Below are 56588 nucleotides of genomic sequence, written 5' to 3'. Positions count from 1 at the left end.
TATCGGCAGTACGCGACGACCCCGACCCATGGCGCCGGATCGAGTTCGAGGTTTTCCTCGTCCTGTGATAACGATTCTCTGGTGATAGACTAACGGCCTGTTTTTCACGCGACAACCCCCATGGATTTGATCTCACGCATCAGTCAGCAGTTTTCCGACAGCGCGCACACCAAGCTCGAAGCGATCGAGCTGCTCGCCGCGCCGATCGCCGGCGCCGTCGAAGTGATGGTCGGCAGCCTCGTCGGCAACGGCAGGATTCTGGCCTGCGGGAACGGCGGCTCGGCCGCCGACGCGCAGCATTTCGCTGCCGAACTCGTCGGGCGCTTCGAGATGGAGCGCCAGGGACTGGCCGCGATCGCGCTGACCACCGACACCTCGATCATGACCGCCGTCGCCAACGACTACGGTTTCAAGGCGATCTTCGAGCGCCAGGTGCGCGCACTCGGGCAGCCCGGCGACGTCCTGCTCGCCATCTCGACGTCCGGCAACTCGCCGAACGTCATCGAGGCCATCCAGGCGGCGCAGGACAACGATTTGCGCGTCGTCGCGTTGACCGGCAAGGGCGGCGGCCAGATTGGCGAGATGTTGCGCGACTCGGACATCCACCTCTGCGTCCCGTCCGACCGCACCGCCCGCATCCAGGAAGTGCATCTGCTCACCCTCCACTGCCTGTGCGACGGCATCGATTGCCTGCTATTAGGAGTTGAAGAATGAAAAAGAGCCTTATCGCAACACTGTTGATCGGCGCCACCGTCCTGCCTGCCCTGCAAGGCTGCTTCCCGGTCGTCGCCGCCGGCGTCACCTCCGGCGTGATGGCGACCGTCGACCGCCGCACGCTCGGCGTCCAGACCGACGACGAAACGATCGAATGGAAAGCCAACGCGCAGGTCAGCGAAAAAGTCGGTGACAAGGCGCACCTCAATTTCACCAGTTACAACCGCAAGGTGTTGATCACCGGCGAAGTGCCGAGCGAGGACGCCAAGAGCGAAGCCGAGCGCATCGTCGGCGGGCTGCCCAACGTCCAGGGCGTGCACAACGAGCTCGTTGTCGGCCCGGCGAGTTCCTACACCAACCGCAGCAACGACGCCTTCGTCACCTCCAAGATCAAGAGCCGTTCGGTCGATGCCGGCAAATTCAACCCGATTCACGTGAAGGTCGTCACCGAAGCCGGGACGGCCTACCTGCTCGGCATCGTCACGCAGGCCGAAGCGGACTCGGCAATCAACGTGGCGCGCACAACCACGGGCGTCAAGAAGGTGGTGAATCTGATGGAAATCATTTCGCCCGCCCAAGCGCGCGAAATCGACGGAGTACAGAAGGTAAGCGGCAACGGCAAAGCGGCCGAAGTCCGGAATCCGTAGTCGCCCTCGCCTTCAAGGTACGCCAATGAATTTTCCCGTTCCTGTCTTTGAGCGCAAGATCGTCGCGCCCGAGGCCTTGTCCGGCCGCTTGGCCCAATTGCCCCGGCCGCTCGTCTTCACCAACGGCTGCTTCGACATCCTGCACCGCGGCCACGTGACCCTGCTCGGGCAGGCGCGCGCGCTCGGTGCCGCCATGGTCGTCGCGCTCAACTCGGACGCTTCGGTCAACCGCCTGGGCAAGGGCGACGACCGGCCGGTGAATACGCTAGCCGACCGCCTCGCCGTCATCGCCGCGCTCGAATGCGTTTCGCTCGTCACCTGGTTCGACGAGGACACGCCGATCGAGCGCATCCTCGAATGTCGCCCGGACGTACTCGTCAAGGGCGGCGACTGGCCGGTCGGGAAGATCGTGGGCAACGTCGAAGTCGCCGGCTGGGGCGGCCGCACCGTGTCGATTCCCTTCATTCACCAGAAATCGACGACCGCCCTGCTCGAGAAGATCAGGACCCTGTAAGGACCGCCGCGTCGATCAGGCGGCGCGCAATGCTCACCGGATCGGGCAGCGGCGGCAGCGCGTCGAGAGCGAACCAGCCGGCTTCCTCGATCTCGGCCGGATCGGGCGCAATCTCGCCCCCGGCATAGTCAGCGAAGAAGGCCAGCATCAGCGAATCCGGGAAAGGCCACGGCTGGCTCTGGAAGTAGCGCAGGTTGGCGATCTCGATCCCGACCTCCTCGCGCACTTCGCGCACCGCCGCGTGTTCGACCGTTTCACCCGCCTCGACAAACCCTGCCAGTGCGCTGAACATGCCGGGCCGGAAATGCGGACTGCGCGCCAATAGGAGTTCGTCGCCGCGCCGGACGAGCACCATGACCGCCGGCGAGATTCTCGGGTAGGTTATCAGGCCGCAGGACGGGCACTGCATCGCGAACTCATCCGGCTTCCTGGTCGTCGGCGTACCGCAACGACCGCAGTAGCGATGATTCTTCTTCCAGTCGAGCAGTTGCGCCGCGCGGCAGACGAGGGCGAACGCCTCGGCACCGCCCAGTCCGAACACGGCCCGGATCGGTACCGGTTCGCCGGCAAGCGCGCGTGGCAGCGCTTCGACGTCGATGGCGTAGCACGGCGCGCCCTGCCATTCGCCGATATGCAAGGCCTGATCGAGTCCGGCAAGCGCGTTTCCGCAGCCCTGCGGAAATAGCTCGCCCGGCGCCGCCCCCGGCGTTACGACGAACTCGCCGCCGACACGAACCAGCCAATACGCTTCCGCTTCCACGCCACTCATTCGCCGCTCTCCCGTACTTCCTCCGCCGCCACACGGTGGAGAAAAAACGGCCACCTCGACGATACGAGGCGGCCGCCTGATTCAACCTGAAAACCTCACCGCAAAGGCACGAAGGCGCAAAGATCGCAAAGGAAACAACAGGTGGATCGTACTTGGCCATTCACCCTGTGGTGGCGATGGAAGACAGGTGCTGTTCGCGTAGCGCTTTGATTTTCTTTGCGAACCTTTGCGATCTTTGCGCCTTTGCGGTGAAGAAGCGAGTTTTTCAGGTTCAACGCATATCGACCGCTACAGTTTTTGCTCAACCCAGGCGCGGACCGACGCCAGCGCCGCCGGCAGCTTGTCCGGGTCGGTGCCGCCGGCCTGCGCCATGTCCGGGCGGCCACCGCCCTTGCCGCCGACTTGCTGGGCGACGAAATTCACGAGTTCGCCGGCTTTGACCTTGCCGGTCAGATCCGGAGTCACGCCGGAAATCAGCGTCACCTTGCCGCCAGCGGTGGAAGCCAGGACAACGACCGCGCTCTTCAGCTTGTCGCGCATCTTGTCCATCGTCATGCGCAGGGCGTTCACGTCAGCACCGTCGAGCGTCGCGGTAAGCAGTTTCGCACCCTTCACATCGACCGCCTCGTTGACCAGCGCATCGCCTTGCGCGGCCACCTGTTTGCTCTTCAGCAAGGCCAGCTCGCGCTCGAGATGGCGGACCTGGTCGAGGATGGAATACACGCGCGCCTGCACGTCGTTCGTCTGCACCTTGAGCGTGCCCGCGATGCCGCCGAGCGCCGTTTCCATGCCCTGCATGTAGGCCAGCGCGACGTCACCCGTGATCGCCTCGATCCGGCGCACGCCGGCCGCGACGCCACCTTCGGCGACGACGGTAAACACGCCGATGTCGCCGGTGCGCCGCACGTGCGTCCCGCCGCACAACTCGCGCGACGAGCCGATGTCGATGACGCGCACTTCATCGCCGTACTTCTCGCCGAAGAGCATCATCGCGCCAAGTTTCTGTGCCTCGTCGATCGGCATCACGCGATGCTGGCAATCGACGTTCTCGAGAATCTCGGCGTTGACGATTTTCTCGACGCGCCGGATTTCCTCATCGGTCAGCGGCTGGTTATGCACGAAGTCGAAGCGCGTTTTGTCCGGGTCGACCTGCGAACCCTTCTGCTGCACGTGCTCGCCGAGCACTTCGCGCAAGGCCTTGTGCATCAGGTGCGTCGCCGAGTGGTTGCGCATCGTGCGCTTGCGCGCGACGAGATCGACTTTGGCAGCAACCTCGTCGCCGACCTTGAGGCTGCCCGTCTTGAGCACACCCTGGTGACCAAACACGGCAGCCTGGATTTTCTGCGTGTCCTCGACCGAGAAGATACCCTGAGCCGACTGCAACAGGCCACGGTCGCCGACCTGGCCGCCGGACTCGGCGTAGAACGGCGTATCGTCGAGCACCACCGTTCCGGCGTCGCCTTCGCGCAGTTCGCTGATCGGCGAGCCGTCCTTGTAAAGCGCCAGGACCGTACCCTTGAACTCAAGCGTCTCATAGCCGTGGAAGGTCGTCTCGGGCCCGCTGTATTCGAGCGCGGCGGACATCTTGAACTTGCCGGCGGCGCGCGCCTGTTCCTTCTGGTGCTTCATCGCCGCCTCGAAGCCGGCCGAGTCCACGGTGACCCCGCGCTCGCGGCAGATGTCGGCGGTCAGGTCGAGCGGGAAGCCGAAGGTGTCGTGCAGCTTGAACGCGGTGTCACCGTTGAAGACGCCCTTGCCGGCCATCGCCGCCAGTTCGCCTTCCAGAATCGCCATGCCGTGCTCGATCGTCGAGAAGAAACGCTCCTCCTCCTGCTTCAAGACGTCGGTGACGCGCTTCTCGCCGGACACCAGCTCCGGATAGGCAGCGCCCATTTCGGCGACCAGATCAGGAACCATGCGGTGGAAGAAGGCGACGCGTGCACCGAGCTTGTAGCCGTGGCGGATGGCACGGCGGATGATGCGACGCAGCACGTAGCCACGACCTTCGTTGCCTGGGATGACACCGTCGGCGATGAGGAACGAGCAGGCGCGGATATGGTCCGCCAGAACACGCAGCGACGGGCTGTCCATGTCCGCATCGCTTGTTTCACGCGCCGCAGCCTTGACCAACGTCTGCAGCAGGTCGATTTCGTAGTTGCTGTTCACGTGCTGCAGCACCGCGGTGATCCGTTCCAGGCCCATGCCGGTATCGACCGACGGCTTGGGCAGCAGGTGCATCACGCCGTGCTCGTCGCGGTTGAACTGCATGAACACGTTGTTCCAGATCTCGATGTAGCGGTCACCGTCTTCGTCCGGCGTACCCGGCAAACCGCCCGGGATGTGCTCACCGTGGTCGTAGAAGATTTCCGAGCACGGGCCGCACGGGCCGGTGTCGCCCATCATCCAGAAGTTGTCGGAGGCGTAGCGCGCGCCCTTGTTGTCGCCGATGCAAATGACGCGCTCGGCCGGCAGGCCGATCACCTTGTGCCAGATGTCGTAGGCTTCGTTGTCCTCGGCATAGACCGTCACCCACAGGCGGTCCCTGGGCAGCTTGAAGACTTCGGTCAGCAGTTCCCACGCGTACTTGATCGCGTCGAGCTTGAAATAGTCGCCGAACGAGAAGTTGCCGAGCATCTCGAAGAAGGTGTGGTGGCGCGCCGTATAGCCGACGTTCTCAAGGTCGTTGTGCTTGCCGCCGGCGCGCACGCATTTCTGCGACGTCGTCGCCCGGTTGTAGGGGCGCTTGTCGAAACCGAGGAAAACGTCCTTGAACTGGTTCATCCCGGCGTTGGTAAACAGCAGGGTCGGGTCGTCGTGCGGCACGAGCGAGCTCGAGGCTACGATCTGGTGACCCTTGGACTCAAAGAACTTGAGGAATTTCTCGCGAATTTCGGCACTTTTCATCGGTATTTGTCCCTGAAGGGGCGGATTTCAAAGGGTTTTGATTTTAGCACCGAAAAGTACACAGACCGACCGCCCGACGATTCGCAAGGCATTGCCGGCAAGGCCTCAGGGCCTGATCGGAAGAGCGAAGAGAAGCGCCGCCCTACAGGCCGCGCAAGGAATCGATACGGTCGCTGAAGACAGCGGTGACACCGCGAGCGAGTAGCGCCTCGGCATCCTGACGGTCGTTGACGGTAAAGCAAAGAACCGGAATGCCGGCCGCCCGCGCCGTGGCGAGCACCGAATCGTCCAGCTTGCGCGCGGCGCAGTGCAGGCTGTACGCGGCGACCGCGTCCATTCGGCGCATCCAGTCTTCCGGCGGACGAACGCAGAGATAACCGAGCGGCAGCTGCGGCGCGACGTGCCGGGCGGCGACAAGCGCTTCTTCGGAGAAGGAGGACACCAAGGGCAACGGCGCGTCGCCCCACAACTCGAGAATCCGCCGTGCCACGGTTTCGCCGGTGATTTTCTCGAAACCTTGCGCCGGCTTGATCTCGACGTTGGCGAGGAGCCCGAGCGTCCGGCACGCGCGCGCGACGGCCTCGAATGTCGGCAGCGGTTCGCCGGCAAACGCACGGTGCTGATGAGCACCGGCGTCGAGCGTGCGCAAGATCGTGTCCGGGGTTCCGCAAACGTTGCCGCGCCCGTTCGTCGTGCGCTCCAGGGTTTCATCGTGGATCACCCACGGCGTGCCGTCGGCCGAGAGCATGACGTCGAACTCGACCGCGCGATAGCCGAGCGCCGCGGCGATCGGCAGTCCGGCCAAGGTATTCTCCGGCGCCAGCGCACCGCAGCAGCGATGCGCAATCACGCGCGGGACTTCCCAGGCCGGCGCAGGACGGATCACTTCTTGCCCTTACCCCTGGACTTGGGTGCAGCCGTTGCCGTGTCCAGCGCGGCAATCTTCAGCATCGCGGCGTTGCCCCGCTCCACCGCACTGTCGAGCGCTTCCTTGGCCGGCTTCTTGTCGGCCCAGACGGTCTCCAGTTCTTCTTCGACGATCTGGCGAACCTGTTCGATCTGCGCGACGCGCACCTTTGGCGGCACGCCCTTGCCCTGCAGTTGCGCATAGGCGATCTTCAATCCACCGAGGTCGGCGCCGAGCAGCTTGGTGCTGGCGGCAGCGCGCGCCACCGGTGTCATCGGCAGATAACCCCCCGCCAACGTCAGGCCAATCTGAACCTCCGGCCCGAGAACGTAGTTCACGAACTTCGCGACCCCCTTGATCTCGGCAGGCTTCATCCCGGAGGCAAGCCACAGCGAAGCGCCGTCGGCCAGCGTGTTTTTCGGCGCGCCGTAAACATCATCGTGATATGGCAACGGCGAAACGCCCACGTCCAGCGACTTGTTCTCGTTGAAAGAGGCGAACAGCGACGAAGAACTGGTCAACATACCGCACTCGCCCTTGGCGAACCGGTCGTCGGCCTCGTCCTTGGGGCCGAAATAGGAGAAGTACTTGCTCTTGTACCAGGTGGCCATCATCGCGATGTGCTTGACCTGGGCGAGGCCATTGAAAGCCAGTTTGCCCTTGGCGTCGTTGACTTCGGCGCCATCCCAGGCGCTGACGTTGTCGATGAACACCTGCACCGGCCATGACGTGGTGAACGGGCAACTGTTTCCCGCGTCCGCGAGTTTACCGGCGGCTTCCTGAGCCTCGAACCAGGTTTTCGGCGGATTCTCGGGGTCAAGGCCAGCCTTGCGGAACAACGCCTTGTTCACATAGAGCACGGGCGTCGAAAACGCGACCGGCAGGGCGAAAAGCTGCCCCTTGGCGTCAGTCAGACCGTCGCGCAGTTCGGGCGAAAGCTTGCTGGCGTCAAACTTCTCCTTGGCCTCGCGCATCACCTCGTGCAGCGGCTTGAACTTGGTCTTGTTGGCCACGAAGCGCGAATACTCCTCGCGCGTCACGAAGTTCAACTGCTTCGGCGCGTCACCCTCGCCACGGCGGACGAGCGTGACCTGAACATCCTTGTTTTCCTTGTTGAAACTGGCAATCAACGGCAGCAGGCGCTCGGCGCGGACTTCATCGAGACGATGCGACAACTCGAGTTGAACCGGCGTCGCCGCGGGAACGGCAAGAACGGGCGCAGCGAGAACGAGACCGCCAGCGGCCATGAGAATTCGGGAGCAAAGCATTTGGTTTCCTCGGCAAAAACGACAGAGCCGACAATTATAGTGGCGCAGACACGGTTTGGACGAAGGATGATCCCGCGATCGAATCGCCGATTTAACAAAGTACGAGCCAGCGATGGACGCACCAGCAATTGTGGTTAAAATGCCCGCTATTCCAACCTTCTTCCGGAAAAAGACGTGCCAGAGACCGGCAGCACCATGCGAACAGCCCTGATCGCAACGCTATTGTTGATCGGTTTATCGGGCTGCGACGTCGTCAAGCAACGCATGGGAATCGTCGACCCCGCGGAGAAAGCCGCTCAGTCCGATGCTGAGGGCAGGGCGGTCGGCGGTGCCTGCCGCCAGTCCGGCCGCGCCATCGAAGACTGCTACTCGATCTACTCCTGGCTGCCCAAGGCTTCCATCTACGAGGGCTGGCGCGACATGGATGCGTACATGCGCGACAACAAGCTGGAAACGGTCGAACCGCAGCTGCCACCGGTCGCGCCGCCAACGACAGCAAAGAAGAAAGCCGCGGCGACAAAAGAAGATGTTGCGGCGAACGAGAGCAAAGCCACGCCGGATACCAAGGCAACGACCGCACAACACTGAGCGCGTGCCCAGCGGAAGAAGCGCCAGCCCGTGCGACGGGCGCCGGCAAACAAGAAGGATGCGTCATGAATCAAGAAGAATGCCGATTGGTCACGCGCAACGACTGCCTCAGATAGCAAGGCCCGGATCGCAGCCATGCCAGACCCGACCGGAGTAGCCGGCGCGCCAGCCGCCCCCTGCGAAGACGCGTTCTTCATTCTGCGCGACTGCAGGGAACGCTTCCAGCGCGGCCTCGCCGAAATTGTCCGCCAAGCCGGTGTTAGCGCGCCCGCGGTTATCGATGCCTTTGTGCGCGAGATCGCGACGGCACACGACGAGCTTGCCGCATCGTCCAGAGCGGACGGCTTCGGGCAGACAGATGGCCTGACGGCATCGCGCATCAGTCTCGTCGGCAACGACGATCTCGAAGTGGAAATCCGCATTGGCGACATCATCACCCGACTGAAGGGGAACGAACGCATCGATCGCTGGCGTGTGCAACTCCGCTACATGACCTTGCTCGACCGACCGAAGATGACGGCCGAGGACAACCCGGCCGGACTCGAGCCGGTCAGCCGCGGCCTGTGGGCGATCTGCCAGACGACCAAGGCCGGCCTCGAGCAAAACCTCGACATCCTCGATCGACTCGAGGCGCAACTACAGGCTGGCTTACCCGACCTATATCGAGAGCTCAACGCCCTTCTCGAACAGCGCGGCGTCGCGTTACCGCCGACGCGCCCCATTCAGCGCAGTAGCGGCAGTACAGTCACGCCAGAGGCCGCTGCGCGGTCCGGCACATTGCCGGCCAACGCGCTCTCCGCCTTGCAAAGCAAGTTGTTCGAGCAATCCGGCGAGGTCGGCGTTTCAGCGGGGGCGTCAGATGACGGCCCGGTTGTGGGCAACGCAGCCCTGAGTGCCTCGACGCTGACCATGCTGAATCACCTGAGGGAACGGCTCAATACGCTTGAGCAGCGACAGATCACCACCCCCCAGGGCACGCTCCCACTCGACGCGCCCGACACGCAGCAACCGCTGCGCGCCATCCGCGCAAGAGATCTCGACCTGCCGCTCGGCAAATCCGCTGCCGTCGCGTTCGACACACTCTCGCTGATCTTTGACGCCCTCTTTGCCACACCGGATCTCCCCGACGTCGTCAAGTCGATCCTCGGCCGACTGCAGATTCCCTCGCTCAGGACGGCCATCCTGGACGACACCTTCTTTGCCAACACACAGCATCCGGCGCGGCAGCTGATCAACCGCATGGCACGCGCTGCGTGCGGTTTGCCCCCGGACGCTGGGCGCGACCACCCGCTGAGCGAACGGTTGAGCCAACTCGCCGACTCGGCGCGCGCCGCGATGGAAAGCAACGAATCCGGGCTGAAGCCGCAGCTCGAAGAGCTGGAAAGACTGATCGCCGAGCGCGACCAATCGCACCAGCTCAACTCACAACCGTACATGCATCTCGTCAACCATCACGAACGGCGGCTGAACGCAGGCGTTCTGGCAAAAAAGTGGCTGAACGAGCAACTTGCGCGATGTTCGGCGCCTGCGATTCGTGACTTCCTTGCGGAACATGGAGTGCGCATCATGCAAAGCGCTGCCGAAAACGGTGGTGTTGGCGGTGAGCGCTGGAAGGCGTCGAACACAACATTTGCGGAACTACTCTGGAGCATCCAGCCCAAGCAGGCGCCCGAAGAACGCAAGCGCCTCGTCGCCCTGGTACCCGCGCTGCTCAAGCGCCTGAATTCAGAACTCGACCAACTTGACGTATCGACGGAAGCGCGAACGCCCTTCCTGAACGCCTGCTTCGATCTGCAAACCGCAGCGCTGCGCAACCGGCCCGGCACGGCGATGTCATCGCCTTCCCGCCAGATCAACCCCACCACGGTCGAGATCAACTCGAACGAACCCGGCACACCCGGCAGCTCGCGCAAGACCGAGATTCTCGAAAGTAACGGAAAGCTCGTACAGTATTTCGGCTCATCCACGCCTGCCGTGCCGGCATGGCGCGCAGACAATTCGACCGCCCGGCAAGGCGACTGGATCGCCTTCCGACTGCCGGACGATGAAGAACACTGCGGCTTGCACTGCGGCGCAGCGCCCGATTCGGGCAGTGTTCTGTTGTTCAACTCCGACTGGGGCTACGCCGTGGCCCTCGAACGAGCATTCCTCGAGCAGCAACTGACTGGCGGCAACGCGCGCATCCTTTCTGCCGTGTCACTTTTTGACCAGGCCGCCGAACGCGCGCTCGGACAGATGCCCGGCGCGCACCCTGACCCGTCCGCGCATTGGCAAAGTGTGTATAATCGCGGCCCTATGCTATTGATTCCTAATTTATTTATGGGCGTTGCCGATGCGTTTTGATGAACTCGGCCTGGCGCCGGAAATCCTGAGAGCCATTACTGAAGAGGGTTACACCAACCCGACGCCGATTCAAGCGCAGGCCATCCCGATCGTTCTCTCGGGCAAGGATCTGATGGGCGGTGCGCAGACCGGAACGGGTAAAACGGCGGCCTTCACGTTGCCGCTTCTCCAGCGCATCCTTCCGTTTGCCAGCCCAAGTCCGTCGCCAGCGCGCCATCCGGTGCGGATCCTGATGCTCGCGCCGACGCGCGAACTCGCCATCCAGGTACACGAGTCGGTCAAGACCTACAGCAAGTACGTCCCGATACGAAGCCTGTGCGCTTACGGCGGCGTCGACATCAAGCCACAGATCGAAGAAATCCGCGCCGGTATCGAAGTGCTCGTGGCAACACCGGGACGCCTGCTCGACCTGGTCGAACAGAAGTGCCTCAACTTCGGCAGCGTGCAAGCGCTCGTTCTCGACGAAGCCGATCGCATGCTGGACATGGGCTTCATCCCGGATGTCACCCGCATCATCAGCCTGTTGCCCAAGCAACGCCAGAGCCTGCTCTTTTCTGCGACCTTCTCGGACGAAATCAAGAAACTCGCCGACCGGATGCTCCAGTCGCCGGTGCTGATCGAAGTCGCGCGACGCAATACCGTCTCCGAGACCATCACGCACCGCGTACACCCGGTGGCCGCCGACGCCAAGCGCGCGCTTCTGGTAAAGCTGCTCAGATCTTCGGAATTCAATCAGGTACTCGTCTTCACGCGCACCAAGATCGAGACCAACAAACTCGCGCGCGAGCTCCAGCGCGCCGGCATCGCCGCCGACTCGATTCACGGCGACAAGAGCCAGCTTGATCGTTTGAAGGCGCTGGAAGCATTCAAGGACGGCAGCACGCTGGTGCTTGTCGCCACCGATGTCGCTGCACGCGGCCTCGACATCGATGAACTGCCGCACGTCATCAACTTCGAGCTGCCGCATACGCCGGAAGACTACATCCACCGCATCGGCCGGACGGGTCGCGCCGGCAAGCAGGGCACCGCGATTTCGCTCGTCTCGGCGCATGAGGTCCAGTATCTCGTCGACATCGAGAAGCTGATCAAGAAACCGATCGAACAGGTAATCGTTCCCGGCTTCGACCCCGAATACGACTACGAATACCCACCGACGGGAAAGAAGGGCCACCATCGCCGGCCGCCCGCACCGGCCGCTTCCGTGGCTCCGGCAGCGAAGTCGCGCCGCGATCAGCCCGACGCCTATGCGAACGACCGCCGCAGCCCGCGACGGCCAAGCCACATCGCGGCCGACGGTTTCGACTTCAGCAAGCCCTACGAAAGCGCCGATCCCCATCCCGCAGCCGCACCGACCGATATCGAAAAGGCCCAGGCCGCGGCGCGCATGGAGCATCCGCACAAGCCACGGCGCGTCGTCGCCGCCCTGCTCGGCGGTCTGGGACGGAAATAAGGCAAGCCTGGCCCAGACCGGCACTGGCGTCGCTCAAGCTTTCTTCGATGGCGCCTCGACCAGCTTCAGGACGGCCAGCGACACGTTGTCACCTTCGCCCTGCGCGCGCGTCCGCGCCCGTTCAATCAGCAGCTCCGAGGCGGCGCGCGCCGTATGCGCGGCCAGCACTCCGCCCAGCTCTGCCTCGCCCAGATACGCCCACAGGCCATCGGAACACAGCAGGAATGAATCACCCGCCCGCAGATCGTCCGCCTCGCCAAAGTCGATCCGCGGCGCCTCGTCGCCGCCCAGCGAAGTCACCAGGATATTCCGGTTCGGATGCACCAACGCCTGCTCCGGCGTGATCTTTCTCTTGGCGACCAACTGCTCGACGTAGGAATGGTCGGTGGTCCGGAACATCAGCCGGTCACCGCGGTATCGATAAAGGCGGCTATCACCGCAATGCGCCCAGCTGACTTTTCCAGGCTGGAGAAGGAGCATGACGGCCGTGCTGTGAGGATCCTTCTCATTGATGAAGCGCGACGCCTTGATCAAGAGATGCGCCTCGTTGAGGCTCGCCTCGAGCATTGAACGCGCAGACTCGGAACGCGCCGAAAATTGGCCCAGGTTGCTGGACGCGGTATGGATGACCTGCTGCGCAGCAAGAACCCCCCCCGTGTGCCCCCCCATGCCATCGGCGACGACGGCAAGCGCCACCCCACCGCCCTTGGGATGGGGGACAAGCGACACCCTGTCCTGTTGTTCCTTGCGATCACCCTGATGCTGGGCGACGCAGGCATCTATCGTTATTGGCATCATCTCCCCGGTGCGACATTCCCTGTGGCGGGAAGCGTATCACGCACGTACCGCTCACCGCGCTCGATCATGCTGCACCGTGATAACGCTCGAGAACCACGTCTGCCAACTCAGGCAAGGTATCCGCACCCAATCCGAGCTCGTCGAGCACCTCATCCTGCACTGAAGACCACTCCGGCGACGGCAAATGTTGTTCGTGGTGATACAGGTGGAACGCGAGCTGTAATATCGCCACCATCGTGCGCGCCGTGTGGTGGTGAATGAGCGTCATGTCGTGATGAAAACGGATGGCGTCGCAGATGAAGTCCGGCAGCTTCCAATGACGCGCAACGAGGTAGCCAATGACACAGTGATCGGCATTGAAGCGCGCATCCTCCTCTTGCAAGTCGATCCAGCCCCCAGCGAGTTCAAGGCGCATATCGCGGCAATACGACGAAAACCGCTGCATGAGCACCGGGACGCCACAATCGTGGAAAACACCTGCGAGGCACGCTTGATCGGGGAAGATGTTGCACACGGTCACGCGCTCGTCGGCAATCAACATGGCCAACTCGGAAACGGCCCGCGAACGCGCCCAGTACGCTTCGAAGGCCTTTTGGTTGTGCTTGGCCGGCACGGCAGCGGACAACGCGATGGCCCGTACGAGGTTGCCGGTCTGCTGGAGACCGATTGCCTGCAGGACGTGCTCTAGCGACGCCAACGGCTGCAGCCTTCTGAAGGCAGCCCCCTGGACCACCTTGAACAACATCGCACCGATTCCCGGATCCTGCTCGATAGTTCGTGCAAGAAGGCGCACATCGGAGACACCACGTGCCAGTTGATCCTGCAATTCAAGCAAGACGCGCGGCTGCGCCGGTATGGTCACACCGCGCTCAAGCAATCGTTTGACGCGATTTTCCTCTTCGCCCGTGAGATCGACGAGAAGCGACTTGTCAAATACCATGAATTTTCATTCTCCCCATCCCCTGCCCGTATCGACATGAAAGGACGCGAATTCTTGAACAACGAGCCCTTCCGATATAATCGTCCGCCACCCGTATCCATCAGGAAGCCAGCCATGGGCAATCGTCTTTCAAAAATCGTCACCCGCACCGGAGATGCCGGAACCACTGGCCTGGGAGACGGATCGCGAGTGGCTAAAGACGGCCTGCGCATCGACGCGATTGGCGAAATCGACGAGCTGAATTCTAGCTTGGGAGTCCTGCTTGCAGAACATCTTCCCGACGAAATCCGCGACGCGTTGATGGCGGCACAGCACGACCTCTTCGACCTCGGCGGCGAGATCTGCATTCCAGGATCAAGCGTCATCGGCGAAACACATGTCGGCCGCCTGGAGGTATTGATTGCAAACTTCAACAGCGAACTTGCCCCGCTCAAGGAGTTCATTCTTCCCGGTGGTACGCGCGCGGCTGCACTGTCGCACCTCTGTCGCACCATCTGCCGGCGGGCCGAACGCCGCATCGTCCGTCTCGGCAACAGCGAAAGCGTTAGCGATTGGACGCGCAAGTACTTGAACCGGCTTTCCGACCTACTGTTCGTGCTTGGGCGAGCGCTGAACAAGCGCGAAGGGCACGGCGATGTTCCCTGGGCCCACAAGAAGGCACGCGCCATCGGATAACCGCAGCTTTCGACAGCCCTTCGCTCGATGCCATTCAGCGACACCGAACTCGCACTCGTAAAGATATCGCACATTTTGCGCGACGTACCCTCGGGCGCTGTCTGCGAAATGCTCGAACACAATGCCGGTGCACAGTTAGCTTTGCCGGCGAACGAAATCTTCGTCACGGAGGGGCAACTTGATCCGGGGCTATTCCTTGTCGTTCATGGCGTCGTCGAACTGTTCACGGTCGACCGCCGGGGGCAAGACAAAGTCATTGATTTCGTGCAAGCCGGAAACACATTGGCCGAGGAAACACTACTGATAGCGCGACCATTGCCATATTCAGCAAGGACACTGACGGAAGCCGCCATCCTCCATTTGCCGAACGAGCAAATCGAAGCATGGCAGGAACAGCACCCCCAGTTCGCGCGCATGCTCTTGTCGCACATTGCGCAGCGCGTGAATTACCTGAGTAACGACATGTTGACGCTCCGCACAAAAAAAGCGGCGGCACGACTGGTCTGCTACCTTCTCTGTCACTTCAACAAGGCGCCAAGAACACCCGACGGCTCTTACCGCCTTGACCTACCTTTCCCGCGCAACAAGCTGGCATCCCGCCTCGGCATCACCAACTCGCATTTGTCCCGCGCGTTCCGCGAACTGCAAGAAGCGGGACTGATCGTCCCGCAAGGACGCGGCTACTTCATCCCCAACGTCCCCGCGCTCTCAAGACACGTGTGCCCGGCAGGCTGCGACTTCGAACCCAGCAGCACCGAGGAAGAGTGAACTGATTCAATGAATGACTGCGGTGCAGTACCCAGAGGGCACTGCACCGCAGAACGACAAACGCTAGAAGCAGATGCACAAAGGCCGCCAATTGGCGGCCTTTGACTGGAGAGTGTAAACGCGCTTAACGCTTGGAGAACTGCTTGCGCCGACGCGCTTTGTGCAGACCGACTTTTTTCCGCTCAACTTCACGCGCATCGCGCGTAACAAAGCCAGCTTTCGACAGCGCAGGCTTCAGCGCGGCATCGTATTCGATCAAAGCGCGCGTAATCCCGTGACGCACAGCGCCTGCCTGACCCGACTCGCCACCGCCCGACACGTTAACCTGAATGTCAAAACCAGAAACCTGATCAACAAGCTCCAGCGGCTGACGAACGATCATGCGCCCGGTCACCCGAGAAAAGAACTCGTCGACCGGCTTGCCGTTGACAACAATAGCGCCAGATCCACGCTTCATGAAAACGCGAGCAACTGCGCTTTTGCGACGGCCCGTACCGTAGTAAAAATTACCAGCCATTTCGACCCCTTAGATTTCCAGAACTTTGGGCTGCTGGGCAGCATGTGGATGAGCGGCCCCTGCGTAGCACTTCATTTTCTTGAGCATTGCGTAGCCAAGCGGACCTTTCGGCAACATCCCCTTAACGGCCTTTTCGAGCACACGCCCCGGGAAACGCTGTTGCATCTTCTTGAAATTGGTCTCGTAGATCCCGCCCGGGAAGCCGGTGTGGCGGTAGTACATCTTGTCTTCCGATTTATTGCCCGTCACGCGAATCTTTTCAACGTTGGTCACAACGATGTAGTCGCCGGTATCAACGTGCGGAGTAAACTCTGGCTTGTGCTTACCACGCAGGCGGCGAGCGATTTCTGCGGCGAGGCGCCCGAGCACCTTGTCAGTGGCATCAACCACGAGCCACTCGCGCTTCACTTCATGCGATTTGGCGGAAAAAGTCTTCATTTGAAACGCCGTCCTTATATGCCGATAACGGAAAGCCGAGCATCCTACAGCAACAATTCAAGGAATGTCAATCACCATATAGCACCCGCTGAGAGAAGCGGGTACGCGCGGCGCAATCCTAGCCATTACGGAAGATACGTCACGAGAGCTTTCGCGGAAAACAATGGCGGCCACGCTTTTCAAACCGCCCCAAAAGCCGCCGGATTATGACCTCAGTCAAAAACACGGTCAACCGGCAGACGCGCGAATCATCAGATGTGGTAAGCAGCATGCGTCATGACTTTTGCAGCCACGCGCATCAAGGCACAAGCAGGCGGCGGAAGCGCCCGCCCCCCGAGAGCCACGGCCATTTCGGCATGAGCGATTTCATCGTCTCGCATTTGGCGCACAATCGCTCGCGACTTTGCATCCATGACAGGCAATGAGCGCAGATGCCCATCAAGATGCGCACCGACTTGCCGCTCGGTTTCAGCCAGGAACCCGAGACTCCAGTGGTCACCACATTTTCCGGCAAGAACCCCAATGACGAACGCCCCCGAGTACCAGAACGGATTCAGGCAACTTACCCGAGAATCCAGCTCCCGGATTCGCCGCGCGGTCCACTCGAGATGCTCCACTTCCTCACCTGCCGCACGGTCAAGCGAAGCTCGAATCAATGGGTCGCGGCAAACAACGGCCTGGCCTTGATAAAGCGCCTGCGCACAAACTTCGCCGACATGATTGATGCGCATCAGCGCGCCAGCGTGCCGCCTGTCCCCAGGCGACAAACTCGGCTCCGGCAATTCTGCTCCGGGTGCGCGCCCCGAACTTGCCCGAGAACCGAACAATGATCGCAAGGCTTTATCAATCGCAACAATTACCGAGTCAAGCGACACGATCAGGACTCATCGGGTAGTAGATCATGGCAGATCTCAAGGACAAGCCGCCCATGCGAACGCGCGTACGACAGCGCCAGATAAGCAAACGCGATTCGTCATGCTAGCGGTTTGGCACCGACATCTGCCCGCCATGCCGCAAAACACCTTGAGCCTCGTCCACAGAACTCACCGCGGGAGAACCCGGAGGGCAGAAGTAGTTCGAGAACAACTCAACATGATGGTTGTTGCTCGTTCCGGAAATCTTTATCCACTGATTGCCGCGCGCTTTCGACCAAGTCCCGTCCGCGCGCCCAAACGCATAGAACCGCCGCTCGCCCGTCGCGCACCGCATCCCTTCGTAGCTGACATTCTTGGCACCCGACGGACTCACAACCTCTAGCGTGAAACGCAACACACCATCGGTTCCGTAGGATAAAGACTGCGCATCAACAAAGAACTTCGTATCTGAGATCGCCCCGACTCGGAACGGGATCAGGTTTCCCGCTTCGGGAAAGGACGGGAGATGAACTTCTACTTCGGCCCACGGCTTCTCGTCGTACTCATTGTCAAACTCAGCAGCCGCCGAAGAAGACTGGGAGAACAAAAGACCGAACACGGAAAAAACTCCGACACACATCCGAGCCAAACGACATCCACGCACGCAAACACCGTCCAATTCACGACTCCCCGACGAGCGGCTGCTCCTTGTGAGCGGCACTCGACACACGCCGCGCACGTCGATGATCGGCATCCAGATAACGGGCGAGCTCATTAAGCGCCTTTTCGTAAACCAGCCGCTTGAACTCGATGACGGAGTCAAGCGAAACCCAATACTGATTCCAGCGCCACGCATCAAATTCCGGATGATCGCACGCACGCAGACAGACGTCGGTATCACGACCAAGCATTCGCAACAGAAACCAGATCTGCTTTTGCCCCTTGTAGCTGCCGCGCCACTCGCGTTTTACCCAATGAATCGGCACATCGTAACGCAACCAATCCTTGGTTCTACCAAGGATGCTGACTTGCTCCGGGATCAGCCCGACCTCTTCGTACAACTCACGGTACATCGCCTGCTCGGGCGACTCCCCCCGCTTGATGCCACCCTGCGGGAACTGCCATGAATGCTCGCGAATTCGCTTACCCCAAAAGACCTCGTTCTTTGCGTTACACAAGATGATGCCGACGTTAGGGCGATAGCCTTCACGATCAAGCATGTTGAACCTAACAAATTAAGAGTTGGGCACATTCTTCCATATTTCCAAACGCTTGGAAAGCCGAGCCTCGGCACCGGCACTGGAATGAAGAACGCGCAAAAGCCCGGTTGCCGTCGCCACCGCAAGTTCAGTCTTGTAGAATTTGGTTTTCTCACCACGAAAACAGAAACGCTATGCGCACTTCGCAATTTTTCTTGTCCACGCTCAAAGAAGCACCTTCCGATGCGGAAATCGTCAGTCACAAGCTCATGCTTCGCGCCGGCCTTGTCAAGCGACTGGCTGGCGGCATCTACACCTGGATGCCGATGGGGTTGCGGGTACTGCGCAAGGTGGAAAACGTCATCCGCCAGGAAATGGATCGAGCCGGCGCAATCGAACTTTCGATGCCCGCCGTGCAGCCCGCCGAGCTTTGGCAGGAATCCGGGCGCTGGGAGAAGTACGGCCCGGAGCTGCTCCGCCTGAAGGACCGGCATCAGCGCGACTTCGTTATCGGACCAACTCACGAAGAAGTAATCACCGACGTGGTCCGCAAGGAAGTGAAAAGTTACCGCCAGTTGCCGCTGCATTTCTATCAGGTACAAATGAAATTCCGTGACGAAATCCGTCCCCGCTTCGGCGTAATGCGCGGCCGGGAGTTCCTCATGAAAGACGGCTACTCGTTCCACACCAGCTTTGAAGACCTGCAGCGCGAGTACCGCAACATGTATGAGACATACGGCCGGATATTCGACCGCCTCGGGCTGAGATTTCGTGCCGTCTCTGCCGACACAGGTTCGATCGGCGGAACCGGCTCGCACGAGTTTCATGTACTGGCCGACTCTGGTGAGGACGCCCTCGCCTATTGCCCCGACTCGGACTATGCCGCCAACGTCGAACTGGCCGAAGCGGTTGCCCCGGCTACCAAGCGAGGTGCCGCGATCGCCACCATGCAAAAGGTGTCCACGCCGGGCAAGACGAAGTGCGAGGACGTCGCAAGCTTTCTCAACATCCCGATCACTCAGATGGTCAAGGCCATCGCGATCATTCGCGACCTCCCGGAAGACAACCCCGCACGCTTTGCGCTTATATTGCTGCGCGGCGATCACGACCTGAACGAAATCAAGACGCAGAAGATTGTTGGCGATTTTCGCTTCGCTCGTGATGACGAGATCGTCGAAAAGCTCGGCTGCAAGCCCGGATACATTGGCCCGGTAAATGTATCGGCCACCGTTTTTGCCGATCGGTCAGTCAACGCGATGAGCGATTTCGTGTGCGGTGCAAACGAAGCCGGCTTCCATTTGACCGGCGTGAACTTCGGGTGCGATCTGCCGGAGGTCGAAACCATCGGTGACTTCCGCAATGTCGTCGCCGGCGACCCTTCGCCCGACGGGAAAGGCTCGCTTGAACTCTGCCGCGGCATCGAAGTCGGCCACATCTTCCAGTTGCGAACAAAGTACGCTGAAGCGCTGAAATGCTGCTTCCTCGACGAGAACAGTCAGAGCCAGGTCATGGAGATGGGTTGCTACGGCATCGGCGTCTCACGCATCGTCGGCGCTGCGATCGAGCAGAATCACGATGATCGAGGAATCATTTTTCCGAAAGCGATTGCCCCGTTCGAGGCTTGTATCGTCCCCATGGGTTACCACAAGAGCGACTCGGTCAAGCAGGAGGCCGACAGCCTTTACGCGCAGTTGAGAGCAGGCGGCATTGACGTGTTGCTCGACGATCGCAATGAACGCCCGGGGGTCATGTTCGCCGACATGGAACTCGTTGGCATCCCGCATCGGATCGTGGTTGGCGAACGGGGACTCGCAGAAGGCAAGCTGGAGTACAAGGGACGTCGCGACGCCGAGACGCAGATGGTCGCAACCGTTGACGTCTGCGAGTTCGTGAAGGCGAGGCTGTGTTCCGACTAGTCTTGATTGCGGCTCTGCTCTTGCCGCTCACCGCATCCGCGGGAGCGCAGAAGTATGAGCCGCTGTCGGACAGCGTCCGGGCGGCGCTTTCCCGCACCATTTCCGACCAAGCGCCGCCGAGGAGTTCGTTTCTCGACTCGATGGAAGCCATTGACTGGCTGTCCGAAATGTCCCTTCGACTTGAGAAGCGAATCCCGGATAGAGAAGGTCGCCTGGAGTTTCTGCGCGCCGTGCACTATGAGGCGACGCGCGCCGGCCTCGACCCTCAGCTTGTTCTCGGCTTGATTCAGGTGGAAAGCGGCTTCAAGAAGTACGCTGTTTCAAGCGCCGGAGCACGCGGGTTCATGCAGGTGATGCCGTTCTGGATCAAGGTGATTGGGCGCGGCGACGACAATCTCTTTCACCTGCGCACCAATCTGCGCTACGGCTGCACAATCTTGCGCCACTACCTGGACATTGAGAAAGGCGATCTTTACCGAGCACTGGGCCGCTACAACGGCAGCCTGGGGCAACCGCAGTATCCAAACCTCGTTCGCGGAGCCTGGGACCGGCACTGGACCTATACAGCGAACCGTGTAGCGTCGCGCTGACACCACACGACAGGCTACCGCATGCCCGGCAACATCCCCTTCATGCCGCGCATCAGTTTCGCCATCCCGCCTTTCGAGAACTGTTTCATCATCTTCTGCGATTGCTCAAACTGTTTCAGCAGCCGGTTCACCTCCTGAACGTGCACGCCAGCACCCACCGCGATCCGGCGCTTACGTGACGCCTTCAGCAACTCCGGCCTGGACCGCTCAAGCGGCGTCATGGAGTTAATGATGCCCTCGATACGCCGCACTGCCTTGTCCTCGCCGCCGGCTGGCAAATGGCTGGCTGCTTGAGCGAACTGTGCGGGCAACTTGTCCATCATCGCCGACAGGCCGCCCATCTTGCGCATTTGCCCGATCTGCTCCTTGAAATCGTTCAGATCGAAGCCTTTTCCGCTCTTCAGCTTCTTCGCAAACTCGACCGCCTGTTGCTCGTCGATCCCTTTCTTCGCTTCCTCGATCAGCGATAGAACATCACCCATCCCGAGAATACGGGAAGCCATTCGTTCCGGATGAAAGGCTTCGAGGCCCGCCAGCTTCTCTCCAATGCCGGCGAACTTGATCGGCTTCCCTGTCACATGGCGCACCGAAAGTGCGGCACCGCCTCGCGCGTCACCATCCAGTTTGGTCAGAACGATGCCGGTCAGCGGCAGCGCCTCGCTGAACGCCTTCGCCGTATTGATCGCGTCCTGCCCGAGCATGGCGTCAACGACAAACAATGTTTCGATGGGGGAAATGGCCGAATGAAGCTCGGCAATCTCCTTCATCATCGCCTCGTCGATGGACAAGCGTCCTGCCGTATCGACGAGCAATACATCGTGGAAGTGCTTCTTCGCCCAATCGACCGCCGCTTTCGCGATATCGACCGGCCGGTCAGTCGGTGCCGACGGGAAGAAATCCACACCGGCCTGGCCCGCAACCGTCTTCAACTGCTCAATTGCCGCCGGACGATACACGTCACACGAGACCACCAGAACCTTCTTCTTTTGCGTGTCGCGCAGAAGCTTCGCCAGTTTCCCGACCGTCGTCGTCTTGCCCGCTCCCTGCAAACCAGCCATCAAGACAATCGCCGGCGGCTGCGTCGCAAGGTTGAGCCCCGTATGCGCTTCGCCCATCAACCGCGTCAGTTCCTGATGGACGACTCCGATCAGCGCCTGACCAGGACTCAATGAGCCAATAACCTCTTCGCCGATCGCTTTTTCCTTGACCGCCGAGATCAATGCCTTGACCGCAGGAAGCGCGACGTCGGCCTCGAGCAATGCCAGGCGAACTTCGCGCAAGGCTTCTGCAATGTTGTCTTCGGTGAGGCGAGCTTCGCCTCGTAGCGTCTTCATGACGCGAGCTAGTCGCTGGGTCAGGTTATCGAGCATTTGATTTCCGGCTTGGTGTAAACTCAAAAAATGTCGGACATTTTACTGCACCTTCTCCCCCACATCGCCTCATCGCTGCTCTACGCGGGACTTGGTCTGCATTTCTGGCATACGCGCTGGCACCACAAGGGGCAGCCGGCGCATATTCTCACGATGCAAAGCTGGGAGCGTACCGGCATCCTTGTCGCTGTAATTCTGCAAGGAATCGGGCTGTACGACGGCCTTTTCAGCGCGGAGGGAATGCGCTTTTCCTTCAGTTTTGCCCTCTCATTGATGCTCTGGCTTGCCGTAATCATCTACTGGCTGGAGAGCTTTCGTTCGCGCATGGACGGCTTGCAACCACTGGTACTCCCTCTGGCCGCAGTGTGCGCGGCACTTCCGACGCTGTTCCCGCAAGTTCACCTTATCGGCCACGCCGCCGCGTGGGGCTTCAAGCTCCACTTCCTTACCGCGATGCTCGCCTATGGTGTGTTTACGCTATCCGCCATGCATGCGGTCTTCATGGGTATTGTCGAGAGGAGCCTTCATCAACGCGCCGACATTGGCTTGAAGTTTGCCAACCTGCCGCCGCTACTGGCCATGGAATCACTGCTATTCAGGATGATTAGCGTCGCGTTCTCTCTCCTGACTGTCGCTCTCGCAAGCGGCGTGATGTTTTCGGAAGAAATCTTCAACAAACCGGTAGTACTCGATCACAAAACTCTTTTTGCGTTTTTTTCCTGGGGCATCTTTGCCGCATTGCTGATCGGTCGCAGCGCTTATGGCTGGCGCGGGCGAATCGCACTGCGATGGACGCTAGCGGGTTTTCTCGTCCTCATGCTGGCCTATGTCGGCAGCCGATTCGTCTCTGAATTCATTCTCGGGCGCATCTAGCGACACTACTTTTCTCGGTCGAGGTGAACAAACGCCAGTGACGGCCCATGCTGGCAGCCGCTATTTACAAAGCCCCCGACTCCATGCATCATCGATCTGGCATGGTCGGTGGGCACGTTTTGCAGCCCTGAGTCATTGGCGCCAACAGGCGTCCGTCCTTTACAAAATATGGCAGCCAATCCGCAACAATCAACGCTCAGCGGCCTTGCCCGCGCACTTGTTCAAGCCGGCCGAATCAAAGAAGCCGAAGCTGAGGCGTTGCTGACGCAATCCGCCTCCACAAGAACATCGTTCATCGAGCAACTGGTTGGCGCCAAGAAGGCAAGTTCGGGAGAAATCGCACGTTTTGCCTCTGACACTTTCGGCTATCCGCTTCTTGATCTTACGGCATTTGACGATGCCCACATCCTGAAGACCGCAATTGACCGAAAGCTGATCGCCACGCATCGTGTCATCCCTCTGCACAAACGAGGCAACCGGCTCTCGGTAGCAATCGCAGACCCGACCAACCTGAGGGCTCTCGACGAGATCCGGTTCCAGACCGGCATGGCGGTAGACCCGGTTATCGTCGATGAAGGGCAGTTATCACCGCTGGTCACAAAACTTTCCGAGTCAGCGGAAGAAACCCTCAAGAGCCTGGCCAACGAAGACATCAACCTCGAGTTCACCGACGAAGAATCAGCCGAAAAAGCAGACGACCCCGCGGCGCTTGACGTTGACGACGCGCCGGTCGTCAAATTCATCCAGAAGATGCTTCTGGACGCCATCAACGATGGCGCATCCGACATCCACTTCGAGCCGTACGAAAAGAACTACCGCATCCGATTCCGCACCGATGGCGTGCTGCGAGAAGTGGCGTCGCCACCGCTCGTCATCAAGGAAAAGATCGCCTCCCGCATCAAGGTCATTTCCCGACTGAATATTGCCGAAAAACGTGTCCCACAGGATGGACGCATGCGCCTCGTGTTGTCGAAGAGTCGGGCCATAGATTTTCGTGTGAGCACCTTGCCGACAATGTACGGCGAAAAGATTGTGCTGCGTATCCTGGACCCGAGCAGCGCAACCTTGGGAATTGATGCACTTGGTTACGAGCCGGATCAGAAGGCGATACTGCTCGACGCGATTCAGCGCCCCTACGGCATGGTGCTGGTAACGGGCCCGACGGGTTCCGGAAAAACCGTCTCGCTTTACACCTGCCTCAATATTCTGAACAAACCGGGAATAAATATCTCCACCGCGGAAGATCCAGCGGAAATCCCCTTGCCCGGCATCAACCAGGTCAACGTCGACGACAGGCAGGGCCTTACATTTCCTGTTGCATTGAAGGCGTTCTTGCGCCAAGACCCTGACATCATCATGGTCGGCGAAATCCGGGATCTCGAAACCGCAGAAATCGCAATCAAGGCGGCGCAAACCGGCCACATGGTCTTGTCAACGCTGCACACGAACGATGCACCATCGACACTGACCCGCTTGATGAACATGGGCATTCCCACGTTCAACATTGCGTCGAGCGTCCTCCTCATTACCGCGCAGCGACTTGTGCGTCGGCTATGTACTTGCAAGAAGACGCTCGATACACCGATTGAAACCTTGCTGGATGCCGGCTTTACAGAGTCGGATATCGACGGGAGTTGGCATCTTTACGGACCGGCCGGCTGCGATCGCTGCAAGGGGACCGGCTACAAGGGACGGGTGGGCTTGTACCAGGTAATGCCTGTCACCGAAGCGATTCAGCGCCTGATCATGGCAAATGGTACTGCACTCGACATCGCAGAACAGGCAAGAAGAGAGGGCGTTGATGATCTGCGCCGCTCAGGCCTTCTGAAAGTCAAGCGGGGACTGACTTCACTTGATGAAGTTCTAGGCAGCACTAACGTATAGACGAGATGACAAAGGGCTCAGCATGGCAACAGCAGTGAAACCAGCAAAGCGCTCTCAGGAGGCCAAGGAGTTCACATTTCTGTGGACCGGAAAAAACAAGTCCGGAAAAATCGTACGCGGAGAGCTGCGAGCACCGAGCGAAGCTGTAGTAAATGCGACCTTAAGGCGCCAGGGCATACTGGTAGAAAAGGTCTCAAAGCAACGCTTTAGGAGTGGCGGAAAAGTATCAGAAAAGGATGTGGCGCTATTCACAAGACAATTGGCGACGATGATGAAGTCTGGCGTACCGCTGCTCCAGACCTTCGATATCGTTGGACGCGGCCACGACAATCCTGCGGTTGGCAAGCTGCTTCTTGATATCAAATCGGACGTCGAAACAGGCAGCTCGCTATCACAGGCTTTCAGAAAGTATCCGCTCCACTTTGATCAGCTCTATTGCAACCTGGTTGCAGCAGGAGAGCAAGCCGGGATTCTGGAAACGCTGCTGGATCGCTTGGCGACATACAAGGAGAAAATGCTTGCCATCAGGTCGAAGATCAAGTCGGCACTGTTCTATCCCGTGGCAGTCATCGTGGTGGCGTTCGTAATTACCGCAGTAATCATGATCTTCGTCATTCCCGCGTTCAAGCAAGTATTTACGAGCTTTGGAGCAGACCTGCCGGCACCGACACTGCTCGTAATCGCAATTTCGGACTATTTCGTCGCTTATTGGTGGGCGATCTTCGGATCGATCGGGCTCAGCCTTTACGCCTTCTTCTATTCTTGGAAGCGCTCAGAAACAGTCCAGTTTGCAATGGACCGTTTGTTACTACGCCTACCGCTGTTTGGAATCATCGTCCGAAAATCGGTAATGGCACGATGGACCCGGACTTTGGCAACCATGTTCGCGGCGGGGGTTCCCTTGGTGGAATCCCTCGATTCGGTAGGGGGGGCCGCCGGAAACGTTGTTTACAAATTTGGCACCAAGCAAATTCAAGGGGAAGTAAGTACCGGAACAAGCCTGACTTCGTCGATGCAGAACACTCAACTTTTCCCGAACATGGTCATCCAAATGGTTGCTATTGGCGAAGAGTCTGGTGCGCTGGACTCCATGCTGGCAAAAGTGGCCGATTTCTTCGAAGCAGAAGTTGATGATGCGGTCGAAGCGCTCTCCAGCCTTATGGAGCCGATAATCATGGTCGTACTGGGAACGCTGATCGGTGGCATGGTCATAGCAATGTATTTGCCGATTTTCAAGCTGGGCGCTGTTGTTTAATGGGTGCGGCGTGGGCCATGCTGGAGCAGTCGCAGGTGTTAGCCGTACTTTCACTGGGAATTCTTGGTCTTCTGATTGGCAGTTTTCTCAACGTCGTGATCCATCGACTGCCAAAGATGATGGAGCATGACTGGCTCCTCCAGTGCGCAGAATTGCGCGAGGAAGACAATCCTTCACAAGAACCGCTCTCGCTCTCAAAACCAAGGTCGCGCTGTCCGGCATGCGGACATCAGATTACCGCGCTTGAAAACATCCCGATCTTTAGCTGGATTGCACTGCGTGGGCGCTGCTCGGCCTGCCATGCGCCGATCTCACCACGATATCCGATCATCGAAGCACTTACCGGGGCGCTGTTCGCCTTCGCGGCCGTAGAATTCGGCTATGGCTGGGCTGCAGCGGGAGCCACCTTGTTGATAAGTGCGCTTGTGGCACTGACCTTCATCGATATCGACACACAGCTGCTGCCAGACTCGATCACGTTACCGCTGGTATGGGCGGGGCTTCTCTTCAACTTATCGGCTATCTACACCGATCTTCACTCCGCGGTCATCGGCGCGATCGCTGGATATCTGTCACTCTGGATCGTTTACTGGGGATTCAAGCTGGCGACCGGCAAAGAGGGGATGGGCTACGGTGATTTCAAACTGCTGGCGGCCCTTGGTGCCTGGCTCGGCTGGCAAATCCTGCCTTTGATCATCCTGCTCTCGTCGCTGGTCGGCGCAATCGTGGGCATCGTCCTGATCGTCGTAACCAAGCGAGGGCGGAACATCCCTATTCCATTCGGCCCCTACCTTGCAGCCGCGGGGCTACTTGCCCTCTTCTGGGGCAATGATCTGACCCAAGCTTATCTTCGCTTGATGTAATTACTTGAAAACAGAGCCTTTGCCTCAATTTCAGAATCCGGGTTGGCAGATCCGACCATACCCGTTCGAGTATAATTTCTGACTTCGTGCTTCTGTGAAGGTAAGCCCATGCCGATTTACGTCTATCGATGCAATGCCTGCGGTTTTGAAAAGGACCATCTGCAAAAACTCAGCGACCCTGTGCTGAACACCTGCCCGGAATGCAACCAGGAGAGTTACCTGAAACAGGTAACGGCGGCCGGCTTCCAGCTTAAGGGCAATGGTTGGTACGCGACCGACTTCAAAGGGGGGAAAACCAGCGTGCCCCCACCCAAATCCGAAAGCACCTCGCCGTGCCAAGGTTGTGCCGGAGTGGAAGCGTGCGCAAGCAGCTGATCAAGCGCTACTTCATCACCGGACTACTGATCTGGGTGCCGCTGGCGATTACCGCGTGGGTGCTGACGTTGATTGCCGGTGCGGCGGACCAATCCTTGCGGTTTCTTCCCGAGTCGGCGCGCCCCAGCAGTATCCTTGGCTACGACATCCCGGGCGCCGGAATCGCCGTATCCCTGCTCATCATCCTGATTACGGGGATACTGGCCGCCAACTTCATCGGCCAGAGGCTCGTTCAATGGTGGGAGCGCCTGCTGGCTCGCATTCCCGTTGTCAGCTCGATCTACAACAGCGTAAAACAGGTCTCCGACACCCTTTTTTCCTCATCAGGCAATGCCTTTCGCAAGGCACTGCTTGTCCAGTACCCTCGCCGGGGATCGTGGACCATTGCCCTGCTCACGGGCATACCGGGTGGCGATGTGCAAAATCATCTCAAGGGAGACTACGTCAGCGTCTATGTTCCGACCACACCGAACCCAACGTCCGGATTCTTCCTGATGATGCCGAAGAACGAAGTCATTGAGCTCGATATGGCCGTCGACGAAGCACTCAAGTACATCATTTCGATGGGCGTTGTCGCGCCGCCGAGCAAAACCAAGTACTAGATGGGCCCTAACCAAAAACCAAACTCGTAACCCGGAAACAGCATGCGAACTCATTATTGCGGACTAATCAACTCCCAACTCATCGGCCAGGAGGTCACGTTGTGTGGCTGGGCCCACCGCCGCCGCGACCATGGTGGCGTGATCTTCATCGACCTGCGTGATCGCGAAGGCATTGCACAGATCGTGTGCGACCCAGATCGTCCTGAGATGTTCTCGATCGCCGAATCGGTTCGCAACGAGTTTTGCCTGCGCGTCACCGGCAAAATACGAGCGCGCCCTGCGGGCACGGTCAATCCCAACATGCCGAGCGGCGAAGTAGAAATCCTGTGCCATGAAATCGAGGTACTGAATCCGTCGGTCACACCGCCATTCCAACTGGACGAGGAAAATTTGTCGGAGAACGTTCGCCTGACGCATCGCGTCATTGATCTGCGCCGCCCGCAGATGCAAAAGAACATGATGCTGCGCTACAAGACTGCGCGCGCGTTCCGCCGTTTCCTCGATGACGCAGGCTTCATCGACATCGAAACCCCCATGCTCACCAAGAGCACCCCGGAGGGCGCCCGCGACTATCTGGTGCCATCGCGCGTCAATGCCGGCCAATTCTTCGCGCTCCCGCAGTCGCCGCAGCTGTTCAAGCAGTTGCTGATGGTCGCGGGGTTCGACCGCTATTACCAGATCACGAAGTGCTTCCGCGACGAGGATCTGCGCGCCGACCGTCAACCGGAATTCACTCAAGTCGATATCGAGACCTCCTTCCTGAACGAAACCGAGATCACATCGATCATGGAGGATCTTCTTCGCTACGTGTTCAAGGAGGCCATCGGCGCAGACCTGCCCTGTCCTTTCCCTCGCCTCACCTATGATGAAGCCATGCATCGCTTCGGCTCGGACAAGCCTGATCTGCGCGTCACGCTGGAGTTGACCGAGATTACCGACGCAGTCAAGGATGTATCGTTCAAGGTATTCGCCAACGTGGCCAACAGCGAGAATGGCCGCGTCGCAGCGCTTCGCATTCCGGGTGGCGCCAGCCTGACGCGAGGCGAAATCGACGCATACGGAACGTTTGTAGCAATCTATGGAGCCAAGGGGCTCGCCTACATCAAGGTCAATGACGCGTCCCTGCTCAACGAAAGCGGCCTGCAGTCGCCAATTGTCAAGAATCTGCACGAAGCAGCGCTAACCGCGATTGTGGAACGAACCGGCGCGCAATCGGGCGACCTCATCTTCTTCTGCGCCGACAAGGCAAAGGTGGTCAACGATGCCCTTGGTGCCTTGCGCGTCAAGATCGGCCACGAGAAGGGTTTTGTTAATGGCAACACCTGGGAGCCGCTCTGGGTCGTCGACTTCCCGATGTTCGACTACGACGAGGAAAGCAAGCGTTGGGTCGCCTGTCACCACCCATTCACCAGCCCGAAAGACGAGCACCTCGAACTACTGGCCAGCAACCCCGGCAAGTGCCTCGCGAAAGCGTACGATTTGGCGCTCAACGGATGGGAACTTGGCGGCGGATCGGTACGTATCCACCGCGCCGACGTTCAGGAGCTCGTGTTCAAGGCGCTCGGAATCGGCGATGAAGAGGCGCAGCTCAAGTTCGGTTTCCTGCTTGATGCGCTCAAGTACGGCGCGCCACCGCACGGAGGTCTGGCCTTTGGTCTCGACCGAATCGTGACAATGATGACCGGCGCCGAGTCGATCCGCGACGTTATCGCTTTCCCGAAGACGCAGCGAGCACAATGCCTGCTCACCGACGCGCCCAGCGAGGTCGACGAAAAGCAATTGCGTGAGTTGCACATCCGGCTGCGCCAAAAGGCGGACGTCCAAAGCGTAGCGACACCGGCCTAAGTCCTGCCATGGCGCGACTCGCCGCACTCTTCCGACTGGCGCTTTTTCTGGCGCTGGCTGGAGTGTGCGGATTGTCGCCAACGCTGGCGCGAGACCAGGCGCACAGCGCATCTATTGCAGCGGTCGCGATCTCGTCCCTCCCCGCAGAAGCGAAACAGACGCTCCAGTTGATTCGGCAAGGCGGTCCCTTTCCTTACCCGCACAAGGACGGCAGCGTCTTCGGAAATTTCGAGCGACGCTTGCCACCCCAAGCCCGAGGTTACTATCGCGAATACACCGTCCCGACACCATGGCGCACCGACCGTGGCGCACGACGTATCGTCGCCGGCAAAGGAAGTAACAATTCGGTCGCCACATCAGGCGAGTACTACTACACAGCCGATCACTACCGCACATTTCGCAGGATTAGAGAAGAATGACGCCCGTCCCGACGCCGTCAGCACCGGACTCAAGAATACATAAGCCTGCAACGGCCGGCATCTTCAAGCTGGCTCGTACCGACCTCGACGGTATGCTGAAGGCGGCTGACGAACTCAAGCTCGCCTGTTTTCATGTCGACTTGAAAGACGCTCGCAACGTCCCCGGCTTCATCCGAGCCATGAAACGGGATTTGAAGCTCCCCGAGTGGTTCGGCAACAACCTCGACGCCCTCAACGACTGCCTTACAGATTTTTCCTGGCATCCGGCACCGGGATACGTCATTCTGCTTGACGGCCTTTCGTCCTTAAGCGCGACCCCGACGAGTTTCGCCGCATTCAACCAGGTTCTCGCAAGCGCCGTGGAAGAGTGGAAGTCGCGTGACGTGCCATTCTGGATTTTTTACCTGACCGACACCCCGGATAACGCTACTTCGGCACAACCCCAACTCTTCGCATGACCCAGTTCAAACGGCCTATCTCCGTACTCGTTGTGATTCACACATACAACTTGAAGATACTGCTGCTTGAGCGAGCACTGCATCCCGGCTACTGGCAATCAGTCACCGGCAGCCAGGAAGAAGGCGAAACCCTCATCGAAACCGCCACGCGCGAAGTTCGTGAAGAAACCGGGATAGCCACAACCGCCGCAAGCATGGCTGACTGGAACAGGACAAACACCTTCGAGATCTTCGAGGAATGGCGCCATCGCTACGCACCAGACGTTCGATACAACACGGAGCATGTCTTTTCGCTCGCCGTGGAAGAAAACACGCCCGTAATCACGGCGCCTGGAGAACATACTGGCTATTGCTGGCTGGACTACGAAGAGGCTGCTGCCAAAGTATTCTCCTGGAGCAATCGCGACGCCATACTGGAACTTCCCGATCGACTCGCCGCACAACGAAGTCTGACCAGAGAAACCGGGGCCTCCTCGCAGTGAGCGAAGCCCCCGAGGCGAAGCAACACGTAAAAGCGCTTGGACTTTCGACGACTCTTTGTTTATAATACTGGGCTCAGCAGTAATCTGACGACTTTTGAAATTAGGATAGAGTTAATGCCTGCCATTCGCCTGAAGGAAAACGAACCGTTCGAAGTAGCGATCCGCCGTTTCAAGCGTACCGTCGAAAAGACTGGTTTGCTGACTGAATTGCGCGCCCGCGAGTTCTACGAAAAGCCCACCGCCGAGCGCAAGCGCAAGCTCGCCGCCGCAGTCAAGCGCCACCACAAGCGCATGCGCAGCCAGACGCTGCCGCCAAAACTCTACTAAACCGTACCGCTGCCTGTCAGATAGCCGCCCGTTGGTTCAACTTGGCGGCTTTTCTTGTTTGTGCCGTTCGGCGCGCTGCTTGACTGACGCGGGAAGCCTCCTCGCCAAGGAACCTTTCAATGACACTGAAAGATCGTATCACTGAAGACATGAAAGCGGCGATGCGCGCCAGGGAGCCCGCACGACTCGGCGCAATTCGCCTTCTGCTCGCAGCAATCAAGCAAAAAGAAGTCGACGAGCGCACCGAACTCGACGATGCCGCGATCGTCACGGTTATCGACAAGATGCTGAAGCAGCGCCGGGATTCGATCAGCCAGTACGAGTCTGCAGGGCGCCAGGACTTGGCCGACGCAGAGAAGTTCGAGGCATCGCTGCTCAGCGACTACATGCCAGCGGGACTTTCCAGCGCGGAAGTTGACACGGCGGTAAACGCTGCGATTGCCGAGACAGACGCGATAGGCCCTGGCGATATGGGCAAGGTCATGGGCATACTCAAAGCACGACTCGCCGGCCGCGCCGACATGACTGAAGTCTCCAGGCGCGTCAAGGGCGCACTCGCGCCCAAGGCTTAACCCTTACCGCGACGGGGCTCCACCCCAACCGCAACACCGGCAGTCCGAACCATTCACCACGCGCCACGTCGATGATTCCCGAGTCTTTCATTCAGGAATTGCTGCACCGGACCGACTTGGTCGACCTGATCGACGGATTCGTCCCCCTAAAGAAAGCTGGCGCCAATTTCGCAGCGTGCTGCCCGTTTCACAGCGAGAAGTCGCCGTCCTTCACGGTCAGCCCGACAAAGCAGTTCTACCACTGCTTCGGTTGCGGAGCGCACGGGACGGCCATCGGATTTCTCATGGAATACTCGGGCCTTGGCTTCATCGATGCCGTAAAGGATCTTGCCGGACGCACTGGCATGCAACTCCCCGAGCAGGATGGGCGCAACACCCCGAGTGGCCCGAAGCTGTCCAGCCTGACGGAAGTGATGGACATCGCGGCAAGGTACTACTACGAACAGCTGAAGCGATCCGAAAAGGCCATTGACTACCTAAGAAATCGCGGCGTCAGCGGCGCGATTGCGCAGAAGTTCGGAATCGGTTATGCACCCAACGGCTCACAAAACCTTGGCACAGCATTCGAGGACTACACCCGCACGGACTTGCAACAGACAGGCATGGTGATCAAACACGAAACAGGCCGCCTGTACGATCGTTTTCGCGACCGGATCATGTTCCCGATCAAGAACCAGAAGGGAGAAACTATCGCATTTGGCGGCCGCGTACTTGGTGCGGGCGAACCCAAGTATCTGAATTCGCCGGAGACCCCCCTATTCGAGAAGGGGCGCGAACTTTTCGGCTTGCCGCAAGCACGAAGCGCCCTGCGCGACACAAACACAGCGGTCGTCGTCGAAGGCTACATGGACGTCGTCGCGCTCGCCCAGCACGGCATCGGCAACGCCGTCGCCACCCTCGGAACGGCAACCACCGGGACGCACGTCAAGAAGCTTCTGCGCCAGGTCGACCGTATCGTCTATTGCTTCGATGGCGACACAGCCGGCAAGAAGGCGGCATGGCGCGCGCTCGAAAACAGCCTTGAAGCCTTGCCCGAACAAAAGAGCATCGGTTTTGTTTTCCTGCCTGAAAAGGACGACCCGGACAGTTTCGTGCGCAACCAGGGCAAGGATGCGTTTGAGCGTATGGTCGCGCAAGCACTACCGCTTTCCGAATTCCTTCTGAGAGAGCTGTCAACGCGCTGCGACATGACCAGCGCAGAAGGTCGCGCCAAGCTCGTTGCCGAAGCCAAGCCACTTCTGGCGCGCTTGCAAACGCCCTTATTGCGACTACAGTTGGTCAAGAGGCTTGCGGAAGCTAGCGGGTTCTCGCAAAGCGAAGTGGAACGGCTGTGCGATCTGCGCCCGGTGGCACGAGCAGCACCGGCAGTCGCACCACGCAAGGCTCCCTCCTTGTTCAGGCCGTTGCTTAGACTCTTGCTGCAGAAACCCGAACTGGCGAAGCGAGTGCCGCATGCAGCGTTGCCAGACAATCACGCAGAGGCGTTTGCGGTAAAGCGATTGTGCGAAACGATACAGGACTACGAAGAATCGCCGCCAACCTACACAGTCCTGCTAGAGCAATTGCGGGGTGGTGAGCAAGATAGCGTGTTGAACGAATCTGCCGCCGAACTAATGCTGCACCCGTTTGCCGAAGAGGGCATTGACGACGAGTTTGAAGGAATCATTCAGAGACTACGTGAAGCGGAAAACAAGCGCGCCTTCGAGCAACTGCAGGAGAAAGTCATCAAGCTTGGGCTTCCCGGCCTTTCCAGCGAGGAAAAGGAGCAATACCGCCAGCTCCTGCGCTCGAATGCGGACGCTGATCTCGCACGTAAGTTGTGATAAAATCTAGGGTTTTTCCAGTTTAACGCTAACCGGGACTTGGTCATGGCAAAGGAAAAGGCAGCAAGCAGCAAGACAGCAAAAGCAAAGGCCGCGGAGCTTTTGGCACAGATCGGCAACCAGCCGTCGCCAACGGACGACGAAACACGCAGGACGCGGCTCAAGACGCTGATCAAACTCGGGAAAGAGCGCGGCTTTTTAACGTACGCGGAAGTCAATGACCACCTGCCGGACGACGTTGTCGATGCCGAGCAGATTGAGAGCATCATCAGCACGTTCAACGACATGGGCATCCAGGTCTACGACGAGGCGCCCGATGCTGAAACCCTCCTCATGTCGGACAACGCACCGACCGTCGCTGCCGACGATGCCGACGTTGAAGAACAGGCCGAACAGGCGCTATCGACCGTCGACTCCGAATTCGGCCGCACCACCGATCCGGTACGCATGTACATGCGCGAAATGGGCTCGGTGGAGTTGCTCACGCGCGAAGGCGAAATCGAGATCGCCAAGCGGATCGAAGACGGCCTGAAGCACATGATCCAGGCCATTTCGGCCTGCCCTACGACGATTGCCGAACTCGTTGATTGTGCTGAGAAGATCGAACGCGACGAAATGCGCATCGACGAGTTGATCGACGGACTCATCGATCCCGACGCCGATGAAGAGATCGAGGAACTCGCCGAAGACGAGGAAGCAGAAGTTGAAGAAGACGAAAGCGAAGACGACGGCGAAGCTGTCGAAGGAGCCGCTGCCGCTGCCTCACTGCTCAAGCTGAAAGAAGAAGGTCTCGCACGCCTGGCGATCATCAAGGCGCATTACGCCAAGGCGCACAATGCCCTGATCAAGAAGGGATCGCAGGACAAAACTTATCTGAAGCTGCAGGAGAAAATCTCCGAAGAGATGATGGGTATCCGCTTCACCTCGAAGGCAATCGAACGCCTTTGCGACTCTGTTCGCGCAATGGTTGAAGAAGTCCGCGCCTGCGAGCGGAAGATCCAGCGCATCTGCGTCGATACCGTACGTATGCCGCGCCCGCACTTCATCAAGGTTTTCCCCGGCAACGAACTCAATCTGGAATGGGTCGACGGCGAACTCGCGTCGAGCAGCAGCAGGGCCTATGCCGCTATCCTCACGCGCAATGCACCCAACATTCAGGAAGAGCAGAAGAAGTTACTCGCCCTCCAGGATCGAATCGGCATTCCGATCAAGGAACTGAAGGACATCAACAAGCAGATGTCGACCGGCGAAGCGAAGGCTCGGCGCGCCAAGCGCGAAATGACCGAAGCCAACCTCCGCCTCGTCATCTCGATCGCCAAGAAGTACACCAACCGCGGCCTGCAGTTCCTCGACCTTATCCAGGAAGGCAACATCGGCCTGATGAAAGCCGTCGACAAGTTCGAATACCGCCGTGGCTACAAGTTCTCGACCTACGCGACGTGGTGGATTCGCCAGGCGATCACTCGCTCGATCGCCGATCAGGCACGCACGATTCGCATCCCGGTGCACATGATCGAAACGATCAACAAGATGAACCGCATCTCACGCCAGATTCTCCAGGAAACGGGTATGGAAGCCGACCCGGCGACGCTGGCCAAGAAGATGGAGATGCCGGAAGAAAAGATCCGCAAGATCCTCAAGATCAGCAAGGAACCGATCTCGATGGAAACGCCGATCGGCGACGACGACGACTCGCACCTTGGTGACTTCATCGAAGACTCGGCGACGCTTGCACCGACCGACGCTGCCCTGTTCTCCAGCCTGCGCTTCATCACCAAGGACGTACTGGATACACTGACGCCGCGCGAGGCCAAGGTCCTGCGCATGCGCTTCGGCATCGAGATGAACACCGACCATACGCTCGAGGAAGTCGGCAAGCAGTTCGACGTCACACGCGAGCGTATCCGTCAGATCGAGGCCAAGGCACTGCGCAAGCTGCGCCACCCGTCGCGTTCGGACAAGCTGCGCAGCTTTCTCGACAGTGGGAATAACTGATGGCAGAACGATTTACCGATACCGTCCGAATTCTTCGTCAAAGCCGGCGAAGTCCCGGTAGAATCGCGGTTTCGGGCCTCTAGCTCATGCTTGGTTAGAGCAGCGGACTCATAAAATTTGTGCCATACGTTTGGAAACTGCGTATGGGATGGTGTCAAATTCGGCGAAACCTAAGCGCAGCGATGCGGATGGCAACGCCGAGCCAAGCTTCAGCACGAAAGTGCTGTTGAAGGTGTAGAGACTAGACGGCACCCACCTAAGGCGAAAGCGATGGTGAAGGCATAGTCCGGGGAGTGGCGAAAGCCACACAAACCAGAATCCGTTGGTGCCGTGTTCGACTCACGGGAGGCCCACCAATTCGAAGAAGCCAGCCTTGCGCTGGCTTTTTCTTTATCCGCCCATAACGCTATTCAGACGCGCCAGAATGCGCAGGTCGCTGCCGACCATGCGCGCGTCGCGAATGGCCAAACATTTCTTTTCTTCGAGCGACGCCAGCGCCGGCAGGCTGAACATCCCGCGAGCAACATCGCCGATCAGGCAGGGCGCCAGGTAAAGCAGCAGTTCGTCGATCAAACCGGCATCAACCAGGGTTCCGTTGAGTCGCCCGCCCCCTTCGACGTGCAATTCGTTGACGCCGCGCCGTCCGAGTTCCTGCAGCAACGCCGATAGATCGACCTTTCCATTGGCGTCCGGCAAATGCAGGATATCCGCGCCGACGCCGCGCAGCGCGTCCATTCTTGCCCGATCCTCGCAGGCCGTCGCGACAATCACTTCGCCAGCATCCAGCAACTTCGCATTGAGGCTCAAGGCAAGCCGGCTGTCGACGATGACCTTGACCGGTTGGCGAGAGGTCTGAACGCCGCGCACATTGAGTCGAGGATCATCGTCACGCACCGTTCCGATACCGCTCAGGATGGCGCAAGCGCGGGCACGCCAGCGATGGCCGTCCTGGCGCGCCGCCGGCCCGGTGATCCATTGGCTGACGCCGTTCTCGAGCGCCGTCTTTCCGTCCAGGCTGGCCGCCACCTTCAGGCGCAGCCACGGCCGTCCGCGCGTCATGCGCGCGACGAAACCGATGTTGAGTTCGCGCGCTTCGGCCTCAAGCAGACCGCATTCGGCGACGACACCCGCCGCCTGCAGGCGCGTGATTCCTCGTCCGGCAACCTGGGGATTGGGGTCTTGCATGGCTGCGACGACGCGCGCCACGCCGGCAGCGACCAACGCATCGGCACAGGGCGGCGTGCGGCCATGGTGGCTACAGGGTTCGAGCGTCACGTAGACTGTCGCGCCCCGTGCGCCCTCACCGGCGGCGCGCAGCGCGTGGACCTCGGCGTGTGCTTCGCCCGCTTTTTGATGCCAACCTTCGCCGACAACCTTGCCGTCTTTGACGATGACGCAGCCGACGCGCGGATTCGGGGTGGTGGTATACAGCCCGCGCTCGGCAAGGCGTAGCGCCTGCGCCATGAACTCGTGATCGGCGGCGCTGAACACTTGAAAACTAGCGGCCGCGCCGCGGGGCCGGAAGCGAGACTTCGCGCACCAGATCGGAAAACGCGTCCACGTCTTCGAAATTGCGATAGACCGAGGCGAAGCGCACGTACGCCACCTTGTCGATCTTCTTCAGTTCCTGCATGACCATCTCGCCGATCTTTTCCGAGGGAATTTCGCGCTCGCCGAGCGTCAGCAACTTCTCTTCAATCCGTGCGACCGAGGCATCGACCGCCTCCACCGTTACCGGCCGTTTGCGCAATGCCAACCAGAGACTGGCGGAAAGTTTTTCGCGGTCGAACTCAACGCGCAGGCCGTTCTTTTTGACCACCTGCGGCAAGCGGATCTCTGCGCGCTCATAGGTCGAAAACCGCTTGTCGCAGGTCATGCAACGACGACGACGGCGAACGATGTCTCCGTCGTCGTTGATTCGCGTATCAGCGACCGTCGTTTCGGACGCGCCGCAGAACGGGCATTTCATTGCAGCTTAGGCACCGTAAACGGGGAACTTCTTGCAGAGTACGGAAACCTGCTTGCGCACGCGCTCAAGCACGGCTTCGTCGTTCGGTGCGTCGAGCACGTCTGCGATCAGGTGCGCGACTTCCTCGGCTTCGATCTCGGTGAAGCCGCGCGTCGTCATCGCCGGCGTGCCGATGCGGATGCCGGAGGTAACCATCGGCTTCTGCGGATCGTTCGGGATGCCGTTCTTGTTCACCGTGATGTGCGCACGGCCGAGCGCTGCTTCGGCTTCCTTGCCGGTGATGTTCTTGGCGCGCAGGTCGATCAGGAAGACGTGCGATTCGGTACGGCCCGAAACGATGCGCAGGCCGCGCTCTTCCGACAGCACGCGCGAGAGCACGCGGGCGTTGGCGACGACCTGTTCCTGGTAGGCGCGGAACTCGGGCGACGCAGCTTCCTTGAACGCGACGGCCTTGGCGGCGATCACATGCATCAGCGGGCCGCCTTGCAGGCCGGGGAAGATGGCGGAATTGATGGCCTTCTCGTGCTCGGCCTTCATCAGGATGACGCCGCCGCGCGGGCCGCGCAGCGTCTTGTGCGTCGTCGAGGTCACGACGTCGGCGAAAGGCACCGGATTCGGATAGCAACCGGCAGCGATCAGGCCGGCGTAGTGCGCCATGTCGACCCAGAAGATCGCGCCGACTTCCTTGGCGATCTTGGCGAAACGCTCGAAGTCGATACGCAGCGAGTAGGCCGAGGCGCCGGCGATGATGATCTTCGGCTTGTGCTCACGCGCCAGCGCTTCCATCTTCGGGTAATCGATCTCTTCCTTCTCGTTGAGACCGTAGGCGACGACGTTGAACCACTTGCCCGACATGTTCAGCGGCATGCCGTGCGTCAGGTGGCCGCCTTCCGACAGGCTCATGCCCATGATCGTATCGCCCGGCTTGGCGAAGGCCATCAGCACTGCCTGGTTGGCCTGCGAACCGGAGTTCGGCTGCACGTTCGCGCAGTCGGCGCCGAACAGTTTCTTTAGCCGGTCGATGGCAATCGACTCAGCCACATCGACGTGCTCGCAACCACCGTAGTAGCGCTTGCCCGGATAACCTTCGGCATACTTGTTGGTCAGTTGCGAGCCCTGCGCTTCCATGACCGCCTTGCTCACGTAGTTCTCGGAGGCGATCAGTTCGATGTGCTCTTCCTGACGATGATTTTCGCTTTCAATCGCCTTCCAGAGTTCCGGATCAACTTTAGCCAGGGTGTCTTTCGCTGAAAACATCGTTTGCCTCACAAGCCGTTGAAAAGAGGGCGATTATAGCATGCAGCCCAATAGCGGAATTTGGCCGGAACGCAAGTTATTCGCTCAGGTGAGCGACCTCGCCCCAGGACTCGATCGCCCACTGTTCGCCCTCGACGCGCACCCAGTTGATGCCGGCATTTCCGATCGGATAGTTGCGCGGCGCCTCGATCGGCAGGCCGGTAGCGATTCGATAAACAACATCGAGCACACCGCCATGCGTCACAACAACCAACGATTGTTCAGCATGACAACCAGCCAATTCGCGCACGCAGGCACGAATGCGCTCCTGATGCTGGCGGCGGCTCTCGCCGCCCTGCGGCACGTGGTCGGCGTCGCGGCGCTTCATGGCCAGACCTTCTTCGGGAAAGCGTTCGAGGATCTCGGCGATGACAAGCCCCTCGCAGCGGCCGAAACTGCGCTCGCGCAAACCGGCGAGAGGAACGACCGGCAAGCCGAGCGCCTCGGCGATCGGCTGCGCGGTCTGCCGCGCACGCAGCAAATCGCTGCTGTAGATCGCTGCGGCTTCCATGCCTGCGGCAAAGCGCCGACCCAAGGCCGCAGCTTGCGCCAGCCCGGTCGCGTTCAGGGGGATGTCGACGTGGCCCTGCATGCGCAGTTCGATATTCCAGTCCGTCTCACCGTGACGGGCAAAGCAGATTCGGGTCATGGCGTCGTTTGCGGCGCGTCGCTGGCCGCGCTCAGTTGCCGGCGACCTTCATCTGCTCGATGAGCAGCGAACCGACCTGCTTCGATCCGCGCACCAGCACGTCATTGCCGACCGCGGCGACGTGGCGGAACATGTCGCGCAGATTGCCGGCGATGGTGATTTCCTCGACCGCATGCACGATCTTTCCGTCCTCGACCCAGAAGCCGGCGGCGCCGCGCGAGTAGTCGCCGTTCACGTAATTGACGCCCTGGCCGAGCAGTTCGGTGACGACAAGGCCGCGGCCCATCTTCTTGAGCAGCGCTTCGAAGTTGTGACGGCCCGGTTTGACGACCAGGTTGTGGCAGCCGCCGGCGTTGCCGGTCGATTGCATGCCCAGCTTGCGCGCCGAATAGGCGCTCAGGAAGTAGCCGTTCAACACGCCGTCGACGACCACCTCGCGCTCGCGCGTCGCCACGCCGTCGCTGTCGAACGTGCTGCTCGACAGGCCGCCGGGCAGATGCGGCTGCTCGCTGATCTTCACGTTTTTCGAGAACACCGGCTTGCCCAGGCTATCCACCAAAAAAGTCGCCTTGCGGTAAAGGCTGCCGCCACTTACCGAGTGTACAAAGTTGCCGATCAGCGACGAAGCGAGCGGTGCCTCGAACAGCACCGGCACCTTGCAGGTCTTGATCTTGCGCGCACCCAGACGCGCCAACGCACGTCGTGCCGCGTAGTCGCCGATTTCCTCGGGCGTCGCGATATTGCGTGCGTCACGCGCCGTCGAATACCAGTCGTCGCGCTGCATGGTCTCGTCCTTGCCGGCGATCACCGAACACGCGAGGTAGTGGCGCGAGGTCGGGTAGCCGCCCATGAAGCCGAGGCTGTTGGCCGAGATGAAATGCCCCTCCTGAATCGAGACGGTCGCTCCTTCCGAGTTGGTCACTTCCGGGCTGACGGCAAACGCGGCCTGCTCGCAGCGCCGCGCCAGATCGACGCTCTCGTCGACAGAAACGGTCCACGGATGATAGAGATCGAGGTCGGCGAACGCCTGCTCACGCGTCGCCAGCAACTCCGGCCCGGGCAGGCCGGCGCACGGGTCGGGCGCGGTGAAGCGGGCGATGCTGAGCGCGGCCTCGACCGTCTCGCGCAACGCCGATGCGGAAAAATCCGACGTGCTCGCGTGCCCTTTCTGCTGCCCGAGATAGACCGTGATGCCGATCCCCTTGTCGCGGTTGTACTCGATCGTCTCGACCTCGTCGCAACGCACGGTGACCGATTGCCCGAAGCCTTCGGAGACGTCGACCTCGCAGTCGCTCGCACCGAGATGCTTCGCATGCGCGAGAACGTCCTGCGCCAATTGCTGCAAGGTCTCCAGCGGATGGCTGAAGCGCGATTCGGAGACCGGGGAAGGAGGAGTTCGCGACATGGGGTAACGATCGGTGCGTGGAAAGTCGTTATCATAGCAGTTCCCTTCCGGCCATCCCGGCCGCCCACCCCCAGCCCCGACGCCACCGATGACTACACCCGACGACGACCTCCCGCTCTCGAAAACAAAACGCAAGCAAGCCATGGAGGAATTGCAGGCGCTCGGCGAGGAGTTGGTCGCGCTCGCGGCCGACCAGGTCAAGCGCATCGATATCCCCGACGATCTGCGCAGCGCCGTCAGCGAAGCGCAACGCATGACACGGCACGACGAAGCCAGGCGCCGCCAGATGCAGTACATCGGCAAGCTGATGCGCAGCGTCGATGTCGAACCGATTTGCGCTGCGCTGGCGCTGGTGCGCGGCGAGTCGGCCGGCGAAACGGCCAAGCTGCACCGTCTGGAGCGCCTGCGCGCCGATTTTCTGGCCGACGAAAAGGCCGTGCACGAAATCGCGCAACGCTACCCCGGCGTCGACCTGCAGCACTTGCGCTCGCTGCGGCGCGCAGCGCTCAAGGAGCAGGAACAAAACAAGCCGCCGCGCAGCTACCGCGCGCTTTTCCAGCGGCTCAAGGAGTTGGAGAACGCGGTGGAGGCAGATCGCGGTGCCTCCACCCCGGAAAGCTCCGCGAACGAAGAGTAGCCCGCCACAGCCACCCATTTTCAAGTTCGCCCAGAGCGCGCAGCAAGTCGACTTCGCAGGCGTGCATGTTGGCATTCTGCCTGCGGCTGGAGGGCGTCTTCCAGTCCGGGCCGGCCTCGTCGGCGGCGTAAAGCTGCGCCGCCGCTTCCCAGAAGTGCTGTTCGGCGAGATCGAAGGTATCGGCGAGCCAGCCGCGCGCTTCCTTGATACCGGCCTTGTAGCGCGCTTCGGGTGATCACGAAGCGCGTGGCGCTGACCAAGTGGCGCGTGCACTTGTCGGCAAGCTTGTTTGTCGGGCTGGCCGCCTTGTCAGAGACGGGCTCTGCCGACGCGCTTGCCGCTCGCGTCAAACAGATGCAGATACTCCGGCAACACGGACAATCGTACTCGCTCGCCGGTTTCCAGGTTGCGCACGATGCCTTGCTGGCGCGCGGTCAGGGTTTCCTCGATGCCGTCGACCTGAACGTAAAGCAAGGTGGCATCGCCCAACTGCTCGACAAAAACGAGCATGGCGTCGATGCCCGGCGTTGAGGCATCGCCGATCACCAGATGCTCGGGGCGAATTCCCAGATGGCACTTGCCAGCGGCGAGCGGCAAGCCAACGGGAAGCGCGACTTTGCTGCCGGTGCCAAAGCGAATCTCCCCGTCAACGGCCAGCGCCTCGATCAGGTTCATCTTCGGCGATCCGATGAAGCCGGCGACAAACAGGTTGGCAGGCTGTTCATAAAGCTCAAGCGGCGCACCGACCTGTTCGATCCGGCCTTCGTTGAACACCGCGATGCGATCGCCGAGCGTCATGGCCTCCATCTGATCGTGCGTCACGTAAACCATCGTCGTACCCAACTCCTTGTGCAGCCGAGCGATCTCGATGCGCATCTGGACGCGCAGGGCGGCATCCAGGTTGGACAGCGGTTCGTCGAACAGGAAGACGCCGGGATTACGCACGATGGCCCGACCGATCGCCACGCGCTGGCGCTGTCCGCCAGACATCGCCGCCGGCTTTCGCTCCAGCAACGCCTCGAGCCGGAGAATGGCCGCAGCCTTATGCACCCGCGTCTTCACCTCGTTCTTGTTGACGCCGGCAAGCTTCAAAGCGAAGGCCATGTTGTCGAAAACGGTCATGTGCGGATACAGCGCATAGTTCTGGAAAACCATTGCCACACCGCGTTTCGACGCCGGCAGGAAATTGCAGCGGCGCTTCTCGATCTGCAGTTCGCCGCCGGAAATATCCTCGAGACCGGCGATCATGCGCAGCAAGGTCGATTTTCCACAGCCGGAGGGGCCGACGAAAACCATGAACTCGCCGTCCTTTACCGAAAGGTCGACGCCCTTGATCACCTCTGCCGCCGTGTCGTAACTCTTGCGAATCCTGATCAACTCAACGCTGGCCATCTCAGTTCTCCGTACAACGGGTAAATACGTCAAACGCCTTTGCCGCGAGCGTGACAGTGCCGGCCACAACCGCGCCATCGAGCGACGTCCATGCGCCGTCGGGCAGATTGACGCTGACCGGCTGCCACGAATGGTTCATCCACACCCGCCGATTGGCATCGCCGCAGCCCACCACACCAAGGGCTTGTTCTTCCAGCAAGGTCACGCCGGCGCCGGCAAAAATCTCGCGCAACAGCGCGGCTCGCGCGGAGTATTCATCATCGGTCCACGACGGCGAATGCTCGACCGGGAACCCGAACAGCCAGACCGCCCCTTCGCCGCGACGCGTGCGCCACAGGCAGGGACGACCGAGGTCATCGACGGCGTGGATTTCTGCATCGATAGTGTCGGCAATCAGCGGCGTACCGTGCCAGGCATTGATGGATGCCGGTAGCTGCATCGTCATGCCTGCCTTCAAGCGGCCGACGTCCCGGGTCAGCGTCATCGACTTCGGCGCGACTTCGGTCAAGCCAAAACGCATGCGCGGCTCAAGGCCGAAGAACCCCCGAAAATCCTGATGCCAGGTGCCGACGTGCACTTCATTGCTGCTGAAGTCGAAGCTCATCACGAAGGTGCCGCCGGCGTGCACCCATCGATCGATCTCGCGCCAGCTCGACGAGCGAAGCTTGTGGATCGCGCCGGCATGGATCGCGCGCAGATTGGCGGGGATGTCGAGGACGGCGGCGCTCCGGTTCTCGCGCGTATCGGCCGGCTCCATCAGCGTACCGATCGGCGCGCCGGCCAGCCGTGCCAGCGTGAACGCCTGCAGATGGCCGCGCTTCATGCCGTCGAGGTCATCCCATGAAAACGGGTAGCGGGTATTGAGAAACGACGGGATCAGATGCGCGACCTGCGCCAGCTGCGGATTCAGTCCGTCGAGCAACGGCAAGGCCGTGGCGAAGCGGTGAAAGGCCTGCGCCGCCGGCTTGGCGCGCCCATCCGTATCGTGCATGCCGAACTTGAGCTCAAACGGATGGTGGCTGTAGGGGAGATCGTCCGGCAGTGGAAAATCGAAGCTGCACCACCACAGCGCGCCGGTGGCACCGTTGGCCCAGCTCTCGTAGAGCACCGAGCTAACGAAGCCGCCGATTTCCTTTTCGCCGAAAACGGTATGCTGCGCGCCGAATTCCTCCATCAGCACCGGCTTGCCGTACATCGCCGCCATACGCACGTTCAGCCCGAACAGGAAGGTGTGACGCAGCGGATCGGTTTCGCTCGGATACATGTGCAGGCCAAGGAAGTCCTGCGGGTGGCCGGGTCGGAACCCGGTCGGCTCGCCCCACAGCGACCACACGCCGTCGCCGATCGAGATCGGGTGATCCGCATCGCCGGCACGCACCGCGGCATAAAGCCGCCTCGCCCAGGCGGTGACCGTGGCCAGCTCGCCAACGCCGGCGAACAGGGGCATCTCATTGCTGATGATGTGGCCGCGCAGCGCGGGACAGGCGGCGACCGTCGCGGCGATCGTCCGTACGTAGGACGCCTGGATGGACAGGAGTTCTTCATCAAAATAGAGGTGCGCCGGATCTTCCAGCCAGGCCGGCGGCCAGTTCTCGCCGCTCATGTGGCCGACGATGGGAGTCAGGAATACGCCGACCCCTGCGGACTGGCAAAGCGCCATGAAGCGTTCGAGGCGGGCCAGCATTTCGGGTTCAACACGGGTTTTGGTCGGCATGAAATCCGGCCAGAAACAGAAAGCGCGCACCGTCGTCATCCCCGAGGCGCGAATCAGCTCGAGTTCTTCGGCGATCTGCGCTTCGTCGAAGTCGCGCCACATGCGGGGGCCGGAAAGCCGCGGCCAGTAATTGCAGCCAAGTTCAAACGCCGACTCGCGGCGTGGATAGATGGAATCCATTATTTCTCCCAGAATTAATACGTAGCGAGCGTGGGCATTCAGCCCTTGAGGCCCGAGAAGGTCACGCCCTCGATGAAATAGCGCTGGGTGAACAGGAAGATCACCAGCAAAGGAATCGTGAAGACCGTGGCACAGGCGAGAATCAGGTTGACCTCGGAATCCTGTGCACTCTGGAACTGCTGCAAGGCCAGTGACAGAGGCCATTTGCTGTCGTCTGTGATGTAGATCAGCGGTCCGAGAAAGTCCTTCCAGGCATTCAGGAACTGGTTCAGGAAAACCACGACCAACGCCGGTCTGACCAGGGGGATGACCACGCGCAAGAACACACCGAACTCGCTGCAGCCGTCCATGCGCGCGGCGTCGAGCAGTTCATCCGGCAGCGTGCGTATGAACTGACGCATCAGGAAGATGAAGAAGGCGTTGCCGAAAAACGCCGGCAGGATCAGCGGCCACAGCGAATCGACCAGACCGGCGGCGCGGAAGACCAGAAAGGTCGGGATCATGGTGACCTGATAGGGCAGGAACATGGTCAGCATGACAACGCTGAACGCCACATCCCGCCCCTTCCATTTCAGCTTGGCGAAGCCATAAGCCACGATCGCCGACGAAAGGCAGGCACCGAGAGCAGAACCTACCGCGTAATACAGCGAATTCTTCAAGTAGCTCATGAAGGGAATCCGTGTAATCGCATCAAGGTAGTTTTCGAAGCGCGGCCGGTGCGGATACCAGGTTGGCGGTCGCTGAAAGAACTCGACGCTCTCCTTCAACGAACCGATCACCATCCAGTAGAGGGGCAGCACGAAGGCCGCCGTCACCAGCAGTGCGACCAGGAAGGGAAGAGCGGACCGCACGCGCTTACCCATTCGCAAGCGAGCCTCTTCGTCGGCGAGCGGAAGATCGGCCGTGTTTTCAGCTGCGCTCATAGACCACCCATTTGGCTGAGGTTTTGACAAGAATCACCGTAAATACCAGCACGACGATGAAGAGCATCCACGCCAGTGCTGACGCATAGCCCATGTTCATGAACCGGAACGCCTGCTGATAGAGGTACATCGGGTAGAACAGCAGCGAATCGCCCGGTGCGCCGGTTCCGCCCGACATGACGAACGGCTCCGTAAAGAACTGGAAGGAATAGATCACGTTGATGATCAGAATGTAGAGCACCACCGGCGAGATCATCGGCAAGGTGATGTGCCGGAATTTCTGGAAGGCGTTCGCACCATCGAGATCCGCCGCCTCGTACTGCGAGCGCGGCACATCCTGCAACGCGGCGAGCACCAGCAAGGTGTTACCGCCGACCCCCCATTGCATCATGATGACCATCGCCGCCTTCGACCAATCGACATCACCGAGCCATGCCGGGCCGTTGATCCCGACCAGACCGAGAATCGTGTTGAGCATGCCGCTGTCGGGCCGAAAGACCTCCATCCAGAGAATCGCGCTGGCGACGGTCGGCACCACCAGCGGAATGAACATCAATGCCCGCAACAGATGCTTCGCGGGCATCTTCTGGTTGTACAGGACGCCGAGCAGTACCGCGATGATGGCGCCACCGGGGGCGGCAAAGCACGTGTAGTACAGGGTATTGATCGTCCCGACGAGGACGTTCGAGTCGGAAAGGAGGTCGGAGTAATTCTTCAGGCCGACCCACTGCGGTGGCGACAACACACTGTATTTGGTGAAGGAAAAGTACAGCGAGGCGAAAAACGGGTAGGCCGTCAAGGCGATGAAGCCAAGCAGCCACGGCGAAATGAACGCCATGCCGATGGCGGTACGCGCAAGACTGCGCCCGCGAATTTCTTCGGAGGGGGTCATGAGAGCATGTCCGGGGAATAACACCAAGAAAAGACCGCAGCCAGCGGCCCTTGAGGCCAGAAATGCGCCTCGAGGGCCCGGGGCGATTGGGCGTCTAGAAGCGTCCCTGCGCGATGGCGGTATCGACCGATTTGGCTACCGCTTCGAGCATCGGTGCGGGCTCGATCTGTCCGGCGGTGAGCTTGTTGAACCCGCTCTCCAGTTCACGGCGAATAACCAGCATCGGATCGACTGCCGGCAAGCCGAAGTTGCCGCTGCTTGACGCCATCTTGACGCTCAAGGCCATCGCCGCATTGTCGGTGGTCGATTGCAGCGCGAGACCTTCGCGCAATGGCGTGACATTGAATACGGCCCCGGCGACCTTGGCACTGCGTTCCGGCTGGCTGAACCAGGTGACGAACTTCATGGCGGCCTCGGGCGCCTTCGCGCCGCGTGGAATCATCCACGTGTTGCCATCCACAAAGGAACTACCATACGTGGCGTTGCCGGCGACCGGAACCGGCGCCACCGTGTATTTCATCGTCGGGTTGTACTTCCTGATGAAGTTGGCATGCCAGCCCCCATTGATTTGCATCGACACCACGCCGCCGACAAACGGATCAGACCCGGAAGACTGCAATGCCTTGCCGAAACTGGCGGTGAAACGGCTCACGTTGTTCGTGCCGTATTTCGTCAATACTCCGGCAAACCAGTCGGCCACGACGGCGGTTCCGTCGTTCCTGATCGCCGGCTTGCCGGCCGCCGCATCCCACAGCGAACCGCCCATGTAGCCAGTCAGTATCTCTGCCTTGCCTTGCCCAAGCCACGGGATGAAACCCATCTGCAGAATCTTGCCGTCGGCTTCGCGCTTGGTCATCTTGTCTGACCACGCGTTTAGCTCGTCCAGGGTCTTCGGCGGATTCTGCAGGTCAAGCCCCGCAGCGACGGCGTGGTCGTTGTTGATGTAGAGCATGCGGGCGTTGATCATCTCGGGCACGCCGTAGACCTTGCCGCCATACATTATCGAGCCGAAGGCAGCGGCGTTGAACGCCGAAGGGTTCAGGCCGGTTTTGGCCATTAATTCATCGAGCGGCATGATCGCGTTGTTTTTGGCCAATCCCGCGATCGTGTCGTTCCCCCAGTACAGGATCAGATCGGGCGGCATTCCACTGGCGACTGCGGTCATGAAGCGACCGGCGCCACCGCCGTCGAGGCCGGCACCCGCCACCATCGTCGGCCTGACCTCGATTTCATCCTGCGTACCGTTGAATTCCTTCGCGGCGTTGAAGATCGCGTCGCCGTCGGGCCCGCCCCAAGGGACCCAGACGGTGACCGTCGTTTTGGCAAACGCGCCAGCCGACAAGAGCGCGAAGAGCACAGCTGCGTACTTTGATTTTCTCATTTATTCGACTCCTTCCCGTGGATGTTGATCTCTGATTCAGCGTTTAGCACACGTTGTTGCGTAAACACAGACAACTTTAGCGAACAAATATTGTTCACGTCAACATTTTGTTTTTTGCTCAACATTTCCTCGTCATCGCTATAATGGAGGCTGTCAAATAACCACTCCCGTTTGATCGCAATGAACAGCCCCAACGTAACGATTCGCGATATCGCCCGTATCGCCGGCGTCTCCCCCGGAACCGTGTCGCGCGCCTTCAAGAGCCAGCAGGGAATGTCCGAGGAGACGCGAACTCGCGTTTTTGAAATCGCCGACCAACTCGGCTATAACCGCGACAATCTGCGCGTCCGGCGCCTGCGGCGGATTCTGTTTCTGCTGCACAAGCAGCATTCGAGTGCTCACTCGAACCTGTTCTATTCGCCGGTCCTGCATGGTGTGGAAGACGCCTGCGCCGAAGCCGGCATAGCGCTTTCCTTCGCTTCCGCGGGTATCGACCAGAACGTGGCCGATCTGGTGCGCATCCACGAACCGGACGCGATCATCTGCGCCGGCTATTTCGAGGCAGAAGTGCTGCAGGCAGTCATTCAGTGCGGGTTGCCGTTGGTCATGGTCGATCACTTTGCCGCCAACGTGGCAACCATCAACGACGACAACGTTGCCGGAGCCTATGCGGCGGTTCAGCATCTTCTGGAACGCGGCTACAAGCGCATCGCTTTCATCTCGGGGCCGGTCAGCCACTACTCGATACACCTGCGCGAGCGCGGTTATCGCAAGGCGCTGTTCGATGCTGGCGTCCTCGCCGACCCGGACTACGTAACCTATTACCGGGACGGGCTTGACCAGGCGGAAGCATCGGCCCTGTGTGCGGATCAGCTTCTGGATCTGCCGAACCCACCCGATGCCATCTTTGCCTTCAACGATCTGACCGCCCTTGTCGCGCTCGGACGCTGTCAGCGCAGGGGATTGCGTGTTCCCGAGGACATCGGGATCTGCGGCTACGACGACATCGCATCGGCCGCGACGGCGCACCCATCGCTGACCACGGTGGCCGTGGAAAAAGAAGCCTTGGGACGCGAAGCGGTGACGTGGCTGCTCGATGCAACGGGTACAACGCTGAAGAGCGTGCACCCGGTCCGCCTCGTCATCAGAGAAAGTTCATTGGGGCCGCAAGCGCGATAGGTCGGCACGGTCCCGGCCTGGGTACCGTGCAGACAGGCGATCCAGATCCCGTACTCAACGGAGTATGGCTCTCGGCCTGCGGGAAATTGATCATGGCGCCTGTATTCGCCGATCTTCAGGCAATACAGGAATAGCCAAGGCGTTCGAAAGAACCGCAGCCCTCAGTCCAGAACGCTCTCGCGGTAGCGCCCGATCTCGTAGTTACTGCCCGATTCCTCGAGATCGATCGGCGTCAGCAGGTAGCGCCGGCCTTCGTTGATGAATTCGAGCGACTCGCGCAGGTCGAAGGTGAGGCTCGGCAAGACCAGGCGCGTTTCGCCCTTCACCTCGCCTTCGCACAGCCAGATGCCGGGAATCGCACCGGTCGCCGAGAAACCGGAGGTGCGCGGCCAGAGTTCGATGCTCTTCGCCCGTTTGGAAAGCGCCTTGATGCCGACGCTGGCGCGCGAATCCGATTCCTTGTGGTAGCGGCGGACGACGCCGAGCACCCAGTTCTCGCCGCCTTCGGGCTGCATGCAAAGGAGCGCACCGATCTTCACCCAATCGCCGCTCTGCGCGTCGATGCCGGCGCCGAAGCCACTTAGACTGACGTTCTCTACCACCCAGCTCTCCGCCGCGCGCTCCTTGCCCAGACGCGCCACATCGCCGGCGAGCACGGTGAAGCAGTCATCGAAGCCCTGCAGCACGGAGATGCGCGTCTTCACCGCGTGGCGCTGGAACTCGCGCTGCGGCGGCTCGTTCGCCCAATACGTCGCCAGATGCCGCAAGACCGGCAGCAGGACCTTGGCCGGGTATTCGCCGCCGAGATTGAGGTTGGCCGGAACACCGCCGCGCTCGACGCTGCGGATCAGTTCGTTCAGCGCCTGTGGCGCCGTGCCCGGCGAGAAGAAGCGCAGGCTTGCAGACATCTGGCCGGGATTACGTGCGAGGCGGACGGGCGGCGTTCCAACGGCCGCATCGACCCAATACACGCTGTCCGGCTGGCACGTGGCGGTGAAAACAAAACCCGGCAGAAAATGCGCGATCAGCCGGTCGGCCAGCTCGATCTCCAGCGGCAACAGGCTGTCCATCGACGACGAATGCACGATCAACGCCTGCAGGTACTGCTGCGTGACGTTGGTCATCCCGGACAGCGACGGGTAGAGCGGCACCGGTTTCGTCGCGAAGCCCGCTTCTTCGGCGGCAAGATATTGCTGGCCCAGCCCGCGCCAGAGATCTTCGCCGATCGGCCCGTAGCGGTATTCGACCCATTTGAGCTGTGTCGCACGCGCCGCCATCAGGCGTGTCGCGAGCAGAGGCAAGGAATTCCTGAGCGCTTCGCTGCCCTTGTCCTTGGGACTCTGCCGTGCGCGTTCGGCACAGCGCGCGTAAAGGATCGAAACCTCGCCCCAGTAGTTGTAGCACATGCCCGAAAGGCGCCGCTCCTCGTTCTTGGACAGCCTCGGCGAATGCAGGTAGTCACGCGAAAGGCGGCGGATGAAGGGCTGCGCCGCTTCGTCGAGTTGCCGGACGACGTCGAACAAATGGTCGATGCGAAAATCGTTCGCGACCATCAGCGATTCATACCAGCCGTAAACCTCGTCGACGGCGCGGAATGAATTATCGAGCGGCAACTCGGCGATGACTCGCTTGAGTTCCCTGGGATCACCCAGAGGATGATCCGGGCGCGACGAGAAGAGGTTCAGGATCATGACGCCCCAGCTTTTCCCCGGCCAGCGGGATGAATGAAGGTATCCCGATAGTATAAGACCGGCGACCGATGCCGCAAGTCACCCCCATGGAAGCCAGCCGCACCGGAAAGTCTGCCGCGGCAATCATCGTCGACGCCGACCGCGAACATCCCCTGAGGCCCGGCCTTCCTCGCCCCGATCGCCGAACGCGTGCGGCGCGAGGCCGAACTGCCCGTCGCCTCGTCGTGGGGAATCGAAAATCCGGTGACCGCCGACCGCGTCGTCGCCGAGAACCAGATGGATCTCGTCATGGTCGGCCGCAAGCATCTCGCCAACCCGTACTGGCCGTACCAGACCGCGCTGGAACTGGGAGAGGAAAAGCCGTCGTGGGTACTGCCCGCCCCGTACGCCCACTGGTTGCAACGCTACCAGCCAAGCTGACGTGCGCTGACGGCCGGCGCACGAGCCCAGGCCGTCAGCTGCAATCTAGACCGCGATCGGCGCGGCGATCGACGGGTGCGGGTCGTAGCCGACGATCTCGAAGTCCTCGAACGCATAGTCGTAGACCGAACCGGGCCGCCGTTTGATGACGAGTTGCGGCGACGCGCGGACCTCGCGCGCGAGCTGCGTCTGGATCTGCGCCATGTGGTTCGAATAGGCGTGCAGGTCGCCGATGCTGACGACGATCTCGTGCGCCACGAGGTCGCACTGCTGCGCCAGCATGTGCGTCAGCAAGGCGAGCGACGCGATGTTGTAGGGCAAGCCGAGGAAGCTGTCCGAACTGCGGATGTAGAGCTGGGCCGAGAGTCGCCCGTTGGCGACGTAGAACTGATACAGCAAGTGGCAGGGCGGCAAGGCCATGCGCCCCCGGCGCGCGTTCTCCTGCGGGCTCTGCGACTCGTCCGGCAGATATTCCGGATTCCAGCCGTGGAACAGGATGCGGCGGCTGTTCGGGTTGTTGCGCAAGGTATCGACGACGTAGTCGATCTGGTTGATCGTCCCGCCGTCCCTGGTCGGCCACGCCGTCCACTGCTTTCCGTAGACCGGACCGAGCTCGCCCTCCTCGGTCGCCCACTCGTTCCAGATCGATACCCCGTGCTCGTTCAGCCAGCGGACGTTGGTGTTGCCGCTGAGGAACCAGATCAGCTCGTTGGCGATGCTCTTGAAGTGGAGCTTCTTCGTCGTCAGCAGCGGGAAACCTTGCGTCAGGTCATGACGAATCTGCCGGCCGAAGACGGAGGTCGTTCCCGTCCCCGTGCGGTCACCCTTGACGACGCCGTTGGCGAGAATGTCTCTGAGGAGGTCGTGATACTGCTTCATGTCTTAAAATCCGTTCGTTTGACGTCGGGCGTCAGTATAAGGCCCGCCACGGGCAACCTTAAGATCGAGAGCACAACACGATGATTTCACTGATTGCCGCCGTCGCCCAAAACAGGGCGCTCGGAAAGGACGGCCAGCTGCTCTGGCACCTGCCGGAAGACATGCGTTACTTCCGCGAAACCACGCGCGGAAAGCCGGTGATCATGGGGCGCAAGACCTGGGAATCGCTGCCTGACGTTTTCCGTCCACTACCCGGCCGGCGCAACATCGTGATCAGCCGCAACCCGGCGTACGACGCGCCCGGCGCGACGCTCGCCGGGTCGCTCGAAGAGGCCGTGCGGCTGGCGCAGGACGACGCGGAAGTCTTCGTCATCGGCGGCGCCGAGATCTATCGGCAGGCGCTGCCGCTGGCGCAGCGGCTCTACCTGACCGAGGTGGCGCGCGACTTCGACGCCGACGCGTTCTTCCCCGAATTCAGCGCCAGCGACTGGACCGAAATCTCGCGCTCGACAGCGAAGAACGGCGCCGGCCTCGACTTCACCTTCGCCGTCTATCAGCGCATCTGATCGGCCTAGCGCACGCAGTCCACGTAATACACCGGCTTGCCGTCGACGACTTCCTTGACCAGACCGTGGATGTCGGTCTCAAAGCCGGGGAACTGCTCGTTGAAATCGCGCGCGAACTTGAGGTAGCGCACGATCGTCTTGTTGAAGCGCTCGCCCGGGATGAGCAGCGGAATGCCCGGCGGATACGGCGTGAGCAGGATGCTGGTGATGCGCCCTTCAAGTTCGTCGATCGGCACGCGGTCGATCTCGCGATGCGCCATCCTGGCGAAGGCGTCGGTCGGCTTCATCGCCGGCTCCATGTTCGACAGATACATTTCAGTCGTCAGGCGCGCCACGTCGTTCAGCGCGTACACGCCGTGGATCAGGTGACAGAGATCCTTCAGTCCGACACGCTCGTAGACCGGATTCTTGGCGACGAAGTCGGGCAGCACCTTCCACAGCGGCTGGTTCTTGTCGTAATCGTCCTTGAACTGCTGCAGCTCGGTGACCATCGTGTTCCAGCGACCCTTGGTGATGCCGATGGTGAACATGATGAAGAACGAATAAAGGCCGCACTTCTCGACGATGACGCCGTGCTCGGCGAGGTACTTGGTAACGATCGCCGCCGGGATGCCGAAGTTCTCGGCGAAGTCGCCGTCCACATCAAGCCCCGGCGTGATGATCGTCGCCTTGATCGGGTCGAGCATGTTGAAACCGTCGGACAGCTGGCCGAAGCCGTGCCAGCGTTCGCCGGGCTTGAGCATCCAGGCGTCGCGCTCCTCGATGCCCTCTTCGGACAAATCGTCCGGTCCCCAGACCTTGAACCACCAGTCGGTGCCCCACTCCTCATCGACCTTGCGCATGGCGCGGCGGAAGTCGAGCGCCTCGGCGATCGACTCCTCGACCAGCGCCGTGCCGGCCGGCGCCTCCATCATCGCGGCGGCGACGTCGCACGAGGCGATGATCGCGTACTGCGGCGACGTCGAGGTGTGCATCAGATAGGCCTCGTTGAACACGCTGCGGTCGAGTTCGCGCCCTTCCGAGTTCTGCACGAGGATCTGCGACGCCTGAGAAAGGCCGGCGAGCAGCTTGTGCGTCGATTGCGTCGAGAAGACCATCGACTCCTTGCAGCGCGGCCGGTCGGCGCCGATCGCGTGGTAATCGCCATAGAAGTCGTGGAAGGCCGCGTGCGGCAGCCAGGCTTCGTCAAAGTGCAGCGTGTCGATCCGACCGTCGAGCATCTCCTTGATTTCCTCGACGTTGTAGAGGATGCCGTCGTAGGTTGATTGCGTGATCGTCAGCACGCGCGGCTTGGCCTGCACGTCACTGGCAAACGGATGCGCGGCGATCTTCTTCTGGATGTTCTCCCAGCGGAATTCTTCCTTGGGAATCGGCCCGATGATCCCGAAGTGGTTGCGCGTCGGCATCAGGAACACGGGAATCGCGCCGGTCATGATGATCGAGTGCAGGATCGACTTGTGGCAGTTGCGGTCGACCACCACCACGTCGCCCGGCGCCACGGTCGAGTTCCAGACGATCTTGTTCGACGTCGACGTGCCGTTGGTGACGAAGAACAGATGGTCGGCGTTGAAGATGCGCGCCGCGTTGCGTTCGGACGCCGCGACCGGCCCGGTGTGGTCGAGCAGCTGGCCGAGTTCCTCGACCGCGTTGCAGACGTCGGCGCGCAGCATGTTCTCGCCGAAGAACTGATGGAACATCTGACCGACCGGCGACTTGAGGAAGGCGACGCCGCCCGAGTGGCCGGGACAGTGCCACGAGTACGAGCCGTCGGCCGCGTAGTGCGTCAGCGCACGGAAGAACGGCGGCGGCACGCTCTTCAGATAAGTCCTCGCCTCGCGCACGACGTAGCGGCCGATGAACTCGGGCGTGTCCTCGAACATGTGGATGAAGCCGTGCAGCTCGCGCAACACGTCGTTCGGGATGTGGCGCGAGGTGCGCGTCTCGCCGTGCAGGAAAATCGGGATGTTCTCGTTGCGGCAGCGGATTTCCTGTACGAAGGCGCGCAGCTCGGCGATCGTTTTCTCGGCTTCATCGCCGGAGAACTCTTCGTCGTCGATCGACAGAATGAACGCCGACGCCCGGCTCTGCTGTTGCGCGAACGACGACAGGTCGCCGTAGCTGGTGACGCCGATGACCTCGAAGCCTTCGACTTCGATCGCCTTGGCCAGCGCGCGAATGCCGAGACCCGAGGCGTTCTCCGAACGGAAGTCCTCGTCGATGATGATGACCGGGAAATTGAAACGCATGGCCGACTCCAGAAAACAGTGATCAAGGCACCAAAAGCACGAAAGCACACTAGAGAATAGTGTGCTTTCGCGGCAATTCTTGCGGCGCCGTGTTGCTTGGTGATGAAAGGGTTGGACTAGATTTTCGGCAGCGTCACGCCGACCTGCCCCTGGTACTTGCCGCCGCGATCCTTGTACGACGTCTCGCAGATTTCGTCGGCTTCGAAGAACAGCACCTGCGCGCAGCCTTCGTTGGCGTAGATCTTCGCCGGCAACGGCGTCGTGTTGGAAAACTCGAGCGTCACATAGCCTTCCCATTCAGGTTCGAACGGCGTCACGTTCACGATGATGCCGCAACGCGCATAGGTGCTCTTGCCCAGGCAGACCGTCATCACGCTGCGCGGAATGCGGAAGTACTCGACGGTGCGCGCCAGCGCGAAGGAGTTCGGCGGGATGATGCAGTAGTCACCGGAGACCTCGACGAAGGAGTTCGGATCGAAGTTCTTCGGGTCGACGATCGTCGAGTTGAGGTTGGTGAACAGCTTGAATTCGTTCGAGCAGCGGATGTCGTAGCCGTAGCTCGACGTGCCGTAGGAAACGATCTTCTGACCATCGAGGTAGCGCACCTGCCCCGGCTCGAACGGCTCGATCATGCCGTGCTCTTCCGCCATGCGGCGGATCCATTTGTCGGATTTGATGGACATGTAAAAACCCCGGAGACCGTAAAAATAAAAGTGCGCTATTTTACGGGTTCCGGGGCCGAATGTGCATGCGTTATCGCCTTGTTAATTCAGGCGAAAAAGCACCCTCGCGATCGCCTTCCGCCGTGCGCAAATCGCGAATGCCGCGTAGGGTGTGCAACGCAACGCGTTGCGCACCGTTCCGGCAACTTGTCCGCGTGCGCAAATCAAGATTTGCGCACTCTACGCATCTAACTACAGCGTCCCCGTAGCCCCCCCCCACAAGGCCCGCCAGCGCATGCACAGTTCCTGTGCCACCCATACGCGGCGAGTCTCGCTGCCGCATCCCAAATCGCTTAGTGGCCAGACCAAGTCCCCGGGGTTGGGTGCGGGACCGTACAATCAATTGCATTCGCGGATAGGCGTCTTGGTGTGAAGAGCTAAGGAAACGCTGAACAAATCATTTCATCCGGAATCGAGAGGTGAGTGAGGCTGATTTGATTGGAAAACAAGCTGATTTTTCTGACAAATACCTGTTTTTGCGGGGTATTTTTCTCATTTTCCGTTT

At 60.4% G+C, this 56588-nt stretch carries 56 protein-coding genes (1 of these 56 running past the window's edge); 29 read left to right on the top strand and 27 right to left on the bottom strand.

Translation table 11 applies throughout. The annotated features are described in order from the left end of the window. The 4 genes in view from KBA32_RS00750 to KBA32_RS00735 are tightly spaced (at most 52 nt apart) and all read left to right on the top strand, a layout consistent with a single transcriptional unit that may run on beyond the window. Positions 1 to 68 carry the end of an HIRAN domain-containing protein gene (locus KBA32_RS00750; RefSeq protein WP_294353763.1) on the top strand. 286 nt of this gene lie to the left of the window's left edge, so only the last 68 of its 354 coding nucleotides appear in the window; the start codon falls outside the window, past its left edge; its stop codon occupies positions 66 to 68. Positions 69 to 120: 52 nt separating this feature from the next. Next, positions 121 to 714 (top strand): phosphoheptose isomerase, encoded by a 594-nt coding sequence (locus tag KBA32_RS00745; RefSeq protein WP_294353757.1) that lies wholly within the window; start codon positions 121 to 123, stop codon positions 712 to 714. Continuing rightward, a complete protein-coding gene (locus KBA32_RS00740) occupies positions 711 to 1361 on the top strand; it encodes a BON domain-containing protein (RefSeq protein ID WP_294353755.1) in 651 nt (216 codons plus the stop codon). The genes KBA32_RS00745 and KBA32_RS00740 overlap by 4 nt, the downstream gene beginning before the upstream one ends. A gap of 25 nt (positions 1362 to 1386) precedes the next feature. Then, positions 1387 to 1875 (top strand): adenylyltransferase/cytidyltransferase family protein, encoded by a 489-nt coding sequence (locus KBA32_RS00735; RefSeq protein WP_294353752.1) that lies wholly within the window; start codon positions 1387 to 1389, stop codon positions 1873 to 1875. Here KBA32_RS00735 and nudC read toward each other — a convergent pair. The 4 genes from nudC to KBA32_RS00715 form a co-directional block, all read right to left on the bottom strand. Then, positions 1862 to 2644: an NAD(+) diphosphatase gene (nudC, locus tag KBA32_RS00730; RefSeq protein ID WP_294353750.1), complete on the bottom strand. Its 783-nt coding sequence runs from the start codon at positions 2642 to 2644 to the stop codon at positions 1862 to 1864. The two genes, KBA32_RS00735 and nudC, sit on opposite strands and share 14 nt — an antisense overlap. Positions 2645 to 2932: 288 nt before the next feature. Continuing rightward, positions 2933 to 5548 (bottom strand): alanine--tRNA ligase, encoded by a 2616-nt coding sequence (alaS, locus tag KBA32_RS00725; RefSeq protein WP_294353748.1) that lies wholly within the window; start codon positions 5546 to 5548, stop codon positions 2933 to 2935. A 142-nt stretch (positions 5549 to 5690) separates the two neighbouring features. Next, positions 5691 to 6434, bottom strand: a complete 744-nt coding sequence (gene ugpQ, locus KBA32_RS00720; RefSeq protein ID WP_294353746.1) for a glycerophosphodiester phosphodiesterase — start codon at positions 6432 to 6434, stop codon at positions 5691 to 5693. Further along, on the bottom strand, positions 6431 to 7723 hold the full coding sequence (locus KBA32_RS00715; protein ID WP_294353744.1) for an extracellular solute-binding protein: 1293 nt from the start codon (positions 7721 to 7723) through the stop codon (positions 6431 to 6433). Before KBA32_RS00715 ends, ugpQ begins: the two co-directional genes overlap by 4 nt. Before the next feature lie 195 nt (positions 7724 to 7918). Between KBA32_RS00715 and KBA32_RS00710 the strand changes: the two genes are divergently transcribed. The 3 genes from KBA32_RS00710 (at position 7919) to KBA32_RS00700 (ending at position 12104) form a co-directional block, all read left to right on the top strand. Continuing rightward, positions 7919 to 8311, top strand: a complete 393-nt coding sequence (locus KBA32_RS00710) for a hypothetical protein (RefSeq protein ID WP_294353742.1) — start codon at positions 7919 to 7921, stop codon at positions 8309 to 8311. A gap of 135 nt (positions 8312 to 8446) precedes the next feature. Continuing rightward, positions 8447 to 10654, top strand: coding sequence for a DUF1631 family protein (locus tag KBA32_RS00705; RefSeq protein WP_294353739.1), 2208 nt, complete (start codon positions 8447 to 8449; stop codon positions 10652 to 10654). After that, entirely contained in the window at positions 10644 to 12104 is a 1461-nt protein-coding gene (locus KBA32_RS00700; RefSeq protein ID WP_294353736.1) for a DEAD/DEAH box helicase, read from the top strand. The genes KBA32_RS00705 and KBA32_RS00700 overlap by 11 nt, the downstream gene beginning before the upstream one ends. Before the next feature lie 33 nt (positions 12105 to 12137). Here the strand turns inward: KBA32_RS00700 and KBA32_RS00695 are convergent, their stop codons facing one another. Both KBA32_RS00695 and KBA32_RS00690 read right to left on the bottom strand, forming a co-directional pair. Beyond that, on the bottom strand, positions 12138 to 12899 hold the full coding sequence (locus KBA32_RS00695) for a protein phosphatase 2C domain-containing protein (protein WP_294353733.1): 762 nt from the start codon (positions 12897 to 12899) through the stop codon (positions 12138 to 12140). 67 nt (positions 12900 to 12966) lie between these two features. After that, the gene (locus KBA32_RS00690) at positions 12967 to 13737 is read right to left on the bottom strand and encodes an HDOD domain-containing protein (protein WP_294353730.1); all 771 of its coding nucleotides are present in this window, start codon (positions 13735 to 13737) and stop codon (positions 12967 to 12969) included. Positions 13738 to 13956: 219 nt separating this feature from the next. Here KBA32_RS00690 and KBA32_RS00685 point away from each other — a divergent pair, with 219 nt between their 5' ends. Together KBA32_RS00685 and KBA32_RS00680 are read left to right on the top strand one after the other, a co-directional pair. Beyond that, complete coding sequence (locus KBA32_RS00685; protein ID WP_294353834.1) at positions 13957 to 14517, top strand: cob(I)yrinic acid a,c-diamide adenosyltransferase; 561 nt, start codon at positions 13957 to 13959, stop codon at positions 14515 to 14517. Positions 14518 to 14625: 108 nt separating this feature from the next. After that, entirely contained in the window at positions 14626 to 15285 is a 660-nt protein-coding gene (locus KBA32_RS00680; protein WP_294353727.1) for a Crp/Fnr family transcriptional regulator, read from the top strand. Between the two features lie 124 nt (positions 15286 to 15409). Here the strand turns inward: KBA32_RS00680 and rpsI are convergent, their stop codons facing one another. The 5 genes from rpsI to KBA32_RS00655 all read right to left on the bottom strand — a co-directional run bounded on the left by rpsI (position 15410) and on the right by KBA32_RS00655 (position 18314). Beyond that, entirely contained in the window at positions 15410 to 15802 is a 393-nt protein-coding gene (gene rpsI, locus KBA32_RS00675) for a 30S ribosomal protein S9 (RefSeq protein ID WP_294353724.1), read from the bottom strand. Between the two features lie 9 nt (positions 15803 to 15811). Then, positions 15812 to 16240: a 50S ribosomal protein L13 gene (rplM, locus tag KBA32_RS00670; RefSeq protein ID WP_294353722.1), complete on the bottom strand. Its 429-nt coding sequence runs from the start codon at positions 16238 to 16240 to the stop codon at positions 15812 to 15814. Positions 16241 to 16491: 251 nt separating this feature from the next. Continuing rightward, positions 16492 to 17115: a 2-polyprenyl-3-methyl-6-methoxy-1,4-benzoquinone monooxygenase gene (coq7, locus tag KBA32_RS00665; protein WP_294353720.1), complete on the bottom strand. Its 624-nt coding sequence runs from the start codon at positions 17113 to 17115 to the stop codon at positions 16492 to 16494. 103 nt (positions 17116 to 17218) lie between these two features. Beyond that, positions 17219 to 17713, bottom strand: coding sequence for a CNP1-like family protein (locus KBA32_RS00660; protein ID WP_294353718.1), 495 nt, complete (start codon positions 17711 to 17713; stop codon positions 17219 to 17221). A gap of 61 nt (positions 17714 to 17774) precedes the next feature. After that, positions 17775 to 18314 (bottom strand): RNA pyrophosphohydrolase, encoded by a 540-nt coding sequence (locus KBA32_RS00655; protein ID WP_294353716.1) that lies wholly within the window; start codon positions 18312 to 18314, stop codon positions 17775 to 17777. Positions 18315 to 18487: 173 nt separating this feature from the next. Here KBA32_RS00655 and KBA32_RS00650 point away from each other — a divergent pair, with 173 nt between their 5' ends. Both KBA32_RS00650 and KBA32_RS00645 read left to right on the top strand, forming a co-directional pair. Further along, on the top strand, positions 18488 to 20209 hold the full coding sequence (locus KBA32_RS00650; protein WP_294353713.1) for a proline--tRNA ligase: 1722 nt from the start codon (positions 18488 to 18490) through the stop codon (positions 20207 to 20209). A gap of 20 nt (positions 20210 to 20229) precedes the next feature. Then, positions 20230 to 20799, top strand: a complete 570-nt coding sequence (locus tag KBA32_RS00645) for a lytic transglycosylase domain-containing protein (protein ID WP_294353710.1) — start codon at positions 20230 to 20232, stop codon at positions 20797 to 20799. Positions 20800 to 20813: 14 nt separating this feature from the next. Here KBA32_RS00645 and ffh read toward each other — a convergent pair whose 3' ends face one another. Continuing rightward, entirely contained in the window at positions 20814 to 22169 is a 1356-nt protein-coding gene (gene ffh, locus KBA32_RS00640; RefSeq protein ID WP_294353707.1) for a signal recognition particle protein, read from the bottom strand. Between the two features lie 30 nt (positions 22170 to 22199). Between ffh and KBA32_RS00635 the strand changes: the two genes are divergently transcribed. From KBA32_RS00635 to rpoD, 14 genes are all read left to right on the top strand, one after another. Further along, positions 22200 to 23042, top strand: coding sequence for an inner membrane protein YpjD (locus KBA32_RS00635; protein WP_294353704.1), 843 nt, complete (start codon positions 22200 to 22202; stop codon positions 23040 to 23042). Between the two features lie 168 nt (positions 23043 to 23210). Next, the gene (gene pilB, locus KBA32_RS00630; RefSeq protein ID WP_294353702.1) at positions 23211 to 24926 is read left to right on the top strand and encodes a type IV-A pilus assembly ATPase PilB; all 1716 of its coding nucleotides are present in this window, start codon (positions 23211 to 23213) and stop codon (positions 24924 to 24926) included. 22 nt (positions 24927 to 24948) lie between these two features. After that, positions 24949 to 26181 (top strand): type II secretion system F family protein, encoded by a 1233-nt coding sequence (locus KBA32_RS00625; protein ID WP_294353697.1) that lies wholly within the window; start codon positions 24949 to 24951, stop codon positions 26179 to 26181. 17 nt (positions 26182 to 26198) lie between these two features. Next, positions 26199 to 27044: an A24 family peptidase gene (locus tag KBA32_RS00620; RefSeq protein ID WP_294353694.1), complete on the top strand. Its 846-nt coding sequence runs from the start codon at positions 26199 to 26201 to the stop codon at positions 27042 to 27044. Between the two features lie 108 nt (positions 27045 to 27152). Then, positions 27153 to 27419 carry an FmdB family zinc ribbon protein gene (locus tag KBA32_RS00615; RefSeq protein WP_294353691.1) on the top strand — a complete coding sequence of 89 codons (267 nt, stop codon included), beginning with the start codon at positions 27153 to 27155 and terminating at the stop codon, positions 27417 to 27419. Then, on the top strand, positions 27419 to 28021 hold the full coding sequence (locus tag KBA32_RS00610; RefSeq protein WP_294353825.1) for a DUF502 domain-containing protein: 603 nt from the start codon (positions 27419 to 27421) through the stop codon (positions 28019 to 28021). The genes KBA32_RS00615 and KBA32_RS00610 overlap by 1 nt, the downstream gene beginning before the upstream one ends. 42 nt (positions 28022 to 28063) lie before the next feature. Beyond that, the gene (aspS, locus tag KBA32_RS00605) at positions 28064 to 29866 is read left to right on the top strand and encodes an aspartate--tRNA ligase (protein WP_294353688.1); all 1803 of its coding nucleotides are present in this window, start codon (positions 28064 to 28066) and stop codon (positions 29864 to 29866) included. A gap of 8 nt (positions 29867 to 29874) precedes the next feature. Beyond that, positions 29875 to 30285 (top strand): ribonuclease domain-containing protein, encoded by a 411-nt coding sequence (locus KBA32_RS00600; protein WP_294353685.1) that lies wholly within the window; start codon positions 29875 to 29877, stop codon positions 30283 to 30285. Next, positions 30282 to 30743: a barstar family protein gene (locus tag KBA32_RS00595; protein ID WP_294353682.1), complete on the top strand. Its 462-nt coding sequence runs from the start codon at positions 30282 to 30284 to the stop codon at positions 30741 to 30743. Before KBA32_RS00600 ends, KBA32_RS00595 begins: the two co-directional genes overlap by 4 nt. Then, on the top strand, positions 30740 to 31225 hold the full coding sequence (nudB, locus tag KBA32_RS00590; RefSeq protein WP_294353679.1) for a dihydroneopterin triphosphate diphosphatase: 486 nt from the start codon (positions 30740 to 30742) through the stop codon (positions 31223 to 31225). Before KBA32_RS00595 ends, nudB begins: the two co-directional genes overlap by 4 nt. 114 nt (positions 31226 to 31339) lie before the next feature. Beyond that, the gene (rpsU, locus tag KBA32_RS00585; protein WP_153109694.1) at positions 31340 to 31552 is read left to right on the top strand and encodes a 30S ribosomal protein S21; all 213 of its coding nucleotides are present in this window, start codon (positions 31340 to 31342) and stop codon (positions 31550 to 31552) included. A 119-nt stretch (positions 31553 to 31671) separates the two neighbouring features. Continuing rightward, a complete protein-coding gene (locus KBA32_RS00580; RefSeq protein WP_294353667.1) occupies positions 31672 to 32124 on the top strand; it encodes a GatB/YqeY domain-containing protein in 453 nt (150 codons plus the stop codon). A 71-nt stretch (positions 32125 to 32195) separates the two neighbouring features. Next, positions 32196 to 33947: a DNA primase gene (gene dnaG, locus KBA32_RS00575; protein ID WP_294353665.1), complete on the top strand. Its 1752-nt coding sequence runs from the start codon at positions 32196 to 32198 to the stop codon at positions 33945 to 33947. A 45-nt stretch (positions 33948 to 33992) separates the two neighbouring features. Further along, positions 33993 to 35942 carry an RNA polymerase sigma factor RpoD gene (gene rpoD, locus KBA32_RS00570; protein ID WP_294353662.1) on the top strand — a complete coding sequence of 650 codons (1950 nt, stop codon included), beginning with the start codon at positions 33993 to 33995 and terminating at the stop codon, positions 35940 to 35942. A gap of 390 nt (positions 35943 to 36332) precedes the next feature. Here the strand turns inward: rpoD and ribD are convergent, their stop codons facing one another. From ribD to pmbA, 5 genes are all read right to left on the bottom strand, one after another. Further along, on the bottom strand, positions 36333 to 37406 hold the full coding sequence (gene ribD, locus KBA32_RS00565) for a bifunctional diaminohydroxyphosphoribosylaminopyrimidine deaminase/5-amino-6-(5-phosphoribosylamino)uracil reductase RibD (RefSeq protein WP_294353822.1): 1074 nt from the start codon (positions 37404 to 37406) through the stop codon (positions 36333 to 36335). A gap of 34 nt (positions 37407 to 37440) precedes the next feature. Then, positions 37441 to 37911: a transcriptional regulator NrdR gene (gene nrdR, locus KBA32_RS00560; RefSeq protein ID WP_294353660.1), complete on the bottom strand. Its 471-nt coding sequence runs from the start codon at positions 37909 to 37911 to the stop codon at positions 37441 to 37443. Between the two features lie 6 nt (positions 37912 to 37917). Continuing rightward, the gene (gene glyA, locus KBA32_RS00555) at positions 37918 to 39168 is read right to left on the bottom strand and encodes a serine hydroxymethyltransferase (RefSeq protein WP_294353658.1); all 1251 of its coding nucleotides are present in this window, start codon (positions 39166 to 39168) and stop codon (positions 37918 to 37920) included. 76 nt (positions 39169 to 39244) lie between these two features. Continuing rightward, a complete protein-coding gene (locus tag KBA32_RS00550) occupies positions 39245 to 39856 on the bottom strand; it encodes a histidine phosphatase family protein (RefSeq protein ID WP_294353655.1) in 612 nt (203 codons plus the stop codon). A gap of 31 nt (positions 39857 to 39887) precedes the next feature. Beyond that, complete coding sequence (pmbA, locus tag KBA32_RS00545; RefSeq protein WP_294353652.1) at positions 39888 to 41261, bottom strand: metalloprotease PmbA; 1374 nt, start codon at positions 41259 to 41261, stop codon at positions 39888 to 39890. A gap of 88 nt (positions 41262 to 41349) precedes the next feature. Between pmbA and yjgA the strand changes: the two genes are divergently transcribed. Further along, positions 41350 to 41898: a ribosome biogenesis factor YjgA gene (gene yjgA, locus KBA32_RS00540; RefSeq protein ID WP_294353647.1), complete on the top strand. Its 549-nt coding sequence runs from the start codon at positions 41350 to 41352 to the stop codon at positions 41896 to 41898. Here the strand turns inward: yjgA and KBA32_RS00535 are convergent. The 6 genes from KBA32_RS00535 to KBA32_RS00510 all read right to left on the bottom strand — a co-directional run bounded on the left by KBA32_RS00535 (position 41825) and on the right by KBA32_RS00510 (position 48380). Next, complete coding sequence (locus KBA32_RS00535) at positions 41825 to 42106, bottom strand: AGE family epimerase/isomerase (RefSeq protein WP_294353819.1); 282 nt, start codon at positions 42104 to 42106, stop codon at positions 41825 to 41827. The genes yjgA and KBA32_RS00535 overlap by 74 nt on opposite strands. Positions 42107 to 42207: 101 nt before the next feature. Further along, positions 42208 to 43290 carry an ABC transporter ATP-binding protein gene (locus KBA32_RS00530; RefSeq protein ID WP_294353645.1) on the bottom strand — a complete coding sequence of 361 codons (1083 nt, stop codon included), beginning with the start codon at positions 43288 to 43290 and terminating at the stop codon, positions 42208 to 42210. A 1-nt stretch (position 43291) separates the two neighbouring features. Further along, positions 43292 to 45184, bottom strand: a complete 1893-nt coding sequence (locus KBA32_RS00525; protein WP_294353642.1) for a cellulase family glycosylhydrolase — start codon at positions 45182 to 45184, stop codon at positions 43292 to 43294. A 38-nt stretch (positions 45185 to 45222) separates the two neighbouring features. Further along, positions 45223 to 46107, bottom strand: coding sequence for a carbohydrate ABC transporter permease (locus KBA32_RS00520; protein WP_294353640.1), 885 nt, complete (start codon positions 46105 to 46107; stop codon positions 45223 to 45225). Continuing rightward, a complete protein-coding gene (locus KBA32_RS00515; RefSeq protein ID WP_294353637.1) occupies positions 46094 to 46999 on the bottom strand; it encodes a carbohydrate ABC transporter permease in 906 nt (301 codons plus the stop codon). Before KBA32_RS00515 ends, KBA32_RS00520 begins: the two co-directional genes overlap by 14 nt. Positions 47000 to 47093: 94 nt before the next feature. Continuing rightward, complete coding sequence (locus KBA32_RS00510; protein WP_294353635.1) at positions 47094 to 48380, bottom strand: extracellular solute-binding protein; 1287 nt, start codon at positions 48378 to 48380, stop codon at positions 47094 to 47096. Positions 48381 to 48560: 180 nt separating this feature from the next. Here KBA32_RS00510 and KBA32_RS00505 point away from each other — a divergent pair, with 180 nt between their 5' ends. Further along, entirely contained in the window at positions 48561 to 49559 is a 999-nt protein-coding gene (locus KBA32_RS00505) for a LacI family DNA-binding transcriptional regulator (protein ID WP_294353632.1), read from the top strand. 161 nt (positions 49560 to 49720) lie between these two features. Here the strand turns inward: KBA32_RS00505 and KBA32_RS00500 are convergent, their stop codons facing one another. After that, a complete protein-coding gene (locus KBA32_RS00500; protein ID WP_294353629.1) occupies positions 49721 to 51250 on the bottom strand; it encodes a hypothetical protein in 1530 nt (509 codons plus the stop codon). A 189-nt stretch (positions 51251 to 51439) separates the two neighbouring features. Between KBA32_RS00500 and KBA32_RS00495 the strand changes: the two genes are divergently transcribed. Then, positions 51440 to 51670 (top strand): tRNA-dihydrouridine synthase, encoded by a 231-nt coding sequence (locus tag KBA32_RS00495; protein ID WP_294353626.1) that lies wholly within the window; start codon positions 51440 to 51442, stop codon positions 51668 to 51670. Between the two features lie 45 nt (positions 51671 to 51715). Here the strand turns inward: KBA32_RS00495 and KBA32_RS00490 are convergent, their stop codons facing one another. Then, positions 51716 to 52549: a thymidylate synthase gene (locus tag KBA32_RS00490; protein WP_294353622.1), complete on the bottom strand. Its 834-nt coding sequence runs from the start codon at positions 52547 to 52549 to the stop codon at positions 51716 to 51718. A gap of 80 nt (positions 52550 to 52629) precedes the next feature. Here KBA32_RS00490 and KBA32_RS00485 point away from each other — a divergent pair, with 80 nt between their 5' ends. Further along, positions 52630 to 53115: a dihydrofolate reductase gene (locus KBA32_RS00485; protein WP_294353619.1), complete on the top strand. Its 486-nt coding sequence runs from the start codon at positions 52630 to 52632 to the stop codon at positions 53113 to 53115. Positions 53116 to 53120: 5 nt separating this feature from the next. On the opposite strand, the gene KBA32_RS00480 is transcribed toward KBA32_RS00485, so the two are convergent. Continuing rightward, positions 53121 to 55361 (bottom strand): arginine/lysine/ornithine decarboxylase, encoded by a 2241-nt coding sequence (locus tag KBA32_RS00480; RefSeq protein WP_294353616.1) that lies wholly within the window; start codon positions 55359 to 55361, stop codon positions 53121 to 53123. Positions 55362 to 55477: 116 nt separating this feature from the next. Then, on the bottom strand, positions 55478 to 56044 hold the full coding sequence (gene dcd / locus KBA32_RS00475; protein WP_294353613.1) for a dCTP deaminase: 567 nt from the start codon (positions 56042 to 56044) through the stop codon (positions 55478 to 55480). Positions 56045 to 56588 lie beyond the last annotated feature (544 nt).

Origin of the sequence: Propionivibrio sp. (assembly GCF_017995515.1) — a bacterium.
In the GTDB taxonomy this organism is placed as follows: domain Bacteria; phylum Pseudomonadota; class Gammaproteobacteria; order Burkholderiales; family Rhodocyclaceae; genus Propionivibrio.
The sequence above is the reverse complement of the archived record's forward strand: the minus strand, read 5'-3'. Positions and strand labels throughout refer to the sequence as shown.

Bases quoted from the DNA above. Each gene is read 5' to 3' on its own strand.
- KBA32_RS00745 (WP_294353757.1), top strand. From the start codon at position 121: ATGGATTTGATCTCACGCATCAGTCAGCAGTTTTCCGACAGCGCGCAC.
- KBA32_RS00740 (WP_294353755.1), top strand. From the start codon at position 711: ATGAAAAAGAGCCTTATCGCAACACTGTTGATCGGCGCCACCGTCCTG.
- KBA32_RS00735 (WP_294353752.1), top strand. From the start codon at position 1,387: ATGAATTTTCCCGTTCCTGTCTTTGAGCGCAAGATCGTCGCGCCCGAG.
- nudC (WP_294353750.1), bottom strand. From the start codon at position 2,644: ATGAGTGGCGTGGAAGCGGAAGCGTATTGGCTGGTTCGTGTCGGCGGC.
- alaS (WP_294353748.1), bottom strand. From the start codon at position 5,548: ATGAAAAGTGCCGAAATTCGCGAGAAATTCCTCAAGTTCTTTGAGTCC.
- KBA32_RS00715 (WP_294353744.1), bottom strand. From the start codon at position 7,723: ATGCTTTGCTCCCGAATTCTCATGGCCGCTGGCGGTCTCGTTCTCGCT.
- KBA32_RS00710 (WP_294353742.1), top strand. From the start codon at position 7,919: ATGCGAACAGCCCTGATCGCAACGCTATTGTTGATCGGTTTATCGGGC.
- KBA32_RS00705 (WP_294353739.1), top strand. From the start codon at position 8,447: ATGCCAGACCCGACCGGAGTAGCCGGCGCGCCAGCCGCCCCCTGCGAA.
- KBA32_RS00700 (WP_294353736.1), top strand. From the start codon at position 10,644: ATGCGTTTTGATGAACTCGGCCTGGCGCCGGAAATCCTGAGAGCCATT.
- KBA32_RS00695 (WP_294353733.1), bottom strand. From the start codon at position 12,899: ATGCCAATAACGATAGATGCCTGCGTCGCCCAGCATCAGGGTGATCGC.
- KBA32_RS00685 (WP_294353834.1), top strand. From the start codon at position 13,957: ATGGGCAATCGTCTTTCAAAAATCGTCACCCGCACCGGAGATGCCGGA.
- KBA32_RS00680 (WP_294353727.1), top strand. From the start codon at position 14,626: ATGCTCGAACACAATGCCGGTGCACAGTTAGCTTTGCCGGCGAACGAA.
- rpsI (WP_294353724.1), bottom strand. From the start codon at position 15,802: ATGGCTGGTAATTTTTACTACGGTACGGGCCGTCGCAAAAGCGCAGTT.
- rplM (WP_294353722.1), bottom strand. From the start codon at position 16,240: ATGAAGACTTTTTCCGCCAAATCGCATGAAGTGAAGCGCGAGTGGCTC.
- KBA32_RS00655 (WP_294353716.1), bottom strand. From the start codon at position 18,314: ATGCTTGATCGTGAAGGCTATCGCCCTAACGTCGGCATCATCTTGTGT.
- KBA32_RS00650 (WP_294353713.1), top strand. From the start codon at position 18,488: ATGCGCACTTCGCAATTTTTCTTGTCCACGCTCAAAGAAGCACCTTCC.
- ffh (WP_294353707.1), bottom strand. From the start codon at position 22,169: ATGCTCGATAACCTGACCCAGCGACTAGCTCGCGTCATGAAGACGCTA.
- KBA32_RS00635 (WP_294353704.1), top strand. From the start codon at position 22,200: ATGTCGGACATTTTACTGCACCTTCTCCCCCACATCGCCTCATCGCTG.
- pilB (WP_294353702.1), top strand. From the start codon at position 23,211: ATGGCAGCCAATCCGCAACAATCAACGCTCAGCGGCCTTGCCCGCGCA.
- KBA32_RS00625 (WP_294353697.1), top strand. From the start codon at position 24,949: ATGGCAACAGCAGTGAAACCAGCAAAGCGCTCTCAGGAGGCCAAGGAG.
- KBA32_RS00620 (WP_294353694.1), top strand. From the start codon at position 26,199: ATGCTGGAGCAGTCGCAGGTGTTAGCCGTACTTTCACTGGGAATTCTT.
- KBA32_RS00615 (WP_294353691.1), top strand. From the start codon at position 27,153: ATGCCGATTTACGTCTATCGATGCAATGCCTGCGGTTTTGAAAAGGAC.
- aspS (WP_294353688.1), top strand. From the start codon at position 28,064: ATGCGAACTCATTATTGCGGACTAATCAACTCCCAACTCATCGGCCAG.
- KBA32_RS00600 (WP_294353685.1), top strand. From the start codon at position 29,875: ATGGCGCGACTCGCCGCACTCTTCCGACTGGCGCTTTTTCTGGCGCTG.
- KBA32_RS00595 (WP_294353682.1), top strand. From the start codon at position 30,282: ATGACGCCCGTCCCGACGCCGTCAGCACCGGACTCAAGAATACATAAG.
- nudB (WP_294353679.1), top strand. From the start codon at position 30,740: ATGACCCAGTTCAAACGGCCTATCTCCGTACTCGTTGTGATTCACACA.
- rpsU (WP_153109694.1), top strand. From the start codon at position 31,340: ATGCCTGCCATTCGCCTGAAGGAAAACGAACCGTTCGAAGTAGCGATC.
- KBA32_RS00580 (WP_294353667.1), top strand. From the start codon at position 31,672: ATGACACTGAAAGATCGTATCACTGAAGACATGAAAGCGGCGATGCGC.
- dnaG (WP_294353665.1), top strand. From the start codon at position 32,196: ATGATTCCCGAGTCTTTCATTCAGGAATTGCTGCACCGGACCGACTTG.
- rpoD (WP_294353662.1), top strand. From the start codon at position 33,993: ATGGCAAAGGAAAAGGCAGCAAGCAGCAAGACAGCAAAAGCAAAGGCC.
- ribD (WP_294353822.1), bottom strand. From the start codon at position 37,406: ATGGCGCAGGCGCTACGCCTTGCCGAGCGCGGGCTGTATACCACCACC.
- nrdR (WP_294353660.1), bottom strand. From the start codon at position 37,911: ATGAAATGCCCGTTCTGCGGCGCGTCCGAAACGACGGTCGCTGATACG.
- glyA (WP_294353658.1), bottom strand. From the start codon at position 39,168: ATGTTTTCAGCGAAAGACACCCTGGCTAAAGTTGATCCGGAACTCTGG.
- KBA32_RS00550 (WP_294353655.1), bottom strand. From the start codon at position 39,856: ATGACCCGAATCTGCTTTGCCCGTCACGGTGAGACGGACTGGAATATC.
- pmbA (WP_294353652.1), bottom strand. From the start codon at position 41,261: ATGTCGCGAACTCCTCCTTCCCCGGTCTCCGAATCGCGCTTCAGCCAT.
- yjgA (WP_294353647.1), top strand. From the start codon at position 41,350: ATGACTACACCCGACGACGACCTCCCGCTCTCGAAAACAAAACGCAAG.
- KBA32_RS00530 (WP_294353645.1), bottom strand. From the start codon at position 43,290: ATGGCCAGCGTTGAGTTGATCAGGATTCGCAAGAGTTACGACACGGCG.
- KBA32_RS00525 (WP_294353642.1), bottom strand. From the start codon at position 45,184: ATGGATTCCATCTATCCACGCCGCGAGTCGGCGTTTGAACTTGGCTGC.
- KBA32_RS00520 (WP_294353640.1), bottom strand. From the start codon at position 46,107: ATGAGCGCAGCTGAAAACACGGCCGATCTTCCGCTCGCCGACGAAGAG.
- KBA32_RS00515 (WP_294353637.1), bottom strand. From the start codon at position 46,999: ATGACCCCCTCCGAAGAAATTCGCGGGCGCAGTCTTGCGCGTACCGCC.
- KBA32_RS00510 (WP_294353635.1), bottom strand. From the start codon at position 48,380: ATGAGAAAATCAAAGTACGCAGCTGTGCTCTTCGCGCTCTTGTCGGCT.
- KBA32_RS00505 (WP_294353632.1), top strand. From the start codon at position 48,561: ATGAACAGCCCCAACGTAACGATTCGCGATATCGCCCGTATCGCCGGC.
- KBA32_RS00500 (WP_294353629.1), bottom strand. From the start codon at position 51,250: ATGATCCTGAACCTCTTCTCGTCGCGCCCGGATCATCCTCTGGGTGAT.
- KBA32_RS00490 (WP_294353622.1), bottom strand. From the start codon at position 52,549: ATGAAGCAGTATCACGACCTCCTCAGAGACATTCTCGCCAACGGCGTC.
- KBA32_RS00485 (WP_294353619.1), top strand. From the start codon at position 52,630: ATGATTTCACTGATTGCCGCCGTCGCCCAAAACAGGGCGCTCGGAAAG.
- KBA32_RS00480 (WP_294353616.1), bottom strand. From the start codon at position 55,361: ATGCGTTTCAATTTCCCGGTCATCATCATCGACGAGGACTTCCGTTCG.
- dcd (WP_294353613.1), bottom strand. From the start codon at position 56,044: ATGTCCATCAAATCCGACAAATGGATCCGCCGCATGGCGGAAGAGCAC.